Raw genomic sequence first — 50,505 nt, forward strand, 5'->3', positions numbered from 1 at the left:
GATAAGGCGGGATACAGCACGTCGACCGGCAGCCGGTGCGCAGAAAAGGCGACCAAATCCGCCGCGAAGTCACCATATCTGCGCACCCAGCGGGTAGGAACAGCGGCCGACGGCAGCATCCCTACCCGGGCGGCCGCGGGGACGAGTTTCAGCGCGAGCGGCCGCGTGGGTGTGCAGATAAGGCGGGATACAGCACGTCGACCGGCAGCCGGTGCGCAGAAAAGGCGACCAAATCCGCCGCGAAGTCACCATAGCTGCGCACCCAGCGGGCAGGAGCGGCGGCCAGACTCAGCCCGGGCAGCTGTGCTCAGCGCGCCTTGACCGGATGCCCGCTGATGATGGAGACCCGGTTGAAGGCGTTCATCGTCACCACCGCCCAGCTCAGGACGGAGAACTGCTCCACGCTGAGCAGCGCCTGGTATTTGGCGAAGATCTCCTCGCGGTGCTCCCCGTCAGGCAGCAGCGTCAGCGCCTCCGCCAGACCCAGCGCCGCCCGCTCGGTGTCCGTGAACAGCGCGGTATCCCGCCACGCCGGCAGCACGGACAGCCGCTGCGGTGTCTCCCCTTCGTCCAGTGCCTGCCGGGTGTGCAGGTCCAGGCAGTAGGCGCAGCCGTTGAGCTGTGAAACGCGCAGATTAACCAGCTCCATCACGATCCGGTCCAGCCCCGCTTCCTGCGCCGCCGCCCGGACCGCTGACGCGGTGGCAGCCAGCGCCTGGTAAACCGGCCGGTTCTGTTTGTCGATAAAGACCCTGTTGCCGCTCATGCCTGGCCCACCGGATCTGTCACCGAAGGTTCGGCTGCCGGCCAGTCAACAATGCCGCCGTACTCCGGGTGCCGCTTCAGCCAGCCGGCGATGTAGGGGCAGTACGGCACCAGCCGCAGGCCCGCATCACGGACGTCCTCGACGGCGTAGCGGGCCAGCCTGGCCGCCACCCCCTGGCCGGCGTAGGCGTCGTCCACCTCGGTGTGCACAAAAATGCGGCTGCCGGCACGGTTGCGGTAGGCCGCGAATCCGGCGACCGACCCGCCGTCGTCAAGCACTTCATAGCGCAGCTGCGCCGGGTTGTTCTGAATCTGCATTCGTTCTGGGCCTTTCGGATCAGCGGCGCGGCCGGAGCCGGGCATTGGGCAGGGCCGGAGCGGGCAGCGGAGGCAGCGGATCCTGCGGAACGGCGGCGAACCGGCTTGGACCGGCAGCTGCGGCGCCGGCATGGTTCTCGGCGCCGATGTGCTGCTGCCAGTCGCGGCGGTACTGGACGATCTCCTCATGGCTGCGGCCGATGAAGTTCCACCACATAACAATCGTCTCACCCAGCGGCTCGCCGCCGATGAGCACGGCCCGGGCCGGCGCATCCGCGGGTGCGTTGATCCGCAGCGTCCCGCTCCCCGGAGCCAGGTAGGCCAGCTCGGACTGGGCGACGGCGGCACCCTGGAATTGAAGCGCCCCCGTGTCCGCGAGCAGGCCGTATTCAAACCGCGGGTCGGCGTCGAGCTCCACCACGGCTCCGGGCTCCAGGAGCAGCTCGGCACCCAGAATCGGTGAGTGGGTCCGCACCGGCGATTCGGAGCCGGCGAGCGCACCCAGGAAAACCCGCAGCTCCCAGCCGGGTCCGCGGACGGCATCCGGGACATAGTGTTCGAACCGCGGTTCCGTGCTGCGCGCTGCCTCCGGCAGCGCAAGCCAGAGCTGGACCCCGTGCAGGATGCTGACCTCCGCGGTCGAGACTTCGGAATGCGCAATGCCGCTGCCGGCGGTCATCAGGTTCAGCTCCCCCGGACGCACCATGGCGTGGGCGCCGGTGCTGTCGCGGTGCTCGATCTCGCCGGTGAAAAGCCAGCTCACGGTCTGCAGCCCGGTGTGCGGGTGGGGCGGAACCACCATGCCGCCGGTCAGGGCGACGTCGTCGGGCCCGTAGTGGTCCACAAAGCACCAGGCGCCAATCAGGCTGCGGCTGCGCTGCGGCAGGGTGCGGCGGACCGGCATGGCCCGCGGGCCACCCAGCGGAACGTTGCGCGGCGGATGGATTTCAATGGCAGAAACGGCGGGCGCGGCAGCGCATTCAACCTCCACCGGAGCCATTTCGGTATTGCTCATACCCCTGCCATCCTTCCCCTGCTCCTGCTGTTCCTCCCATAATACATGCAGATGCATATAAATGGCAGGGCTTCCCGCACTGAATTGGGGCATCCCTGCCCTCCGGAGGCCACCCGCCTGATGCCTGGACATCCCTGCCCCTTATCCTCAACGTATGGCTAAAGTCATCTACTACGTCGCTTCGTCGCTGGATGGCTTTATTGCCACCGAGGACAACAACCTGGACTGGCTCCTGTCCTTTGGCTTTGAGCCGTTCCAGGAGCACTATGACCGGTTTATGTCCGGTATTGGAGGCATCATCATGGGTGCGGAAACCTATGCGTGGGTCCGGGCTGAACAGCCGGACACCTGGGATTACGGCACCCTCCCCTGCCTGGTGCTGACCCACCGGAACCTCCAGCCGCCGCCCGGCAGCGGCGTCCGTTTTGTCCGCGGGGATGTGCAGGCCGCCCTGGACCAGGCTGCGGCACTGGCGGAGGACAGGAACATCTGGATCGTTGGCGGAGGCAATGTTGCCGCCCAGTTCCTGGAGGCCGGGCTGCTGGATGAACTGTGGATCACGTACATGCCGGTGGCACTGGGCTCCGGACGCCGGCTGCTGCCAGTCACTGCGCCGACCGGCCGCATGCACCTGACCGGCACCACACAGTTCAACGGCGGCGCAGCCGAACTGCGCTTCACCACCCGCTAGCCCAAACGGTTTTCCGGCCGGGCCACAATCAGCGGATGGCGCGCGGACCCGGGGTTCAGGAACGGTACGCAGGTGGCGGTAAAGTTCACACCAGCACCACCCACCCCGTAACCGAGCAAAAAGGCCGCCGTCCCATGACGACTGACGTTCTCACCCGCAACAATGTCCGAATCCTAGGCAACGAGACGGGTCCGGCAGTGATCTTCGGCCACGGTTTCGGCTGTGACCAGGCCATGTGGCGCCGGATCGTTCCGCATTTCACGGACAAGTACCGGGTCATCGTCTTCGACCACGTCGGTTCCGGGGATTCCGACAAGGCAGCGTACGACCCGACCAAGTACTCGTCCCTGGACGGTTATGTCAGCGACCTGCTGGAAATCTGTGCCGAGCTGGAGCTGCGGGACGCAACCTTCGTGGGCCACAGCGTCAGTGCGATGATGGCGGTGGTCGCCGGTGCCACCGCTCCGCACCACTTCGCGAACCTTGTGCTCCTGGCGTCATCCCCCAGCTACATGGACCGTCCCGAAGACGGTTACCAGGGCGGCTTTTCCGCAGCCGACATTGACGATCTGCTGGTCTCCCTTGAGGCAAACTACATCGTCTGGGCTGCCGCCATGGCCCCAGTCATCATGGGCAACCCGGAGAAGCCTGAGCTGCACGATGAGCTCGAAGGCAGCTTCTGCAGGTTGGATCCGACCATCGCCCCCGGCTTCGCCCGGGTCTCCTTCTGCTCCGACGTCCGCGCCCTGCTGACGGAGGTGAAGGTGCCCACGCTTGTCCTGCAGTGCTCGGAGGATCTGCTCGCTCCGCCGCACATCGGGTCCTACACCCAGGAACGCATCGCCTCCAGCACCCTGGTGCAGCTGAAGGCCACCGGACATCTTCCGCATGTCAGCGCGCCGGAGGAAACCGCGGAGGCCATCCTGTCCTATCTCGCCCGGGTTCCGGCGGCGTGACGGAAGCTTTCCCGGACACGGGATTCGCCACCCCCGCCGTCGAACTGGATTACCGGGAGCTGTTCCACCGGTCGCCGGCGGGATATATCGTCACGCTTGAAGACGGAACTATCACCGAAGCCAACCTGACTTTTGCCAACTGGATCAGCCGCAGCCGCGAAGAACTCATCGGCGTCAGCATCCTGTCCCTGCTCCCGATGGGTGACCGGATTGTCTACTCCACCCATGCTCTGCCGCAGCTCGGCGTCGGCCGTTCCTTCGCCGAACTGGCGGTGGACTTCGTCAGCGCCGACGGCACCCGACTCCCGGCCCTCCTCTCCGCGACGCGGCAGCCGGCGGAGGGAACCCGGCCGGCACTGGACCGGGTGGTGGTGTTCAACGCTCAGGAACGCCGCCTCTACGAGCGGGAGCTGGTTGCTGCCCTCCGGGCTGCCGAGAAAGCCGAAGCCGCACGCGCCAGCGCGGAAGCCGACGTGCTGGAGAAGCAGGCCGCCCTGCAGGAGAAGGACCGGATCCTGCAGGAAAGCCTCGCGGAGAGCCGGCGCAAGGAGTCCCTGCTCCAAACCGTGCTGGACACCGTGGAGGTTGGCGTCTCGGTGGTGGATGAGGACGGCAATGTCATCCTCACCAACTCACGGCAGCGGTTTATCCAGCGGCGTGCGCAGCCGCCGGGAACCACGCAGGCCAACGAGTGTGAACTTTTGATCTTCGGTCCGGACCGCGTGACGCCGCTGCCGCCGGAGCTGCGTCCGGTGCGCCGCACGGTGCAGGGACAGTCTTTTTCCGACCAGCTGGTCTGGTTTGGAACCGGCGATCAGCAGCGGGCCTTCAGCGTCACCGCCAGGTCCGTGCAGCGGCACGGCGGCTTTCAGGGGTCGGTGATCGCCTTTTCCGACGTCACCGGGCTGGTGAACGCCGTCGCCGCCAAGGAAGACTTCGTGGCCAACGTCTCCCATGAGCTCCGCACTCCGCTGACCTCGATCATGGGCTACCTGGACCTTGCGCTGGAGGACGAGACAGAGATCCCGGCGCATGTGGCCACCTCACTGAAGATCGCCTTGCGGAACTCTGAGAAGCTGCTCGAACTGGTCTCCGACCTGCTCTCTGCCGCCGCCGGCCCCAGCAGCATTAAGCAGAAGAGCGCCGATCTTGCCGAGCTGCTCCGAAGCTCCATCACCTCGGCGGCTCCCCGGGCGGAAATCAGCAAGGTCAAGCTCGTTTCCGATTTCCCCGCGCAGCTGCCGGCATTCGTGGATCCCCAGCGGATTGGGCAGGTGATCGATAACTTGCTGTCCAACGCGGTGAAATACTCGCCCGACGGCGGCCGGGTCACCGTGAGCGCGTGGTCAACCAGCGACAGCGTGCACTTCCAGGTGGCCGATACCGGGATCGGCATGACGGCGGCCGAGCAGAGTGAGGTTTTCACGAAGTTCTTCCGGTCCGGAACCAGCCGTAAGGCGGCGATTCCAGGCGTCGGTCTAGGGCTGGTCATCAGCAAGAACATCGTCGAGGCCCATCAGGGAGTGATCACGCTCACCAGCGAGGCGGGCCGGGGCACGGTGTTTACAGTCCGCCTGCCGGCGGCGGGCTGACCGCAGTGGACCGGGCAGGGGACAACCGATTTTGTCCACCTTGTCTGGATGTGGAAACATCCACTATGAACCCCGGTGTGTGGTTCCGTGGCGTGCAGTGAGGACTGTGGCCCGTCATGGCGCAGCCCTTTGCGGCTTGTCCTGGGAAAAGAACTGGTAGCAGAATGAACGGCATTTCGACTTCCCGGAAAATCCTCCGGAGACTGGGGTCGTTTTCCCTGGTTGGCACCGTCGCCTTCCTGGTAGACATCGGGCTGTTTAATCTGCTCTCAGCCACTGTCCTGCAGGACAATCCCATCACCTCGAAGGTTGTCTCCGTGGCGGTGGCGACAACCATCTCCTGGCTGGGCAGCCGCTACCTCACCTTCCGGCGCACCCGGGGCCGCAGCGTCACGGCCGAGACAGTGCTTTTCGGCCTGACCAACCTGGTGGGCCTGGCCATCGCGGCCGGCTGCCTGTACGTCTCCCACTACCTCCTCGGCTTCGACAGCCAGTTCGCGGACAACGTCTCCGGGAACGTCATCGGTGTCCTGCTGGGCAACGTCTTCCGGTACTTCGCCTACAGGTACGTCGTGTTCACCGAACCGAAGGACACCCGTTCCGGCGAGCTCGAGCGGCAGGACGCGTAGGGCACAAGCCCCTTGCACCGGCCACGCGCCGGAGCTCTCACATTGTCGGCAGGTCCGGGTCAGCGGGCGGCGGCGGAGCTGCCGGCGCGGTGGGAGCGGAGGGCGCGCGGTCCGGCTCCGAGCCCAGCTCTGCCACTTCGTAGTGGGCCAGACCGGCCGTTTCCCCGCCGTCAGCCACAAATTCGGCGCCGGTGGAAAAGCTGGATTCATCGCTGGCCAGAAACAGGACCAGGTCCGCTATCTCCTCCGGCTCCCCCATCCGGTGCAGCGCCACGTGCTCCTGCCCTATTTCCAGTCCCCCGGTCATGGGGGTCCGCACGGCACCGGGGTGCACCGAGTTAACCCGGATGTTGTACGGACCCAGGTCAATCGCAACAGACTTCGTGAGCCCGCGCACGCCGTACTTCGCGGCGGTGTAGCCGGGGAGATTCTGGTAGCCCTGCAGCCCCGCTGTGGAGGAAATGTTAATAATGGAGGCCCCACGGGAGCGTTTCATCGGTTCGACGGCAGCCTTGATGCCCAGAAAAACCCCGGTGAGGTTCACCGCGATGATGGTGTTCCACTGCTCCAGCGTGTAATCCTCAATGCTGCCAAAGTCCGCGATCCCGGCATTGTTTACCAGCACATCCACGCCGCCAAACCGTTCCTCGGCTTCCCGGATGGCAGCGGCCCAGTCCTCGGGGCGGGTGACGTCCAGAGGAACATAGGCCGCGGCCGCCCCAATGCTCTCCGCCAGGGCCCGGCCGCCGTCGTCGAGCAGGTCTCCAATGACCACCTGCGCGCCCTCCTCCGTGAGACGGCGCACCACCGCCGCCCCGATTCCCCGGGCTCCCCCGCTGACCACTGCTGTTTTGCCGCTGACCCGTCCCATGGACCCTCCTCATCACCGGCCGCAGGGTGCGGTGCACCCCTGTACAACAGCCGTTCCTGCACATCCAACTACCCTGCGGCAGGGAAGTCACGGTTTGCGGCATTAGAGGTGCCGCAGATACCGCTGCGGGGAGCCGAGGAAAGAGCGCCAGTTGCTCACGAGGTCAAGGTCCTCCCAGTCCCGGTGCCGCAGTCCCCAGGATCCCAGCTCCAGGATCTCCGCACCGGGCAGCGCAGCGAGCAGCGGCGAGTGGGTGGACATGATGACCTGTGATCTACCGTCCGCCAGCAGTCCTTTAAGCACTGAGAGCAGGCTGAGGCACCCCGAGAAGGACAGCGCCGATTCCGGTTCATCCAGCACCCACAGCCCGCGGCCCCGGAACCGGTCTGCGGTGAGCGCCAAAAACGACTCTCCGTGGGACATGTCATGGAACCCGAGATCGGGCGGTCCGACGGTCCTCGGGTTCTCCTCCAGATAGGTAAAGAAGCCGTGCATCGTCTCGGCCCGCAGAAAGTATCCGCGGCGGGTGGCCCCCGCGTTCCTGACCAGTTTCAGATGATCGGCCAGGATGGATTCCGTGGACCGGGTGGTGTGCCGCGCGCCGGTCGATCCGCCCTCGGCGGACAATCCGTAGGCGAGCGCGGCCGCCTCCACGAGGGTTGATTTCCCCGATCCGTTCTCGCCCACAAGGATGGTCGCCGGGCCCAGGTCCAGCCCCCGGTCCAGGACCTGTGCGACGGCCGGCAGCGCCGCCGGCCAGAGACTGCGGTCCAGCGGGTGCGCGGGGTCCTCCTCCAAACGGCGGACCGGATATCGGTGCAGGGTCATGCGCCCCATTGTTGCAGCCGTCCTGCAGCGGCAGCCCACGCGGAAAGGCCCCCGGCATCCGGTCCGGGTCTGCACCCGGACCGGGCCGGAGGCCTTCACCGTTCTGATGTGTTTTGCGGAGCGCTGAGCCTCCGGGACACCTGAGCCTAGACTGCGTCCTGCTTGATCACCTCGGGAGCCCGCCCGTAACGTTCGGTTTCGATGTCCTCCAGGCTCTTGCCCCGGGTATTCGGGGCCCAGAGGACACCGATGAGCATGGCGGCCACGAGGGCTCCGATCATGATCATGCCGACGAACGGCACGCCGCGTTCGGCCAGCAGCGTCGGGAACCAGTAGCTGAGCAGGCCGACGACGATGCGCGCCACGAAGAACAGCACGCCCTGGGCACTGGCCCGGAGGCGGGTCGGGAACATCTCCGCGGCCCACAGGGCATAGAAGGCCTGGGCACCGATGCCGGCCGAGATACCCCAGAGGGCAGCGAACACGATCAGCACCGGCATGGTGACGTGGGCGAAGACCAGCAGCAGCCAGGCAATGATGCCGAGCACGGCGCCGATGCCGTAAAGCACCCGGCGGTCCACCCGGTCGCCGTACTTCATAAAGCCGAAGTAGGTGGCTGCCACGGTCAGGGTCCACAGCAGCACCTGCAGCAGGTTCTGCTGCGTTGCGGATTCGACGCCGGCGGTCTCGTAGACGCGCGGCATGAAGATGCCCATCTGCCCGGCCACCAGGTTCCAGAGCGCGTAGACGCCGGTCAGGAACAGCAGTGCTTTGAGGTTGGTGGCGCTGGTGAGCAGTTCACGGTAGTTGCGGCGCTTCACTCCGCCGGCCTCGGCGGTTCGGCGCTCTTCGTCGGACTTCTTCCAGGTAGCCGACTCGGACAGGCCGCGGCGGATCCACCAGGTAACCAGGGCGACGACGAACAGGTGCGCGAAGATGATCCGGCTGCCGGTCAGGCCCAGCGGAACCACGAGCGTGGCGAACAGGAACACCAGGGCCGGGCCGAGCGACCAGGCGAGCTGGGCGGTGCCCACATGCTTGGCGCGGTGTTCCGCGGGGGCTTCCTCCGCAATGTAGGTCCAGGCGACCGGTACGCCGGCGCCGACGGCGATGCCGGTCAGGATGACGCCGGCGATCAGCATCCACGGTGCCACGGCGAAGATGACCAGCAGGGTTCCGAACATGTACAGGATCAGGTCATAGGTGTAGATGAACTTGCGCCCGTACCGGTCCCCCAGGGGGCCGCCGATGAGGGCGCCGACAGCGGCGCCGAATGCGTTGGCACTCAGCGCCGCGACCAGTCCGACGACGAGGTTGGTGAACCCGAAGTATTCCTGCCAGAGGGTGAGGCTGGTGGCCAGGGCGATGATGGAGCCGGCCTCGATGTAGTTGGACATGGACACGGCGATGGTGGCTTTCCATCCGCCGAGCTTGAGCTTGGGGGTGCTCATGGCGAGCCTTTCTGCAACGGTGAAGAAGGTGCTGAGAAGCGGGCACGGCTGTGCCCGGGATAAAACGGGTTCAGGAGAGGTGGAAGTACTGCGTCAGCGTCTGCGGGGAGGTGCCCTCGACGAAGTACTGGGCCATCTCGGACTGCCACCGGGTGTTGACCGGGTGGGCGTCCATCAGCTGCTGGGTTGCAGCGGCGTCTTCCGCCTCGAAATAGCCCACAACCAGGCCGTCCTCCGGGCGGAGGAACAGCGAGTAGTTCCGCCAGCCGGTTTCCCGCAGCGCATCCAGCATTTCCGGCCAGACCCGCTGGTGGACCTCGACGTACTCGGCCAGCCGCTCCGGACGGATGTGCAGCAGGAAGCACCGGCGGGTGCGGGTGGTCTCCGCGGGAAGCCGGACCAGCTCCTGCAGCTCACCCGTGGGTGGGGAAGAGCCCATTCATCACTCCTTCGTAATGTGGCGGGTCCGGGCGGACCTTCGCACCTGTGGCGGCAGCGGGGACGGCCGCTCGCGGAGTAGCCGTGAGGGCCGGTCTGTGAGGGGGATCTCATCCAGTGCCGGACTTATCGTACCCAAAATTTGAGACGTTTCAAGTCGACTGGGAGCGGATATTCCATGCAGCCGCGGAAGGCAGGTTTGACCGCATACGACTTTGCGGCTTAGTTTAGTGAAACGATTCAAAAGCGGTGTCCAGGTTTAACCGGCGCCGCCCGCCGGCTACCCACAGAGAAGTGACGCACATGCCTGTATTCGACGACATCGCCCCCCAGCTGGCCGCCCAGGCCATTGAGCTTCCGTCCTGGGCCTTCGGGAACTCCGGAACCCGGTTCAAGGTCTTCTCCACGCCGGGAACGCCGCGCACGGTGGAGGAAAAGATTGCCGACGCCGCCCAGGTCCACCGCTTCACCGGACTGGCTCCCGCCGTCGCGCTCCACATCCCCTGGGACAAGGTGGACGACTACACCGCCCTCGCCCGCTACGCCGCAGACCAGGGCGTGTCACTGGGCACCATCAACTCCAACACCTTCCAGGACGAGGAGTACAAGTTCGGCTCCCTGACCCACACCGATCCGGGGGTGCGCCGCAAGGCGATCGACCACCACCTGGAGTGCCTGGAGATCATGAATGCCACCGGGTCCCGGGACCTGAAGATCTGGCTCGCCGACGGCACCAACTACGCCGGCCAGCAGGACATGCGCGGACGCCAGGACCGGCTCGCCGAGTCGCTGGCCGAGATCTACGCCCAGCTGGGCGCCGAGCAGCGGCTGGTGCTCGAGTACAAGTTCTTCGAGCCGGCGTTTTATCACACCGACGTGCCGGACTGGGGCACGGCCTACACCCAGGTTGCCGCCCTCGGCGAGAAGGCCATGGTCTGCCTCGACACCGGGCACCACGCGCCGGGGACCAACATCGAGTTCATCGTGATGCAGCTGCTGCGCCTGGGCAAGCTCGGTTCCTTCGATTTCAACTCCCGCAACTACGCCGACGACGACCTGATCGTCGGTGCCGCGGATCCCTTCCAGCTCTTCCGGATCATGGTCGAGGTGGTGCGCGGCGGCGGACTGGACCCCGAAACCGGTGTGGCCTTCATGCTCGACCAGTGCCACAACATCGAAGAGAAGATCCCCGGCCAGATCCGCTCGGTGCTCAACGTTCAGGAAATGACGGCCCGCGCCCTGCTGATCGACGGCGAAGCCTTGGCCGCAGCCCAGACCGCCGGTGACGTGCTCGGTGCCCACCAGGTCCTGATGGACGCCTTCTACACCGATGTCCGCCCGCAGCTGGCGGCCTGGCGTGAATCCCGCGGACTGCCGGGCGACCCGATGGCCGCCTACGCCGCCTCCGGATACCAGCAGCGCATCAATGAAGAGCGCGTCGGCGGCACCCAGGCTTCCTGGGGTTCCTGAGCCCGCCCGCCCTGCGCCTGCCCCCTGACCCACAGATTCCGTCCACTCCCCGAGGAGACCTCCGCATGAACGCCCCCGCCAGCACCCCGACGACCGGCCAGCAGACCGTCGTAGCCGACCTCATCGCCCGTTCCAACCGGCTTGGCTCGGACCCGAAGAACACCAACTACGCCGGCGGCAACACCTCCGCCAAGGGCACCGCGGCGGATCCGGTGACCGGTGAAGACGTCGAGCTGCTGTGGGTCAAGGGCTCCGGCGGGGACCTCGGCACCCTCACCGAGCAGGGCCTGGCCGTACTGCGGATGGACCGGGTGCGGGCGCTGAAGGGCGTCTACCGCGGCGTGGAGCACGAGGACGAGATGGTCGCGGCCTTCGACTACTGCCTGCACGGCAAGGGCGGTGCGGCGCCGTCAATCGATACCGCCATGCACGGGCTGGTCGACGCCGCGCACGTGGATCACCTGCACCCGGATTCCGGCATCGCCGTCGCCACGGCGGCCGACGGCGAGGAACTCACCGCGAAGATCTTCGGCGACAAGGTGGTGTGGGTGCCCTGGCGCCGCCCCGGCTTCCAGCTGGGTCTGGACATCGCCGCCATCAAGGAAGCCAACCCCGCCGCGGTCGGCACCATCCTGGGCGGGCACGGCATCACCGCCTGGGGCGCGAGCAGCGGCGAAGCCGAGGCGAACTCCCGGTGGATCATCGACACGGCCGAGGCCTACATCGCCGAACACTCCAAGGCCGAGCCCTTCGGCCCGGCTCTCGCCGGATATGCGGCGCTGCCCGAGGCCGAGCGGCACGCCAAGGCAGCCGCCCTGGCCCCGGTGATCCGCGGCCTGGCCTCGCACGACCGCCCGCAGGTTGGCCACTACATGGACGATCCGCGGGTCCTGGAGTTCCTCGCCTCCACTGAGCACCCCCGGCTGGCTGCCCTGGGCACCTCCTGCCCGGACCACTTCCTGCGCACCAAGGTCAAGCCGCTGGTCCTGGACCTGCCGGCCGACGCACCCGTCGAAGACTGCACCGCCCGCCTGAAGGAGCTGCACGAGGCCTACCGCGCCGACTACCAGGCCTACTACGAACGGCATGCCGACGCCGGCTCCCCGGCCATGCGCGGCGCTGACCCGGCAATCGTGCTGGTACCCGGCGTCGGTATGTTCTCCTGGGGCAAGGACAAGCAGACCGCACGCGTGGCCGGCGAGTTCTACCTCAACGCCATCAACGTGATGCGCGGGGCCGAAGGCATCTCCAGCTACGCCCCGATCGACGAATCGGAGAAATTCCGGATCGAATACTGGGCGTTGGAGGAAGCCAAGCTGGCCCGCATGCCCAAGCCGCGCAGCCACGCCACCCGCATCGCACTGGTAACCGGCGCGGCGTCGGGCATCGGCAAGGCCATCGCCACCCGCCTGGCAGCAGAAGGCGCCTGCGTGGTGATCGCCGACCTCAACCTGGAAGCCGCCGAACAGGTGGCCGCCGAGCTGGGCGGCTCCGACGTGGCCATCGGCGTCCGCGCCGACGTGACCGACGCCGGGCAGGTCGCCGCTGCCATCGACGCCACCGTGCTGGCCTTCGGCGGCATTGACCTGGTGGTGAACAACGCCGGCCTGTCCATCTCCAAGCCGCTGCTGGAAACCACGGAAAAGGACTGGGACCTGCAGCACGACGTGATGGCCAAGGGCTCCTTCCTGGTCGCCAAGGCCGCTGCCAAGGCCATGATCGCCCAGGAAATGGGCGGGGACATCCTGTACATCTCCTCGAAGAACTCCGTCTTCGCCGGACCCAACAACATTGCCTACTCCGCCGTCAAGGCCGACCAGGCCCACCAGGTGCGCCTGCTGGCCGCGGAACTGGGTGAGCACGGCATCAAGGTCAACGGCATCAACCCCGACGGCGTGGTCCGCGGCTCCGGTATTTTTGCCGGCGGCTGGGGTGCCAAGCGCGCCGCGGTTTACGGCGTGCCCGAGGATGAGCTGGGCAAGTTCTACGCCCAGCGCACCCTGCTCAAGCGCGAGGTGCTGCCGGAGAACGTGGCCAACGCCGCCGCGGTCCTGACCAGCTCCGATCTTTCCCACACCACCGGCCTGCACATCCCGGTTGACGCCGGCGTCGCCGCAGCGTTCCTGCGCTAAGCGGCGCGGCGGGCAGCGAAAGGACAAACACGTGGCGACAGCGACAGCGGCAGCGGTGGCAGCCGTCGATCTTGGGGCGACCAGCGGCCGCGTCATCCTCGGCGGGGTGTCCGGCGGCCGGATCCGGATGCGGCATGTGGCCCGCTTCCCCAACCAGCCGGTCCGGCTGCATGAGGGGGACGGGCCCGGGCTGCACTGGAACATCACCGAGCTCTACCGGTCCCTGTCCGCCGGGCTCGCCCAGGCGTTCCGGGAGGAACCCGGTGTCCGTTCCATCGGCGTCGACTCCTGGGCCGTGGACTACGGGCTGCTGCGCGGCGGGAAGCTGCTGGGCCTGCCCTACCACTACCGGGACGAACGCACCGCTGCCGGGGTGCATGCCGTCCACGCGGCCCTGTCCCCGGAAGAGCTCTACTCCCGCAGCGGGCTGCAGCACCTCCCCTTCAACACGGTGTTCCAGCTGGCCGTGGACCGGCAGCGCGGTGACCTGGACATGGCGGACCGGGCACTGCTGGTCCCGGACCTCATCGCCTACTGGCTCACCGGCCGGCAGGTGACCGAGGAGACCAACGCTGCGACCACCGGGCTGCTGGATGCCCGCACCCGGCAGTGGGATACGGAGCTGATGGCCCGGCTCGGGCTGGCGGGCGATCTGTTCGCCCCGCTGATCGCCCCGGGTGAGCGGATCGGCGGCCTGCTGCCCGCAGTGGCGGCGGAGCTGGGTGTCCCGGCAGGTCTGCCGGTCACGGCCGTAGGCTCGCACGACACCGCCTCCGCCGTCGTCGCCGTGCCCTTCGCGGATGAGGACGCAGCGTTCATTTCCTCCGGCACCTGGTCCCTGGTTGGCGTCGAGCTGCCCAGCCCGGTGCTCACTGCCGAAAGCCAGGCCGCCAACTTCACCAATGAAGGCGGCGTGGACGGACGGATCCGGTACCTGAAGAACGTGTCCGGGCTGTGGCTGCTCTCCGAGTCCATCCGCACGTGGGACGGCCCCGGGGCCACCGACGCCCAGCACACCAGCAACCTCGCCGGGCTGATCAGCCAGGCGGCGGCCGTCACCGCCCCCGTACCGGTGTTTGATGTGCAGGACGAGCGCTTCACGGCGCCCGGCGACATGCCGGCGCGGATCGCCGCCTGGTGCCAGGAGCGGGGGCTGCAGCCGCCGCGCGGGCGGGCTGAGACGGTCCGGTCCATCCTGGAGTCCCTGGCGGCCGCGTACGCGGATGTCATCGAGCAGATTGAGCGGCTCACCGGGCGCAGTATCCGCACCGTGCACGTGGTGGGCGGCGGATCGCAGAACACCCTGCTCTGCCAGCTCACCGCCGACCGGACCGGCCGCACGGTGTTCGCCGGGCCGGTGGAGGCCACCGCCATTGGCAACGTGCTGGTCCAGGCCCGGGCCGCCGGCCTGGTCTCGGGAGGACTGGAGGAGCTGCGCCGCCTGGTGGCCCAAACGTTCGAACCGGTCCGCTACGAGCCGCGGGTCGCCGCCGGGCTTCCGTAGCCGCCGGGGTTCCGTAGCCACCGGGCTTCCGTAGCCGCCGGGGTTCCGTAGCCACCGGGCTTCCGTAGCCGCCGGCGCTGGCCGGGTCAGCCAAAAGGACATTCTGCTTACAATAAGACCCTGCCCGCGGGCCCGGCGCTCCGGTGGCTGCGCCCCCAGAGCAGTGGACCCGTCCGGACGGAAGTGAAGAGAGCATGGCCAGATTCCCGGTGAGCATCAAGGACGTCGCCCGGGAAGCCCAGGTATCAATCGGCACCGTCTCCAACGTGATCAACCGCCCCGAGGTGGTCTCCGAGGACCGCCGCCGCCGGGTCCTGAAGGCCATCGACCAGCTGGGATACGTCCGCAACGACGTCGCCCGGCAGCTCAAGGCCGGCCGCTCCCGGACCATCGGGCTGGTGGTGCAGGACACCGGCAACCCGTTCTACAACGAAATCGCCCGCGGAGCCGAAGCCGCCGCGGACGATCACGGCCAGGCCGTAATCGTCGGCAACTCCGGGCTCTCCCGCAGCCGGGAACAGGTCTACCTGGATCTGTTCGAGGAACAACGGGTGCGCGGGGTGCTCATCACCCCGCAGTCTGACGACCTCCGGCGGGTGGAGCGGCTGCGCTCCCGCGGCACCCCGGTGGTGCTGGTGGACGAGCGGGCTCCCGCTTCCCAGTACTGCTCCCTGGCCGTCGACGACGTCGAAGGCGGCCGGATGGCAGTGGCACACCTGCTGGCCGGCGGTGCCCGGAACATCACCTTCGTAGGCGGCCCGGCGGGCCTGCACCAGGTGACGGACCGGCAGGCCGGCGCCCGGGCCGCCGTCGACACCGTACCCGGTGCCACGCTGGACGTCGTTGGCACCGCGGCCTTGACCGTGCTGGAGGGCCGGCGCGTGGGCGAGGAACTGCTGCACAGGCCTGCCGCCGAACGCCCAACGGGTGTGTTCGCGGCCAATGACCTGCTCGCAATCGGACTGCTGCAGGCATTCGTCTTCGACCACCGGCTCCGGGTGCCGGAAGACATCGCCCTGATCGGCTATGACGACATCGATTTTGCGCCCTCCGCCGTCGTTCCGCTGTCCTCCATCCGGCAGCCGGCGCGGCTGATCGGGCGGACCGCGGTGGAACTGCTGGAAGATGAGCTGTCCGAGGACCACCACCACCGCCACGTCACCTTCCAGCCGGAGCTGGTCGTGCGGGACTCGACGGACGCCATTTAGGGCCTGCATGCAGATTCTCGAACGCACCCTCGCCGACCTCACCGCGGAAGCCCGCGCCCTCGCCGCTGGCCCCCGGCGCATCCTCGGGATCACCGGCCCGCCCGGCGCGGGGAAATCCACCCTGGCCGCTGCGCTGGCCTCCGCGCTGGGACCGGAACTCGCCGTCGTCGTGTCCATGGATGGTTTCCACCTGGCGAACCGAATTCTGGGCCAGCTTGGCCGGCAAACGCGCAAAGGCGCCATCGACACGTTCGACGACGGCGGCTACGCGGCTCTGCTGTGCCGCCTGAAGCGGCAGGAACCCGGAGATCCCGTGATCTACGCGCCGGAATTCGACCGCACCCTGGAGGAGCCGATCGGCTCGGCGGTGCCTGTGCGGCCCGACGTACCGCTGGTGATTACGGAGGGGAACTACCTGCTCCAGGACAGCGGTTCCTGGCCGGAAGCGCGAAAACAGCTCGACGCCGTCTGGTACCTCTCGCTGGCGGAACCTGTCCGGATGCAACGGCTTGCTGCGCGGCACGCGGCTTTCGGGAAATCCCCGGAGGAGGCCCGGCGCTGGGCGCAGGGAAGCGACCAGATGAACGCGGACCTGGTAGCGGCCCGCGCCCACACGGCTGACGCCGTGCTGAAGCTGACCCCGTAGCTTACGGATACCGGACACCCGGCGGGCGGTCACACCACGGCAGGCTGGTACGACGGCGGTGCCGGGCTTTTACCCAGCCCCGCCCAGGCATCCGCCAGCACTTCCACGGCCCGGGTGGTTTCCGGCGCTCCGTAGCTGATCGGCAGGCGGAGGAAACGTTCAAACACGCCGTCGCTCCCGAAGACCGGACCAGCGGCCAGCAGCAGGCCGCGGGAGCGCGCCGCGAGGGTGAGCTGGGAACTGACCGGACGGCCAATATTCACCCAGGTGCTCAGTCCCCCGGCCACCCGCGGCACGTCCCACTCCGGCAGCGCGGCCGCCAGCAGAGACTCGAGCCGATCCCGGCCGGACCGCAGCAGCTCCCGCCGCCCGGCCAGGATTTCCTCATACTTGGCCAGTGCCTGCACGGCCACCAGCTGCTCCAGGACCGGGGTGCCCAGGTCATTGGCAAACCGGGCCTGCACCAGCCGGGTAATGAGGTCCGGTTCAGCCCGGATCCAGCCGATCCGCAGCCCGCCCCACACCGTTTTGCCGAGCGAACCCACCAGCACGGCGGGCCCGTGGACGGCCAGGGGGGAGACCGGCCCGGCGGAATCGATGGACAGCTCGGCCATGGTCTCATCTGCAACCACTACCGTTCCCGTGCGGGCTGCGAGTTCCAGCAGTGCCGTGCGTTCCGGCGGTGCCATCACCGCCCCGGTGGGGTTGTGGAAATCCGGCATCAGGTAAGCCATGGCCGGCCGGGACCGGCGGAAGGCCTGGGCCAGACCCTCGGTGTCCCATCCATCGCGGGGTGTGACGGCAACCGGAACGATCCGTCCGCCGGCGGCCCGGATGGCTTCCGCTCCGTGGGGGTAAGTCGGGGATTCCAGCAGGGCCGTATCCCCGCGTTCGAGCAATACCCGCGACAGCAGCGCCACCGCGTGCTGGGCACCGATGGTCACCATGATCTGCCCGGGGTCAGTGGGCAGGCCGCGGAAGGCATAGCGTTCCGCGATGGCTTCCCGCAGCGCGGGCAGCCCCACGGGATCGTAGCCGGGTTCGGTGAGCCTTCCCGGGAGCTGCCCGAGTGCCGCCGCTGCGGCGTCGGCCAGCTGGGGTGCGGCCGGCAGAGCCGCCTTGCTGAGGTCCAGGCTGTCCGGTCCGGCTGCCTGCGCCCGTTCCGGCTGCTGCCCGGGGATTTTTACGACGCTGCCGGACCCGCGCAGGCTCTCCAGATACCCGGCATCCCGCAGTCTGGCATACGCGGCGCTGACCGTCGTGCGGGACAGCTGCAGGCTTTCGGAGAGCTCGCGTTCTGCCGGCAGCCGGGCGCCCACGGGGAGCCGCCCGTCCAGGACCAGCAACCGAATCCGTTCGGACAGATCCGCGTAGGCGGGCCCGTTTGCCCGCCAGGTACCAAGCATGCCCGCCAACCGGTTCGCACCCAGGATCAACATCAGGCCAGCTTATTCGAATTGGCATCTTGATATAAGACCAATTCGACGATTGGCTTGGACGTATGTCATGGAATTTTGTCCGCCGGGTGGCGCAGCTCTTGATTGGCCTCTTTCTGTATGGATTCGCCATCGGGATGATGCTCCAGGCGGGGGTCGGTTTGTCACCGTGGGATGTCCTGGGACAGGGCACCAGCCTGCAGACCGGCATCGCGTTTGGCTGGGTCACCAACCTGATTGGCCTGGCCGTGCTGCTGCTGTGGATCCCGATCCGGCAAAAACCCGGAGTCGGCACCGTGCTGAACGTCCTGCTCATCGGCCCCAGCGCAGAGGTGGGGCTGGCCGTAGTCCCGGCCCCGGCGGAGCTCTGGGCGCAGATACTCCTGTTTGCCGGCGGGCTCGTTCTGCTGGCCGCGGCGACGGGACTCTACATCGGCGCCCGCATGGGCCCCGGGCCGCGGGACGGGCTGATGACCGGCATACACGCCCGGTTCGGCTGGCGGCTGTGGGCGGTCCGCAGCGGAATCGAAGTCGCCGTCCTGGCCACCGGCTGGGCACTTGGCGGTTCGGTGGGCCTGGGTACGGTGGCGTTCGCGCTGCTGATCGGTCCGCTCGTCAGCCGGACGCTGCCTTTCTTCCACATCCCGGAGATTCCGTCGGCCATGCCTGCCGGTGCCGCCCCCGCAACTGACGCAGAGCCGGATCCCCGCCCGGTCACCGGCGGGTAGTGCCGGGGCTGGCGTTAGCCGGCGTCAGCGGGCGTCGACGCACTCCGGCAGGAGCTCGGCCATGCGGTCGTCGCTGAGCCGGGACAGTGCGGTGAGCAGGCTGGTGATGCGGTCCCGCTCGGCAGGGGTGAAACGGCTGGAATCGAGGATGTCGCTGACCCACAGCCCATCCATGGCCAGCCGGATCACAACGCCAATGATGCCCGCCGGGTCCCGCGGCCCCAGGTTCGACTCATCCAGTCGGCGGTTGAGGTAAAGCAGGGATTCCGCCAGGTTGGGACGCCCGACGGCGGTGGCCAGCAGCGCGGCCTGATCCATCGAACTGTTGGCCCGGACATCGGAGAAGGCCTTGATGTAGGCCCGCTCCTGGGCACCGACCGGATCCGGGTCCGCATCGGCCAGATCGCCAAGCCTGTGGACCAGCCCAACGATCATTTCCTCGACATCCTGCTCAATCTCGGTAATGGACGCTCCAGCGGCAAACATGGGTTTCTCTTTTCTTCGGTTGCTGCATCGACACCGGGCGGCCCGTCCGCCACGGTGAACCGGCTAGTCTAGCCCGTTCCGCGGGGTTTCTCAGCTTCGCCTCCGCTACGGGAGTAGGGTGTGCGCATGGCTATCGAGGTCCGCCCGGCAAACGTCTTCGAGGATGCCGCCGCCGTCCTGGGACCCAGGTCTCCGGATGCCAACGTCTGCTGGTGCCTGAGCTACCGGCTGATGTCCTCGAAGGAGAACCAGTCGCTGCAGCGGACGGCACGCGGCAGCCGGGTCCGGGAACTGGTCCGGGAAGACCCGCCGCCGGGTGTCCTGGCGTACGACGGCGGCGAGCCGGTGGGGTGGGCGGCCATTCACCCGCGGGCGGATACGTCCTTTGCGAAAAGCCGGAAAATCCCGCAGGTGGATGACGCTACGGTGTGGTCCCTGTGGTGTCTCCGGGTCCGTCCCGGACACCGCGGGCAGGGCATTTCCCACGCGCTCGTGGCCGGTGCCGTGGACTTCGCCCGCACCTTTGGAGCTCCTGCCGTGGAGGCTTATCCGGTGGACAACCGCGGCGCGAAGGTCGACCTCACCATGGCCTATGTGGGTACCCGCAGCCTCTTCGAGGCGGCCGGATTCACCAAGGCTGCGGACACCGCGTCCGTCCTGAACGGTTTTCCCCGCATCCTGATGCGGCTGGACCTAAGTATCTAACCTGCGGCACCTGACCCGCGCAGCCGGCGCCGCTGCCCGACTGTGCTGCCAGCCGGCGTCGTTACCCGGACACTCCGGCGGCGGCGCTCTCCCGTGGCCAAACCAGCACTGCCAGGCAGGCCGCCGCAGCGACGGCCGCGGCGAACCAGTACCCCGCCGCGAAGACCGCAAACTGCGGGAGCAGCAATCCTGCCGAGATACTTGAAACTGCGGAAACGCCGGCGGCCGCGCCGAACTCGTGGAAGGTGCTCAGCGCCCCCGAAGCAACCCCGGCTTCCTGCGGCTGCACCACCGAGAACAGGCTGCCGGCGGCGGCGACGAACACAGCGCCAATACCGAACCCGGCCACGCTGGTTGCCACGATGAGCACCGTCATGGAGAAGATCCCTGCGGCCGCCGCCAGCCCGGCACCCGCGGTCAGCAGTCCTGCCACCGAGACGGCACGGATCCCCCAGCGGGGAAGCAGCCGGCCGGCGAGGTTGGAACCAAGAATCGTCCCGAGTGCCACGGGCAGGAAGGCTAGCCCCGTCTCCAGCGCGGTGAATCCGTGCAGGTTCTGCAGGACAAAGGATCCCAGGAAGAACACGGAGATCATCAGCGCGGTGGCCACGAAGATCAGGCCCAGGCCGCGGAGCACCGGCCGGCGGCGCAGCATCGCGGGATCAACCAAGGGAGCGGCGGCCTTCCGGATCCGCTGCCAGAACAGCGCATATCCGATCAGGCCGGCAGCCACCGGAATGAGGGTCTGCGCGCTGACCCAGCCGAAGTCACCGGCGGAGACCAGCCCGTACACCACCGCGGCAGTGGCTGCGGTGACCAGCGCCGCCCCGGCGACGTCCACGCGTCCGCCGGAAGCGGGCAGCGGGCGGATCCACCGGGCCAGGCACACCAGCAGGATGAGTCCCACGGGTACATTGACGTAAAACACCCACGGCCAACCCGGTCCCGCCGTCAGCACACCGCCCATGAGCACGCCGAGGGCCGCCCCCGCACCGCCAAGGGCGGACCAGACACCCAGGGCACGGGAGAGTTCATCGCCGGTGAAAGTCCGGGCAATCACGGACAGGGCCGCCGGGGACATCGCAGCGGCTCCCACGCCCTGCAGTGTCCGTGCGATCAGCAGCATTTCCGGTCCCGCCGCCAGCCCGGCGAGCAGCGACGCCGCGGTAAACAGGCCAAGACCGGCCAGTACCACCCGGCGGGGGCCCAGGATGTCCGCTGCCTTACCTCCCAGGAGCATCAGCCCGCCGAACACCAGGGCATAGATGCTCGCCACCCACGCCAGGCCGGCCCGGTCCAGTCCCAGATCGGCCTGCATCGCCGGCAGCGCGACCGCCACGACAGTGACATCCACAATCAGCATCAGCTGGGCCACACCGAGCAGCCACAAAGTCCGCCAGCGGCGGGGAACACCGGCTCCCGCCGGTTCTGCCGCGGCCGCCGGGCCCGGCCCCGCTCCCGGCCCCGCTCCCGTCCCCGGATTTTGCTCTGAGTTCTCGAAGGCCTGCATCTCAAACACCTCTTCGCATGTTGGATTGTGATGCACGGCCCAACGTAACTCGAACATGGGTGTTCGACAAGAGGTTCCGGAAAGACAGCCGTCGGCGGGCTGATCCGGGGCGTCCCGCTAGCCGGTGAGGGCGGCCAGGACCGTGCTGCGCACCAGCGACGGCGCCTCTTCGGCGGTGATTTCAGCGCGGTGCACGGCGGCAGAAGCCCCGTGCAGGACGGCCTGAATGACGCTGACCTGCCATTCGAGCGGCATGTCGGCTCTGAAGCTCCGGTCGCGCCGTCCCCGTTCGAGCAGCACCCGGACCCGCTCGGCCGGCTGCTCATGGGCCCGCCGGATCTCATCCGGCGGAAGCGTTCCGGACGCCGCGACCACCAGGGCCCCAAACCGATGCGTCAGCTGCCAGCTCATTTCCAGCAGCCGCCCCAGCGCCTCCCGGGGATCGCCGTCGAACTCCACGCCGGCCAGCGTTTTATGCGTCTGGTCGATGGCACGGTCCACCACCGCACTGACCAGCGTTGTCCGGGTGGCGAAGTGGCCGTACAGCGTCACCCGTCCCACTCCGGCAGCCTTCGCGATCTCGCTCACGCTGGCGTTTGGATCAACGGCCAGCAGACGCGTTGCTGCCTCAAGGATGGCCTCGATGTTCCGGCGGGCGTCGGCCCGCATGCGGTCATCCGCAGGCGCACCCGGGGCGTTCCCAGCTCCAGACATCCGGCTACCTCCAACCGTGGACGTTCAGGAACATGCTAGCCGGGCTTCCCCGGCCACCGGCACGGCCGGCGAAGACGGTGGTGAGCGGCGGCATCCCCGCTTCCCTTCCTGCCGCCGTCCGGGGTCCCGGCGTAGACTCCCACGCACTGCCTGTGAGAGGAGCCAGCCATGAGTGATCCGCACGAGCCCGCGTGGTGGACCAGCGCCGTCGTCTATCAGATCTATCCGCGCAGTTTCGCGGACGGTTCCGGGAACGGCATCGGCGACCTCAGGGGTATCCTGGCCCATCTGGATTATCTGCAGGACCTGGGTGTGGACGTCATCTGGCTCTCCCCTGTCCACGAGTCTCCGCAGCGGGACAACGGATACGACATCTCCAACTACCGCCGGATCGACCGGCTCTTCGGCACCGAAGCGGACTTCGACGAGCTGCTCGGTGCAATGCACGTCCGGGGAATGAAGCTGGTGATGGACCTGGTGGTGAACCACACCTCCAGCGAGCACCCCGCGTTCATCCAGGCCCGCCAGTCCCGCGACAACCCGTACCGCGACTACTTTTGGTGGCGGGACGCGCGCCCCGGCTTCGAACCGGGTGAGCCCGGCGCCGAACCGAACAACTGGGGATCGCATTTCGGCGGCCCGGCCTGGACCTTCGAACCGGAAACCGGACAGTACTACCTGCACCTGTTCACCCCGCACCAGCCGGACCTGAACTGGGAAAACCCGGCCGTCCGGCACGAGGTCTACGAGACCATGCGCTGGTGGCTGGACCGCGGCGTGGACGGCTTCCGGATGGACGTTATCAACTTTATTTCCAAGGACCTTGCCCTGCCGGACGGACTGGTGGAACCGGGCAGCATCTGGGGCGACGGCGCTCCGTATTTCACCAACGGTCCGCGGATCCACGAATTCCTGCAGGAAATGCGGCGGGAGGTTTTCGGCGGGCGCGGCGGCGATTTCCTCACCGTCGGGGAAACGCCCGGAGCCACCGTGGAGCAGGCGCTGCTGTATACCGACCCCTACCGGGGCGAGCTGGACATGGTCTTCCAGTTTGAGCACGTGAACGTGGACCAGATTGGCGGCCGGAAATGGAACTACCGCCCGCTCAGCCTCCCGGACCTGAAAACCTCCTGGAACCGTTGGCAGCGCGGCCTGGCGGACCGCGGCTGGAACAGCCTGTACCTCAGCAACCACGACCAGCCCCGGCATGTGTCGCGCTTTGGGAACGACGGCGACTTCCGCTATGAATCGGCCACCCTGTGGGCCACGCTGCTGCACCTTCAGCGGGGCACACCGTACGTGTACCAAGGCGAGGAAATCGGCATGACCAACGCCGGTTTCACCTCCATCGACCAATACCAGGATGTGGAATCGCTGAACTTCTACGCCGAGGCCACCGCCCAGGGCATGCAGCCTGAGGAGGCGCTGGAGGCCCTGCGGGCAATGAGCCGCGACAACGCCCGCACACCCATGCAGTGGACCGCCGGCGCGAATGCCGGTTTCAGTGCCGGGGAACCGTGGCTGCAGGTCAACCCGAACTATCCGCAGATCAACACGGAGGCAGACCGGGCCGCCGAGAAATCGGTCTTCCGCTACTACCAGGACCTGATCCGGCTGCGGCATACCCAGGACGTTGTGGTCCTGGGCGATTTCCATCTGGAGGACGCCAATCATCCGCACCTGTTTGCGTTCCGGCGCACACTGGATGCCGTCGAATGGCTGGTGCTGGCCAACGTGTCCAGCGGCGGTTTGGAGCTGCCGGCCGATCTGTCGATTCCCGGGGAACTGATTCTGGGCAACTACGCAGAGCCCGGGGAAGCGGACCTGCTGCGCCCCTGGGAAGCCCGGGTCCTGAACATTTCCGCTGCTGGGCGCGGGGTTGGCTAGGGTGGCAGTAGCGCCCGGAATCCTGCAGTGAAAGGACACACCATGCCCAACGCGACCGCCCCCACGATCCAGCTCCGCAACGGCTTGGAGCTGCCGGCCCTCGGGATGGGCACCTGGCCCATGGACAATGCCCAGACGGCCGACGCCGTTGCTGCCGCCGTCGACGTCGGCTACCGCCTCTTTGATACCGCCGAGAACTACGAAAATGAGACCGGCGTGGGCGAAGGCCTGCGGCGCAGCGGCATTGCCCGCTCCGACGTTGTCATCACCACCAAGTTCAACAAGCGCTGGCACAGCCGCGACGGGGTCCGGACAGCGTTCGCCGCCTCGGCAGAGAGGCTAGGCACCAAGTACATCGACCTGCTCCTGGTGCACTGGCCCAATCCGGACCAGGACCGGTTCGTCGAGGCGGTGCAGGGAATCGCCGACCTGCTCGCGGAAGGGCTGGTCCGCGGGGTCGGCGTCTCCAACTTCAAGCCGGCCCACCTTGAGCGCCTGGTGGAGGCCGGGCTCATCCCGGATATCAACCAGATCCAGGTGGACCCGCGGCACATCCGCGAAGCCTCCCGGCAGGCCAACACCCGGTTGGGCATCGTCACCGAGTCCTGGAGCCCGCTCGGCCGGGACGGCGGCCTGCTCCAGGATCCGGCGGTGACGGCCCTGGCTGCGAAGTACGGGCGGACACCGGGTCAGATCGTGCTGCGCTGGCACGTGCAGCAGGGTCTGGTGCCAATCCCCAAGGCCTCCTCGCGGGCACATCTGGAAGAGAACCTTGCGGTCTTCGACTTCGCCCTGGAAGACACCGAGATCGCAGATCTTTCGGCCCTGGACACCGGGGAAGCCGGAATCCTGGACTCGGATTCCTTCGGGCACTGACACCGGCTGCGGGGCTGACGCCGGCCAGGGAAAAGCGCTTTGCAGGCGCAGCACCCCCTGTTAGCGTCGGGGCATGTCACGCAATCTTCTGCGCCGAAACCTCACCGAGCGCGCTCCGCAGACCACCCGTCCGCGCCGGGCAGCCGCCGTCGCCCTTGGTTTGTTCCTGGTTTTTGCCGGAACCAGCCACCTTAGCTTTGCCCGCGAGGAGTTCCAGGCGCAGGTCCCGGACTGGGTTCCGCTGAATGAGGACACCGTGGTGCTGCTTTCCGGCATCGCCGAGATCGGCCTCGGCGCTGCCCTGACCGTGCTGCCCAGCCGGCGGGTTCCGGTGGGCCTGGCAGCAGCAGCGTTTTTCATCGCCATTTTCCCGGGCAACATCTCGCAGTACGTCACCGGCACGGATGCCTTTGGACTGGACTCGGACCAGGCACGGCTGATCCGGCTGTTCTTCCAGCCCCTGCTGGTGCTTTGGGCGCTCTGGTCCACCGGCTCGTGGCAGGCGCTGCGGGCTGCGTTCCGGACGCGGAGCACCACCCGGTAAGTGCACCGGCAACACACGTTCCCACTCTTCGTAACCTCCTGGTGCTGGTGGGATCACACCAGCACCAGGAGTAGTCACAGAGTGGGAACGCGTGTCGTCAGCCGGCGCTCCCGCTGCCGGCTGATCCCCGGAGTTAGACCCGGGAGAACAGCCGCTCGGACGCCAGGCGCGCCCCGGCACCCAGGGACTGGAGCTTGGCGGCGGCAATCTGCGGATGCAGGCGCCCGCCCAGGCCACAGTCCGTTCCGGCGATCACGTTCTCCGGACCCACCAGCGAGGCGAACCGCTCAATGCGCTGCGCCACCAGTTCCGGATGCTCCACCACGTTGGTGGCATGGGATACGACGCCGGGAATCAGGAGCTTGCCGTCCGGAAGTGTGGTGTCCTGCCAGAGGGTCCACTCGTGCTCATGCCGGACGTTGCCTGCTTCGAAGGAATACGCGCCGGCATTGATGGAAAGCACCAGGTCCACGATGTGGCGGAACTCGATGTCCGTGGTGTGCGGACCATGCCAGGAACCCCAGCAGACGTGGAAGCGCACCTGGTCCTCCGGCAGCCCGCGCAGGGCGTAGTTCAGCGCCTCGACGCGGATCTGCGTGAACTTCCGGTAGTCCTCCACACTGGGTTCCGGGTTGATCTGGTCCCAGTTTTCGGCGATCGACGGGTCATCAATCTGCACCACCAACCCGGCGTCGACAATCGCCTGGTATTCCTCACGCAGGACATCCGCCCACGCGTAAATGAATTCTTCCTCCGTGGCGTAGTACTCGTTGCCGATCCGGCTGGCCGATCCCGGTGAGAGCGCGGTCAGGAACCCGGTGGAAGCTCCGGCAGCGTTCAGCCCGGCCTTGAGGTTCGCGATGTCCGAGGCAATCGCTGCCTGCCCCGTGTAGCGCAGCGGTCCGGTGGCGGAGGGGAACGCAGTGGCATTCTTGCCGATCTGGATGCCGCTGGACGGATCCTGGTACGCGTCGGCGAAGATCGTCCAGTCCCGCCGGTCCGCGAAAGAGGTCAGCCGGACGTTCCCCGGTTCGCTGCGGACCGGGGAAGCCAGGATGGGGTTGAACTCGGTCAGTTCCAGCCCCGCTGTGCGCTGGAAACTGTAGGTCCACCAGGCGCCGTAGTCGACGTCATAGGACATGGCCTTCCCGTATTCACCGTCGCCGGGAATCGTGATTCCGGCGTCCGTCTGGCGCTGGACCAGATCGACGACGGCGTCCGTAAGCAGCCCCTCGAATTCCGGTGTGCGTTCCAGGGTGAAACCGTCCCCGTCAAACCGGCGTGCGGCGTTGGCCGCGATGAGCTCCGGAGTGCGCGGCAGGGATCCTGCCTGGGTGGCCTGAATCTGGTCATGGTTGTGCGTGAGCGTCATTAGCTCTTTTCCTTTCCATCGTTCCTGCCATTAGCACCTTTCCGGACAGGAATTGTCCGGGGGAAGCTGCAGCGTCACGGAGGCAGGTCTCTCAGCTGCTCTTGATGGTGTGGTTTAGGGCTCTAATCCACCGGCAGCGCGGGTGCGCCCCTTCCACGGCCGCAATTGGCCGAGCACCAAGCGGAAGGGCTGGTAACAGCATGCACGCTGAAACCGGATTTGGCGAACGCCACACACGTGGGTGGGAAACACCACAGGACCCAATCCCGTGTTTGTGAGGCACGTTATGCAAGCCAGCTTCCAAGTTCTCTAGCCTTTTTAAGTGGGGAACGCGGCCGGCATCCGGCTGCCACTCCATCCCGGGAACCCAAACCATAGAAAGGAGGACCATGTTCCAGTCACGGTCCACTCACGGAACCACCAACCGGACGACAGCCCTCCTCACGGGCATTGCCATCGCCTCGGCCCTTGTTGCCGGCGGTGTCAGCGCCGTTGAGATGAACTTCGAGTCCGCGCCGGCCATCGCCGAATCGACCGCCACAGCCTAAGACCCGGGCTCCTGCCGCCCGCCGCTGGCTCAGCGGGGTTTCGGGAGAACCTTGCGGGCTGCGGGCTGGCAGGCGGACGATCGGTTTATGGCACTGCAGTTAAGCCCAGCCTGGTGGCAGCTGATGCCACAGATGAGATTTGAACCAACTCCCCGGCGCGTCCGGGCACAGTTGGGTACCGATACGGTGCTTGATACAACGGGCGCCATACTGGTCTACGAACCGCGGCGGGTGACCCCCGTTTTTGCCGTACCGGCAGAAGACCTGGCTGCGGACCTTGTCCCGGCTGCTCCGCCTGGAAATAATCCGGAGCCGGCACCGGTCATGGACCCCCGTTTTCCGTTCTCCGTGCACACCACCGACGGCACCGCCTTCGACGTCGTGACGTCCTCGCAGTCCCTTCCCGGGGCCGCTTTCCGCCCGGACGATCCGGACCTCGGCGGGCACATCCTGCTCGATTTCTCGGCGTTCGACCGCTGGCTGGAGGAGGACCAGGAAATCAAGGGGCATCCGCGGGACCCATTCCACCGGGTCGATGCCCGTGAATCCTCCCGGACCTCCCGGGTGCAGCTGGACGGAATGCTGCTGGCCGAAACCGCCCACCCGCTGTTCGTCTACGAAACGATGGTCCCGGTCCGCACCTACTATCCACGCGAAGACGTGGACTGGAGCCTCCTGGAACCCTCAGCCCATCACAGCGTCTGCCCGTACAAGGGATCCGCAACCTACTGGTCGGTGGCCGGGCAGCCGAACGGCCGGGACCTCGCCTGGTCCTACGAAACCGTGCTGCCCGATTCGGCGCAGCTGAAGGACCGGGTGTCGTTTTACGACGAGCGCACGGTGGTCTACGTGGACGGCGAGAAACGGGACGTCGCGTCGCTTTTCCGCTTCTGATTCAGGGTCCGCCACCACCGAGCCAAAGGGCTGCAGGCAATTTTGCCTGCAGCCCTTTTTGCTGTCCGGCGGCGGTGGAAGAATCAGGGCAAGACGGCGGAATCGGCACAACGTGCAGGAGCTGATCACACATGGCCACACCCCAGCGGACCCCCAATGCCGGCCCGAACTACGGCAACGTTCCCGTCATCGTCTCAGCCGTCATCGCCGGCTTTGTGGCGGTAACGACGGCGGTGGTCTCCACGGGCGGCGCCACGAACACGTTCCGCTGGGAACTGGGACTGGCGGCCGGCTGCATCGCCTTCATCGTCTGCCTGCTGACCTTCCTGCTGATGATCATTGCCGCGAAACCGAACCCGGAGTCCCTGGGCCGGGGCTCCGGCGTAAACCGCAGGTTCGGCGCGGTTCCCGGGGCAGAGGACAAAGACCCGGAGGAACCGCGCGGCAACGCGCCGCACTAGCTCCGGCGGCCCCTTCGCCGGGTTCCTGCCAGGCTGATCCCGCCTGCGGCGATCAACACCGCTCCGAGGGAGAGCAGTCCACCGGCGTTGCAGCACCGGTGCTGGGCAGCTCACGCTTCCCGTAGTCGAAGCGCTCCCGCGTGATCGTGCTGTACTCGTAGGCGTTGTTCAAGGGCGACTCCACAGCACCGCCCGCGGGGATGATCACGCGTCCGCCTCCGGCGGCAGTGGCGCTGATGCTGGCGGTTGAACCGTTCGCTGTTTCGGTGACACTGCAGTCCGATCCGGCCGGCAGCTCCGGAAACTCAGTGGTCACAGAACCCGTCGCACCGGCAGGAATCAGCACCGTGTCCTCGAGGACAGTGGCACCGCCAGCCGTGCAGACGACGGAGATCCGCACCTCGGTCTGCGCGCCGGCCGCTGCTCCGGTGATGGTCTTGCTCACCCGCAGGGTTCCGGGCGCGAAGCTGTAGTTGTCCGTGACCGCCGCTGCCGCCGTGGTATCCGCGGCGATAACAACCGGGTCCGGCAGCGCCGTCGTCACCAGAACACTCTGCGTGGCTCCGTTGGCTGGTTCCGTGATGGTGCAGGTGGAGCCGGCGGGGATATTCGTGAACGTCTCCGACACGCTGCCTGTAGTCCCGGCCGGCACGGTGACGGTGAACTCGAACCCGGGACCGCAGTCGATGCTGAGCAAAACGTCTCCCTGGCTGCCGGCGGCCGGTCCCGCGATGGCCTTGGTCACGTTCAGGGCACCCACCGCGTAAAAGGACACCGCGGCGTCCGCACTGGCGGTCAGGTCCCGGGTGGCCGCCAGGATGAGTTTCTGGGCGGCAGCCGTGCCGGGGGTGGCGCCGTCGTACAGATAGACGTTGCCGGTCTGTACGGTGACCACCGCGCGTGCGGAAACCCCTCCCGGACCGGTTCCGCCGGAATCGCTGCGGACCCAGAACTGGCTGCCGCTGGCTACGGGATTGACCACCGGGACCGTCCCGGCCGCATCCGAGTACACCGTGAAGCCGGGCTCAGCGGTCAGGGTGATCTCCGCGGCGTCCTCGGCGGCCGCGGTAAAAGGACCGGCCGCCCCGCCCGCCGGGGCTTCGGCGAGCGCCGGAGTGATGGAGATGTCCGGCGCCTCGGGTTCGGTCAGCGGTCCTGCGGTAATGGTGGCGTTGACGATCGCCGTCACCGCCGGCGCCAGCGAATCCGCCGGATTGATGACGTAGCCATCCGTGAAGAACCAGATAGCTGTCTGGACTGCTGCTGCCTTCTGGTCATTCGTCAGCCCGGCGGGCAGTTCGGTCTCCGGGTAGTAGGTGTTCAGGATGCGGTTCACATGGCCGATGTTGGGCACGTTGCCCTCATCCCAGGTTCCGTTCACGTACCCGAGGCCCACCCGGGTCTCCGTCCGCAGGTCAATGCAGTACATCTGCGCAGTGTTGGCACCGAGGATATCCGTGGTGTTGATAATCCCGGCAAAGCTGGCGTTGTCAGTTACATACCCCGGCGGAATGCTGGCGGGATAGCTGTCGATCAACCAGGTTTGCCCTGCAGGCGGCAGGGCGTCCTGCACCGCCTGACTTTCACCGGTGGACGTGATCACAATGTCCGTGTCCGCGGTGTACTGCGGGTCATCAACCGGAGCTTCGCTCCCGAGCTCGGCATGAGCAGTCCCGGCCAGCGGCAGGCCCAGCACCAAAAGCGAGAAGAGCACCGCCAGCAGGGTTGCTGCCCGCGCCTCGCTGCGGTGCGGACGCTGACGCTGGCGGGCAGCAGAATCAGAAGACTGGTCGGCACTCATAAGAGACCCTCACTACGCTAGGCACGGTGAAATGACGCCGATGGTGAGCATCGGCGAGCACCGACACTATGGATCCCGGTGGCTGTCGACTAGGGGTAATCCCGTTTTTAGTGCCCTGGATCAGAACTCCGTGCCCGTTCCGGGGGTCTCCGCCCTAAGCGCGGATAATCCGCCGTTCCCGCGCGACCGATATGGCCGCCGTGCGGTTATCCACCCCAAGCTTTTCGTAGATATGCACCAGGTGGGTCTTGACGGTTGCCTCACTGATGAACATGGTCCGGGCAATGGCACGGTTGGACATCCCCGTGGCCAGCAGCTCCATCAGTTCGATTTCCCGGCTGCTGAGCGACGGCTCGGGATTGCGCAGCCTGCCCATCAACCGGGCAGCGACCTCCGGCGCCAGCGCTGTCTGCCCGGCGGCGGCGGACCGGACTGCGTTCCGGATCTGCTCCGGCGGCGCGTCCTTGAGCATGTACCCGCTGGCACCTGCTTCCACGGCCGCCAGAATGTCAGCGTCGGTGTCATACGTTGTCAGCACCAGCACCGGAAGCCCGGGGTCCGTTTCCTTAATCCGCCGGGTCGCTGTGACCCCATCCATCCCCGGTCCCATCTGCAGGTCCATCAGCACCAGGTCCACCGGCTGGCCCAGAGCTTTCTCCTTCGCCAGCATCTTCAGGGCTTCATCGCCGTCGCCGGCTTCGGCTGCGACGGAGACACCGTCAAAACCTGAGAGCATCGCGCGGAGTCCGGATCGCACCACCGGGTGATCGTCCACCAGCAGCACCCGCAGTTCACTCATGATTCCGCCGTCCCGCCGTCGATCCTGTGTCCGGTAAAGCCTCGGCCGGCGTATCCGCTGCCGGCCGCCGGTTTGGCTCCGGTGACAGTGCGCCGGCCGGTTCCGTGCGCAGCGGGAGCCGGATGCCCAGCACCGTTCCCTCGCCGGGAGCCGACTCCAGGTCCATGCTCCCCCCGAGGGCGGTGACCCGGTCCCGGAGGGAAATCAGCCCGTACCCGGATCCATCCGCCCGCGGCTGTTGCCGTGCCGGAACGCCGGACGGATCGAAGCCGCGTCCGTCGTCGAAAATGTCGAGGGTCACGTCCTGTCCCACAAAGCCCAGGGTAACGACGGCGGTGGAGGCCCCTGCGTGTTGGAGCACATTGGCCAGCGCGGACTGCACCGCCCGGAGGATCGCCACCTCATACGGGGCCGGCAGCTGAACCGGATCTCCCTCCAGCCTAAACCGGCATTCCAGCGCCTGCCCCTGGGCCGCGGCCTGGTCCTGCACCGCTGCGCAGACCCGCAGCAGGCGGTCCGGCAGGGACCCGGCCTCATCCTGGGGGGCCTGCAGGTCCCGGACAAAGCGCCGGGCTTCGGTGAGGTTCTCCGCAGCTGTGGCCTCGACTGTCCGCAGCCGCTCACGCACGGCTGCCAGGTCACCGGCAGCGAGGGAATTACCGGCTGAGCGGCTGACCAGCACAATGCTCGCCAGCCCCTGGGCCAGGGTGTCGTGGATTTCCCGGGCCAGCCGCTCCCGTTCTGCCAGGACACCCTGCTCCCGCTGGCTGCGGGCCAGTTCCGCGCGGGTGCGGTGCAGTTCATCCAGCGCCCGGCGCTGGTTGGTGACTTCGGCGTAGAGGGCCTGGTAGGCCATGCCCATGATGACCGCGAATCCGGCGCCGATCGCCGGGCCCAGCAGCATCGCCGCGTGGAAGGTGCCGGCGTGCGCCCATTGCGCGGCGACCACTGCCGCCGTCGTCACGCAGACGGCGAGGACCGCGGACCGGACGGACAGCAGCCGCAGCTCCAGGAAAAACAGTGGAAAGGCCAGCCAGGAGAAGTCCGGGCTGAGCACCATCAGCACTCCCCACAGCCCGGCGACTACAGCCAGCCAGGCCAGGCCGTGCCGCTCGGGGTCGAATCTGCCGGTCCGCCGGCTGCCCTCCGAAGTCCGCTTTTCCGCCACGGTGCCGGTCACATACACCGCGGCAAGGACCGCTGAAAGGAAGAGTGCGGCGTAGGTGGTCCAGGACACGGGTGCCATCAGCAGCAGCCGTGCCACGGCAACACCGAGCAGCAGCGCGAATCCCACGTGGAGGGCCAGACGCAGGATTTGCAGGATGCGCTCGCCGGCCTGCGACCGGCCGAACTCGGCGGACATATCCGCCAGCCTAGCCACCCCTGACGGGCGCCGCATCAACCGTTTGATTGACCGGCCCATCAACCGGACGGTTCCGCCGGACCGCCCGCCCAGCCGATGCCGCAGGGGCCGCCTGACAGGAGAGTGGAGAGGGAGGGAACAGCCCAGTCTGCATCTGACGAAGAAACAACAGCACAACGAAGGAAACAGCCCATGTATCTGGCCCTGCGGGAGATCCGCTTTGCGAAAGGCCGCTTCGCCCTGATGGGAACGGTCGTCGCGCTCATCAGCTTCCTGCTGGTTATGCTCTCCGGCCTCACCGCCGGACTGGCCGATCAGTCCACGTCCAGCATCAAGGACCTGCACGCCGACGAGGTGGTGTTCGGCGCCCCGGCGGGAACGGAGCCCAAGGCGTCCTTCACCGAATCCCAGGTCAGTCCTGAACAGCTGGAGATTTGGCAGCAGGCTTCCGGTGTCAGCGGTGCCGAGCCGCTGGGCATCGCCCAGGGCCGGATTCAGGCCGGTGGAACAGCTTCCGCGGCACTGTTCGGTGCGGACCCGGACGGCGGCCTGGCCCCGGACGGCGTGGCCACCGGAAAGATTGTGGTGAGCCAGCAGCTCGCCGATGACCTCAGCCTGGAGCCCGGAACCACTGCCACCGTCAACGGTGAGTCCCTGACCGTCGCCGGAGTCATCGAAGACCAGTGGTACAGCCACACCCCGGTCCTTTGGGCCGCGACCCAGGACTGGAAGCAGTTCGCGCACGTCGAGCCCGGTGTGGCCGGGACGGTCGTGGCGGTGAACTACGACGGCGGGAGCCGGGACGATGCCGGGCTCGACGCCGCCAACGCCGCTGCCGGGACCACCAGCCTGACCCGCTCCGCCAGCCTGTCCGCCCTGCCGGCTTACTCCTCCGAGAACGGTTCCCTGCTGATGATGCAGGCGTTCCTCTACGGTATTTCCGCCCTGGTGATCGTGGCGTTCCTGACTGTCTGGACGTTGCAGCGCACCCGGGACATTGCCGTATTGCGGGCCCTGGGCGGGACCAAGTCCTACGTCCTGCGCGATGCCCTGGTGCAGGCCGCCGTCATTCTGGCCGGCGGAACCATTGCCGGCGGACTGCTCGGTGCCGGTGCCGGCGCCCTGGCCGCCCAGGTTGCTCCCTTCGCCGCGACGGCCGCCACAACGGTGCTGCCGGTGGCCGGTGTCTTCCTCCTCGGCCTGGCCGGTGCCGCCATTGCCGTGCGCCGCGTGACCCGGGTGGACCCGCTGCTGGCGCTTGGCGGAAATTAGACCGCCTGCCAATCCCACCCACACGATTCAAGCGACTGACAGGATCACCATGACCAACTCAACCACTCCCCTGCTCCTCGATAACGTCACCCTGGAATACCCCGATGGCCAGGACAACACCATCAAGGCCCTGGACCACGTCAGCCTGGCGGTGGAACGCGGCACGGTCACCGGCCTGGCCGGCCCCTCAGGGTCGGGCAAATCCAGCCTGCTGGCCGTGGCAGCCACCCTTATTCCGGCCACCTCCGGGACGGTGCTGGTGAACGGGTCCGACGTCGCCGGCATGGCGGACGCTGAACGGTCCCGGCTGAGGCGGGAAGAGATCGGCATCGTCTTCCAGCAGCCGAACCTCCTTCCCGCGCTGACCGCGCAGGAACAGCTGGTGGTTGTGGCGCATCTGCGCGGGGAAAGCACCCGGCCGCCGGAAGCGCGGGCCGCGGAGCTGCTCGACGTCGTCGGGCTGTCCGGCCAGCTGGCGAAGCGCCCGCACCAGCTCTCCGGCGGCCAGCGTCAGCGCGTGAACATTGCCCGGGCCCTGATGGGGCACCCGTCCCTGCTGCTGGTGGATGAGCCGACGGCGGCCCTGGACCATGAACGGTCGGCCTCCATCATGAAGCTGCTGCGGCAGGTCACCCAGGAGTTTGATCTGGCCACGGTGCTGGTGACCCACGACGTCGAGTTCCTCCCGCTGATGGATTCAGTGGCCCGGATGCGCGACGGCAAGCTGACCCTGCCGGCGTCCGTGGCCTAAGCGGACGCGCCGGCTCGGGCGGTGCTGCCTCGGGCGGTGCTGACGAACAGTTCGCAGGTGGTGTTGTAGTACTTCGCGGTCTGTCCGGCGTGTTCCAGGCCGATCCGCCGGCAGACAGATTGGGAGGCAGTGTTGGCCGGGTTGGTGACGGCCACAACTTTCTCCAGTCCGGAGGCAAGCGCCATCTCCAGGACGGCGGACGCAGCCTCAGCTGCGTAGCCGTGCCCCCAGAAATCCGGGTGGAGATGCCAGCCGATCTCGGTGTCGCCGGAGGGCTGCAGCGGCACCTCGCCGGAGGCCGGGATGGACTTGAGCAGGAGCGTTCCGACCAGCTGGCCGTCCCCGGCGCCGTCCGTACCCCTGCGTTCAATGGCCCAGATGCCGTGCCCGGGATCATCCAGGTTTCTCCACCGTTCGATCATGGCCAGGGCCTCGGCCAGGTCCGGCATAACCCGCGGCACCCGGCCCAGGTAGCGCTGCACCTCCCAGCGGGAGTACATGTCGTACACGAAGTCTGCGTCCCCGGTTTTCCAGGGGCGGAGAAGGAGGCGTTCCGTGGCCAGGATCTGCATCCGGTCAGTCTAAACTCGCTCCTGCTGTGCGGGCGCCCTTCGCCCGCTTGTCCGGCTTGTCAGGCTTGTCCGGCTTGTCCGGCTTGTCCGGTGGGCCGGGCTTGTCCGGCGGGAATGTGAACGGGCCGGGTTCCGTTTACACAGGTGAAAGGCCGCGGCCGGTGATCCTGGCCGCAGGCAAACAGGACTAACAGGACAGGGGTGCCATGCTGACGCTCAACCAGAACGTCATTGACTTCGTCCGGCGCTACGGACGTGTCCAGCCGCAGGACGTGGCGGAGGAATTCGACCTGGGCGGTGTGCAGACCCTCAGGGTGCTCACCGACCTTGAGGAGATGGGTGCGCTCCGGCTGATCGAAGGCGGCGACGGCGTCTACGCGGTTCCGAACGGCGGCCAGTCGCTGTGTGATCCGTTCACCGGCACCTGCACCATTTAGCCCCTGCGGCTTATCCCCGCGGCCCATCCCGCTGCACCAGTCCTCCTGCACCAGTCCCGGTGGACCGGCGTTCTGTCCCGGGAAGGCCGGATCTTTAATCGATGGTCAGCGCACCGCCTGGGAAACGTGCGCCAGCCAGCGGGCGACCGTATCCAGTTCCTGCACGCTGAACCCGTCAGTCACCAGGCCGTTGAGGTCAATGACGGCTTGTTGGACATCATTCATTGTGTCCTTCCCTGCCGGTGCCAGTGAAATCCGGATGCTGCGCCGGTCATCTGGATCCAAAGTGCGATGAATCAGCCCGGCGGACTCCATCCGGGCCAGCAGCCCGCTGGTTCCGGCCGCTGAGCCGTGGAGAGCGTCAGCCACCTGCCCGGTGGTTGCCGCCGGATGGGCCGCCACATGAAACAGGACCCCGGCAGCGGCGGCGCTGATTCCCCGGTTACTCCCCCGCCGGCTGATCCAGCGGCCCACGCGGCGTTCGGCTTCCATCAAAAGGAACACCAGGCGGGGAGGTGCCTGCTGATCCGCAGTCATGCGGCCACCCCGGCCGTTGCGGCGAGCCAGGCTGCGGCCTCCGGCCAGAGCACCGCGCCCGGGCCCCGCCGGAAATATCCCATGTGCCCGATCGCCGTCACGCCGGCGTCCGCCGGGGCGTAGGTCCGGGTCTGCACCTTGGCGTTCACCAGTTGGCGTGAAATCACGCCGATTTGTTCCGGGGTGGCCCACGGATCGTCGTCCAGGCCGACGCACAGCACCTTCGTCCGGACTTGCGCGGTCCGCTCCCGTGCGTGCATGGTCGGGTCATCAAAGAAGTAGCCCGGAGTCCGGGACCATTTGCTCCATTCCAGCATGGCGGCTGCCGGCATGTCCTCGCCGAGTCCGAGTTTTCGCCCCGGCACGTATCCCAGCAGGCGCGCCGCCCCGGGGCCCAGGACCCGCAGGATAAGTTCCACCCGGGCCCGTTCTGTCCGGTTCGGGATGGCCGCGCTGACTCCGGCGTGGGAGGCGACGGTCATAAAGCCTTGGAGTCCCTCGGTCCCGTTGTTCAGCGCCAGGGCATGTCCGCCCAGACTGTGTCCGACGGCGACCTGCGGCAGGTGGGCGAACCGTTCCCGCATCCATTCCGCGGTGGCCGGGACGTCGTCGTCCATCCAGTCCCGCATGCGGAGCCTGCGGTTCTCCTTCGCTGCACCGGAGGCGCCGGTTCCCCGGTAATCGTAGGTCAGGACGGCGAACCCTTCGCCCGCCAGGTATTCCGCGAAACCGTTGTAGAGCCGCTCCGGAACGGCCGTGGCCGGGTGGATGACGACTGCCGCTTTGGGGTGGTTGGGGGCGTGTTCGGCTGAGGTGGGTGGGGCTGGTTCGGGGCGGGCCGCGGCGGGCGTGGGGCGGCCGGGTGCGGGCTGATTTGGGCCCGGCACATTGCCGCCGGACTGGTTTTCGGCGGGCGTGGCCGCGGGAACATTGCTGCCGGACCGGTCCCGGACAGGCTCGGGCACATTGCCACCGGGCAGGCGGAGTGTCCCGCTGATGGCCCCCGTTCCCACACTAATCTGCACTCGTTCCGACTGAACCGCGGGGGCCCATTGGACCGCTGGGCCCGCTGGCACCTCATCAATATTTCGCATGCGAACTACCGTAGGCCGGGGAGGGCGCCGGCGCTAGGGTTTGTTGGCCAGAGGGGCTCGGAACGGAGGGGGCTCGTTGAGGACCACTCGCTCGCTGGATGGGGCTGGGTCGTTGTTCCGGTGCGGCGGAACTCCGCCCTGAACGCAGAAGATCCACCCGCGGCGTCCATATCGGCTGGGGCAAATCCGTTGAGCAACCACCCGCGGCTCTCCTCGGGCCACAACCTTCCTCAAGCAACAACGCCTGCCGATCTCCTAGGTTGTGGACCTTTCCCGCCGCAGTGGGACACCTGCCTGGGGGCTTTCCCCGTCTTGGAAGAAGAGACCGGTGGTGGGATCTTTGGCAGGGCACCTCCTCCCCCTTGGGACTTTCCAGCCAAGTTGGGACACCCAGGGCCCCAACCCCCTCCGCTTTGGGACTTTCCATCCAAGTTGGGACACCCAGGGGCCCCAACCCCCTCCCCTTTGGGACTTTCCCTCCGCGTTGGGACACCTATCCCAGGAGTTTTCCTCCGGTTTGGGACTTTCCCTCCGCGTTGGGACACCTATCCCAGGAGTTTTCCTCCGGTTTGGGACTTTCCCTCCGCGCTGGGACACCTATCCCAGGAGTTTTCCTCCGGTCTGGGACTTCCCAGCCGTCATGGGACACCCAGGGGGCACCAATTCCCTCCGTTGTGGGACTTTCCCGCCACTTTGGGATTTCCCTCCGGCGCGCCGCGGCAGGGAAGTCCCAAAACGGCCGATTTGTCCCAAACCGGAGCCTTTCCGCGACCCCTCAGGCCGACACCGCACAGCTCCGGCGAATCGCATGCCCGAGGACCCCACACTCCCCGGGGCCGGCCGCCCAAGACCCTGTTCTCCCAGGGCCCTGCCGCCCCGGGATAAGCAGGCAAGCCAGCCAGGCCAACCAGGCCGGGCAGCCCCTGACCAACCATGTCCAAACCCGGACACCGCCCCCAGCAAAGCCGGCAGGCAAGCCAGCCAGGCCGGTCAAGCCCCGAACCAGCTATTCCCAAGAACCCACCGCACCCAGCCGGACACCGATCCCAGCAAGCCGGCAGGCAGCAGGGCTGGCAGGTTGGGCCAGGCCGGGCAAGCCCCGGACACCCCACCCAAGAACCCACCGCACCCAGCCGGACACCCCACCAAGAACCCGCCCCCAACCAATTCCCCCCAACAAGAACGATTAGCCCACAGTAATGTTGCGTAATTCCGAGGAACTTAGGTTAGGCTAACCAGTGCTGCGGCGCCGATGCCGCCAGCGTTCAACTCACCGCCGTCCGCGTCCGTGGCGGCGTGCATTCCCTAGGAGCACGTCTTGCGTCTTCCCCTGCCCAAAAAGACCCTGGCGCTCACCGCCACCGCGATTATGGCCCTCACGCTCGGAGCCTGCAGCAGCGGCGCTGCCGACGCCGAGCCCACCGCAAGCGCGGCAGCCAGCACCGAATGGCCCCGCACCATCGTGCACGAGGCAGGCGAGACCGTCCTCGACGCCAAACCGGAGAACATCGTCTCCACCTCGCTGTCAGTCACCGGCACGCTGCTGGCCATCGACGCCCCGGTCACGTCCACCTCTGTCAGCACCGCCCGCAGCGGCACCGCGGATGAGAACGGCTTCTTCAGTCAGTGGGCCGACGTAGCGGTGGAACGCGGCGTCGAGCCCCTCTACACGATTGGGGAGCTGGACCTCGAAGCCGTCATCGCCGAAGACCCGGACCTGATTGTCGTCTCCACCTCCGGCGCCGACTCCGTGCTGGACCAGTACGACGCCCTCAGCGAGATCGCCCCGACCATCGTGGTCAACTACGGCGACCAGACCTGGCAGGACCTGGCCGTGGAACTCGGCGAAGCCACCGGCCTTGAGGAGAAGGCCGCCTCCGTCGTAGAGGAGTTCGACGCCTCCGTCGCGGAAACCGCCGAAGCCTTGGCCATCGAGGAAGGCACCACCGCCTCGATCGTCAGCTTCAACGCCGGCGACGTTTCCCCGGTCGGCAAGAGCACCGGCCCGCACTCGCAGCTGCTCACCGCACTGGGCTTCACCGTCGTCGACCCGGACGAGCAGTACGACACCTCAACCCAGAAGCGTGAAGACTTCGCCTTCACCTCCTACGAGGGGCTGTCCGCCTCAGTGAGCGGCGATTACACCTTCCTGATCAGCTCCACCGAAGCCACAGTGGAAGCATTCACAGCCGATCCGACCCTGGCCAACCTGCCGTCCGTGCAGGCCGGACAGGTCTACTCGATGGGCCCCGAGTCCTTCCGCCTGGACTACTTCAGCGCCAGTGACATCATCGACTGGTTCAACACGTCCTTCGCCGCGAAATAGCTCCAGCTACGCAGTAGAACACCGTGTTCCAAACACCGCGCACGCAGCACCGGCAGGCAAGCGCCTGGGCCCTCGGCCTGGCCCTGCTGGTGCTGCTGGCGTTCGCCAGCTTCGCCTCCGGCTCCCGCACCATCCCCCTGGCCGACACCTGGGCCGCCCTGACCGCCTTCGACCCGTCCCAGGACACCCACCTGCTGGTCCGGGAGCTGCGCCTGCCGCGCACCTTCCTGGCCATCACGGTCGGCGCCGCCCTGGGTCTGGCCGGCGCTTTGATGCAGGCACTGACCCGGAATCCGCTGGCTGAGCCCGGCCTGCTGGGCGTTAACGCCGGAGCAGCCTTCGCCGTCGCCATCGGCCTGGGCTTCTTCAATATGAGGTCCCCGTACCAATACATGTGGCTCGGCTTCGCGGGCGCTGCCGCCACCTCAATACTCGTCTACCTGCTGGGACGGGCGCACGACGCCGGCACGAATCCGGTGCGCCTGGTCCTGGCCGGTGCCGGGCTGTCCGTGATGCTGGGCGCAGGCACCAAGATCATTTTGATCGGAGGTCCGGACGAAACCATCACCGCCTATGCTGCCTGGGCCTCCGGGTCCCTGCAGGGCCGCGGCTACGATGTGCTTCCCTGGGTCCTCGGCGCCTGCCTGCTCGCCGCCCTAACAGCCCTGCCGCTCTCCCGGAGCCTGGACTCCATGTCACTCGGCGCTGATCTGGGCCGGACCCTGGGCGTGCGCATCCGCACCACCTGGATCCTCGGTGCCCTCGCCATCCTCGTGCTGGCCGGTGCAGCCACCGCCGCCGCCGGCCCCATCGCCTTCCTCGGCCTGGCCGCTCCGCACATCGCGCGGATGATTACCGGCCCGACCCACCGCCGGCTGCTGCCGCTGTCCATGCTCCTCGGGGCGCTGCTGCTCCTCTTCGCCGACGTGGTTGGCCGGGTCGTTGCCGCACCCGCCGAGATCGGCGCCGGCGTGATGAGCGCCCTGGTTGGCGCTCCCTTCTTCATTGCCCTGGCCCGACGGCGGAAGCTGGCAAAGCTGTGAGCACACCTAAGATTCGGCAGGCCGCGACCCGCAGCGGCGCCGGGACCGGCACCCGCACCTTCAGTCTGGGCCCGGTGCGGCTGCGCTACCGCCGCCGGACCCTGGTGACCGGCGCCATCCTGGCCGCCGCCGCCGTCGTGCTGGGCATTGCCGGGATGCAGACCGGCACCATCGCCCTGGCGTTCGGCGACGTGCTGGGTGCGGTCTTCGGCCAGGGGGAGAACAAAACCCTGAAGGTCGTGCAGAAGATCCGGCTGCCACGCACCGTCACTGCCCTGGGTGTTGGCGCCTGCCTCGGCGCGGCCGGAGCCACCTTCCAGTCGATTTCCCGCAACGCACTGGGGTCGCCGGACATCATCGGCTTCACCACCGGTGCCGCCACCGGAGCCGTGGCGCAGATCGTGCTGTTCGACGCCGGGCCAGGAGCCACCGCCCTCGCCGCGGTAGCGGGCGGACTGCTGGCTGCCGGCGTCGTCTACCTGCTTTCGCTCAGCGGCGGAGTGACCGGCGGCTACCGGCTGGTGCTGATCGGCATCGGGGTTGGTGCCATGCTCGCCGCCGTGAACACCATTCTGCTGGCCAAGGGGGATTCCGATCTGGCCGCGGAGGCGCACCTCTGGCTCTCCGGTTCCCTGGCCGCGCGGAACTGGGGTCACGCCGTACCGGTGCTGATCGCCGTCGCGCTCCTGCTGCCGGTGCTGCTGGGACTGTCCCGGAGCCTGAACCAGATGGAAATGGGCGACGACGCGGCCCGGGCCCTGGGCATCCGGACCGAACGCACCCGGATCATCGCCATGGCCGCGGCAGTTGGCCTCACAGCCGTGGCGACGGCGGCTGCCGGACCGATTGTTTTCGTTGCCCTCGCCGCACCCCAGCTCGCCTGCCGGCTCACCCGCTCCCCCGGCGTCCACATCGGCACCGGAGCTCTGATGGGCGCTGTGCTGGTGGCCGGTTCAGACCTGCTCTCGCAGCGGCTGCCCATCCAGGCGGCCATTCCGATCGGCCTGATGACGGGGCTGGTCGGCGGCGTGTACCTGCTCTGGCTCCTGACCCGCAGCAAGCAGGTCTGACCCATGCCGCATAAACCCATGCCCAGCAAGGAGAACCCCATGGAAGATGTCCTCTCCGGCCGCGGCCTGAGAATCGGATACGAGGGCCGTACGGTCTCCGAGCACCTGGACGTGCGGATCCCGCCCGGCTCCTTCACGGCCATCATCGGCCCGAATGCCTGCGGCAAGTCCACCCTGCTGCGTGCCCTCTCGCGGCTGCTGAAGCCGGCGTCCGGGCAGGTTTTCCTGCAGGGCAGGGACATCGATTCCTACCCCACCCGCGAGGTGGCGCGGCAGCTGGCGCTGCTGCCGCAGACGTCGACGGCGCCGGACGGTATCACCGTGGCGGACCTGGTGGCCCGGGGCCGGTTCCCGCACCAGTCGCTGCTGCGCCAGTGGTCCGAGGCGGACCAACAGGCCGTGGACGCGGCCCTGGCCGCCACCGGAGTGCAGGACCTCGCCGACCGCACCGTCGGGGAACTCTCCGGCGGGCAGCGCCAGCGGGTCTGGCTGGCCCTGGTCCTGGCCCAGGACACCCCGGTGCTGCTGCTGGATGAGCCCACCACGTTCCTGGACATCGCGCACCAGCTGGAGGTGCTGCGGCTGTGCCGGGGCCTGCACCGCACCGGCAACTACACACTGGTGACCGTGCTGCACGAACTGGGAATGGCCTTCCGCTTCGCTGACCATGTGATCGCCATGAAGGACGGCCGGATCGTGGCGCAGGGGACGCCGGCAGAGATCGCCACCCCGGAACTGATGAAGGAAATCTATGGGATCGAGGCACTCGTCATCCCCGATCCGGCCACCGGCGGGCCGTTGGTAGTCCCCCTGGAACCGGAGGACCCTTCCTCAGGTTTGCCTGGAACCGGCAGGGCCGGTCGAACCGAAGTTCATCCGCACGGCCTTCCCGGCACCGCCACTGATCCCACCGGCATTTCCCTGCAGCCCGGCACTCCGGCGCCGCTTACCGAAGGAGCACGCGCATGAGCGGCCACATCCTCACCGTCGAACGGGTCGAAGACGTAACCCCGCTGATGCGGCGGGTCCACTTCGGCGGCCCCGGGGTTGCCGGCTACGTAAACGCTGGCGCCCACATCCCCAACGTCAAGCTCTATTTCCCGGTCCCGGGCGAGCCCCTGGACCTGCCCGGACGCGGTGAGCGCGGCTGGGAATGGAAGCCGGGTCAGCGCGAACGCGTGCGCACCTACACCGTCCGCTCCCTGGCGGCGGATGCTTCCTCGCTGAGTGTGGACTTCGTCCGGCATGCCGGGACATCCGTGGCCGCGTCCTGGGCCGAGAACGCGGTCCGCGGCGACGAGATCGCTGCCCTGGCCGGCGGCGGTGTGGTGGTGGGCGAGGCCGCCTGGGTACTGCTGGCTGGTGATGAGACGGCCCTGCCTGCCATTGGCGGCACGATTGAACGCTTTGGCCCGCAGCAGCGCGGACTGGCCCTGATCGAGGTCGCCGGCCCGGCGGAAGAGCAGGAACTCCATGCTCCCGCCGGCGTGGAAGTCCGCTGGCTGCACCGCAACGGTGCACAACCCGGCTCCACCATGCTCCTGCAGGAAGCGCTGGCCGCAGCCAGGTTCCCCGCCGCCGAGCTGGCCGCCGGTGAAGTCCAGGTCTGGGTGTCAGCGGAGTCCGCCGTCGTCCGCTTTGCGCGGAGCTGGCTCAAGTCGCTGGGCTTCCCGCGGAAACAGCAGCTGATCATCGGCTACTGGAACCGCGGCGTCAACGAAGTCAGTTATGGCCGGGCCACGGACCACGACCGGGTGGAGGGTGAACTGGAGACCATCCTGCCCGGCCAGGAAGAAGACCACCACCACGGATCGCCCCGGTACGCCCATGACCACTAGGATCCCGGCCGCCGCGGAAGGTAGCTTTCCCCTGCCGCGGGATCCCGTACCGCAGCCCGCCCCCGCGCTCTCCACGCTTCCGGGACACTTCCGCGCGCACTGGCAAACGCTCTCCGTACCCGAACGGGCGCAGCTGCTTGCCGGCTGGGACACCCGCGAACTGCCGCTCATTGAAGAGGACCCGCAGGGCGATCCGGCGGTCCGGGCCGTCACCTTCCTGTACCGGAATCCGCTGGCCACGGCAGTCATCCTCTCCGCGAACGCCATGGTGCATCCGGACACGGTCAGCGCCTGTGAATTCGAAGCGCTGCCGGACGGGGTGTGGGCCCTGACCTGGCGGATGCCGGCGGATTGGGAAAGCAGCTACCGGATTACCGTACATACTGGTGCGCTGCCCGCGCCCTGGCAGTCCGCGGACGACCGGCGGGCTGTGCGCTTGGCGGCCGACGCCGGCGGTCCGGACCCGCGGAACCCTGCCTTGGGCACAGGCATGGCGGGGGCGCCGACGTCGGTGCTTCGGCTGCCCGACGCGCCCTCCGCCGGGTGGCTCGCCACCCCCACGCCGGCCGCAGAATCCGGAGCCAGCATCATGGGTGAACCGGCCCGGCCCCGGTTGTCCGGCCGCAGGAACGCGGGGGTTCCCGGGGTTCCCACTGCGCCGCGGCAGGTGCTTGGCAACTTTGTGCGGGGGCTGGAACTGCGGCAGGTCCGGGACCGGCAGTCGGGCCAGCTGCGCACGCTCTGGCTGTACCGGCCCCGCGTGTCCGGCGGCCGCCGGACACCACTGGTCCTGCTGCACGACGGCCAGGTCTGGGCGAAGTACCAGAACCTCCCGGCCACCCTGGACCGGGCTGTTGCCGACGGCGTGCTCCCGCCGATTCACGTGGCCATGATCGATTCAGTGGATGTTCCCACCCGTTCGCGGGAGTTGTCCGGCCCGAAAGGGGGTGTGGACTTCGTGGCACGGGACCTGCTGCCGGAACTGCGTCAGGCGCTTCCGGTCACGCAGGATCCGCTGCAGACGGTGGTCTCCGGCGCCAGCTATGGCGGACTGGCTGCGCTGTGGCAGCTGGCCAGATACCCGCAGGCGGCCGGTACAGCCCTGGCACAGTCGCCGTCCCTGTGGCGCTATGACCTGGCGGAACCTCTCCTGGCGGTTCAGGAACCACTCCGCGTCCGGATCCAGGCAGGCCGCTATGAGCCCAGCATCCACGAGCCCGCCGGGCGGCTCAACACCGTGCTGGCCGGCAGCGGAGTCGATACCGCTTTCCGTTCCATCACCGGGGGCCATGACTGGGCCTGGTGGCATCCCTGGCTGATCCGCGGACTCTCAGACCTGTTCAGCGGGCAGTGACCGTTCCGGGAGTCAAACCTGCCTAGCCGGCACTGTCTTCCGGATACTCAGCTCCCACGTCGCGGGGATAGTCTTCCTCGCCGTCTGGGCCGCCGCTGTCCCTGGCCTGCTCCAGCCGGTCTGCCTCTGACCCACCCGGCAGCAGCGGATCTCCGTGCGGCCGGACGGGCTCCTCGGCGCCGTCGTCCTCCACGGGGTCCGGATCAACCGGGACCTGCTGCTCCAGCGTGTCCTCCTCATTGCTTCCGGGAATTGCCGGACCTTCATGTGGTGTGGGCATGTGGGTCTCCTTTGCTGCTTCTGCACTCGAGCCAGGCGGGCCGATTCAGCCAGCGGTGCCGGCTGGGAGCGGTCCCCGGCCGCTGGACTACCCACCCTAGATCATAAGTTTGCTGAGCAACCCCGTCTTAAGAATCCGATTTAGTAGGCGGCCTACTAATCCGCTGGGCTAAACTTGTCCGCATGCCTGAAACCGTCAACCCCACAGGCGCCGGATACTGGTACCGGCAATCGCTTGAGACCGTCGGCGGCGTCGACGTCCTCAACTCTCTGCGCGCGTACCGGGCTGCCGAGGCAGCCATGCGGCGGCGCACCCGTGACTCTATGGGAATGAATGAAACCGATTTACTGGCGATTCGCTATGTGATGCGGGCACGGCAGGCCGGGCAGTCCATCGGACCCAAGGACCTTTCCCGCTTCCTGAAAATCTCCACGGCTTCCACCACTGCCCTGATCGACCGGCTGCAGAAGGGCGGTTACCTCCTCCGCCGCCCGCACCCAACAGACCGGCGTGCACTGGAGATCATCCCCACAGACAACGCGGACCGGGAGGTCCGGGAAACGCTGGGAACCATGCACCAGAAAATGCTGGATGCCGCAGAAGCACTGACATCGGAGGAGGCGGCAACCATTACCCGCTTCCTGCAGCAGATGACCCGGGCCCTTGAAGCCGACCGGTAAGATTGGCATTAGCTGAACACTCCAGACCTTGTCTGGTTAACAACTAGCTTGCCTGGCTAGCATCCAGGGGCGTACCGAAGGATAAAGACTATGACAGCAACAGGTTCCACGCAGGATCCCGCTCTTCCCACTCCCACCGAAGATTCGCTGTCCACTCTGGCTCTGGCCGCATCCCAGCTGGAAGCGCAGCAGTGGGCCGTTGACCGCGCCGAGCAGGTCCTGACCGACCTGGTGCAGACGGCTGTCAACGACGGCCTGGAGACCGGAAGCATCGCAGCAGTTGTCGGCCTGACCCCCGAGGAGATCGAGCAGATCTCCACCGAAGGCACGGCCAGCTAACCGCCGCTGGCCACCGCCACGCTTCCCGCAACTACTTGCTGCGTCACATAAGGCGTCCTTGCTGTTTCGGCTGAGTCCCGCGCTAACGTGATGCAGAGCATATTCGTGGCTGCAAGGGAGAAGCGTGGCGGTATCGGGCCGGACCAGAACCAATCAGCCGGTTCGTGCAGGCCTCGCCCTCACCGGCGTCCTGCTGATCGGGACAAACCTCCGCGTCGCGTTCGTATCCGTAGGGCCGCTTCTGGCGGACATCGGGCGGGAACTCGATTTCACCAGCGCCCAGGCGGGCTTCCTGACCGGCCTGCCGCTGATTGCTTTTGCACTGTTTTCGCCAGTGGCTCCGGCGTTCGCCGCCCGTGTCGGGTTGGACCGGGCCCTGTGGCTCTCCCTGGCACTGCTGGCCACGGGAACCGTTTTCCGCTCCATGCCCCTGCCGGCGGCGCTCTGGATCGGGACCATTCTCATCGGCGTCGCCATCGCCTTCCTGAACGTCCTCCTGCCGTCACTGATCAAGCGGGATTTTCCGGACCGGGTCAGCCAGCTGACCGGCATCTATATCGCGGCGCACAGCGCAGTCGCGGCGCTTGGTGCCGCCGTCGTTGTTCCGATTTCCCTCGCCCAGGGCACCGGATGGCGGCTTGCCCTCGGCATCTGGGCAGGTTTGGCGCTGATCGCCATGGCCGCGCTGCTCCCGACCCTCAAGGGCGATCCGGCACCCGCCTCCGGCCCCGGACGTACCCCGAAGGTCCGCTACCGTTCCCCCTGGACCACCTTGCTGGGCTGGCAGGTCACACTCTTTATGGGACTGCAGTCCCTGGCGTTCTACATCCTGATGACCTGGCTGCCGAGCATCGAACACGATCAGGGCATCTCTGAAACCACTGCGGGGCTTCATGTTTCCGTTTTCCTGCTGGTCGGCATGGTTTCCAGCCTGCTCACCGGCGGATTACTGCACCGCTTCCGCGACCAGCGCCCGGTCGCCGTCTTCGGCAGCCTCCTGGCAACGGCTGGATTCCTCGGGCTGCTGCTGGCGCCCGCAGTGCCCTTGCTCTGGGTGGTAATCAGCGCAGCGGGAGCGGGCAGCCTGATTGTCACGGCCCTGTCCCTGTTCAGCTTGCGCACCACCAACCATGTCCAGGCGGCCTCGCTCTCTGGCATGGCACAGTCGGTGGGCTACGGCATCGGCGCCGCGGGCCCGGTGGTGTTCGGCTTCCTGTACGACCTCAGCGGGGACTGGACCCTGCCGCTGGCCGCCAGTGCCGGGGCCATGGCTGTGTGCTGCGGCATGGCCCTGCTGGCGGGCCGCAACCGGGTCCTTCCCGAGGGCCCCCGCACGGGAACGACGCGCAGCGCCTAGCTTCGCTCGTACCGCCAGTCGCTTCCACGCATGGTCAGCCGGTGCCGTGCCCCTTCGCCGGGACGCCCCGCCAGGGCGGCGTCCGGATACTCCGGGTCGCCGTGCCAGGCGATCACGGCATCCGGCTCATAACCCTCCAGGAGGCGGCTGCTGAACGTCTCCACCGGACCTGTTGCTGCGTGTGCCAAAGCGGACGCGACGTCGGCGTCCTGCTGCAGCAGCGTCAGCGTGACGAAGGTCGGGGCCACCAGAAGCATTTTGCCTTCCCGGTGCCGGGCCAGGGCCGCAGCGGGAGTGAGCCAGGCGAAATCGATGAGTTCACCCGGGTTGAGCCGGACCTCACCGCCGGGATGCGCCGCCAGGAAAAACCAGGTCTTAAGCCGCTTGGGTGCCTGCAGGGGCGGGATCCAGCAGGACAGATCGGTGAGGGAATCCGGGGGAAGGAGCAGCCCGGTCTCCTCAGCCGTCTCACGCGCCCCGGCAACCCGGGCAGCAGCGAGGTCCCGGCTGGGGTCCGGGGGTCCGGCGGCACCGGCCGGTGGGGCGTACCCCGCCGCTTCATAATCCTGGGGGTCCACCCGGCCGCCCGGGAAGACCCAGGCACCCGCGAATGTACCCGTGTGACGCGGCCGTTCCAGCAGCAGAACTTCCAATCCCGCCGTGCCGTCGCGCAGCAGCACCACCGTGGCCGCAGTACCTACCAGTGTCATCGTGCCCCTGTCGTGAACTCTTCATTCGGTTTCCAGCTTGGATCGTATCGAACCCATGCCCCGGCATGAGGGGGCGGGCCCAGCGGGGTTGCCTGAGCCCGCAGCGTGGACTTGGATTGGGGTCCTGACCGAACACATGTGGAAGAGGCCCGCCATGGACAAGTTCGACATCAAGAAGGAGCGCCCGGAGCTCTATGCCCCGGGCACGGACTTCACCCTGGTGGAGGTTCCCGAGCAGAATTTCATCGCCATGGACGGGCAGGGCAACCCCAACACCTCCCCGGGTTACGCCGCAGCGGTGGAAGCCCTGTATTCAGTGGCGTACACGCTGAAGTTCGCAGCCAAGCGAGCGCTGGGACACGACTCCGTCGTCGGGCCGCTGGAAGGGCTGTGGCGGGCGGAGAATCCGGCCGATTTTGTGCGCGGAAATAAGGATTCCTGGGAATGGACCATGCTGATCAGCCAGCCGGAGTGGATCACCCCCGCCCTGCTCGACGACGCCGTGGCGCAGGTGCTGACGAAAAAGGGCCTGGAATCCGTGGAGAAGATCGACTGGCTTCCTCTGGCGGAGGGGCTCTCGGTGCAGATCCTGCACAAGGGATCCTACGACGACGAGGCCCCGGTGCTCGCCCGGCTGCACAATGAATTCATGCCTGAAAACAGACTCGGGTTCAACGGCGATCACCACGAAATCTATCTCAGCGACCCACGCCGCACCGCTCCGGAGAAGCTGAAGACGATCCTGCGCCAGCCCGTCCGCAGGCTCTGACCTGAATCCTGTCAAAAAGTTCCACACGACTGTTGCATTATTGTGTCTGACACACCATAGTGTGAGTCATGGACGATGAACTGCTCGGCGGACACCTGCAGGAACTGCGCCGCGGAACCGTGGTGCTGGCTTGCCTCTCCATCCTCAAGCGGCCCGGCTACGGCTACGGCCTGCTGGAGGCACTGGATAAGGCGGGTTTCGCCGTCGAGGCCAACACGCTTTACCCACTGCTGCGCCGCCTGGAAAAACAGGGCCTGCTGACCAGCTCCTGGGACACCGGGGAAGCACGGCCGCGGAAGTTCTACACCACCTCTGAACAAGGCAGGGAACTGCTCGAAGCGCTGCTGCGCGACTGGGACAGCCTGCACGGCTCCATTCGCCAGCTCAACGAAGGAAGACAATCATGAGTACTCTTACCGACCGCTATGTCTTCGCAGCCCTGAGGTCGATCCCCGAAGCACAGCGTGGCGATATCGAACGCGAACTGCGCGGCTCCATTACCGACGACGTCGAGGCCCGGGTGGAGGGCGGACAGCCTCCGGCCGAGGCTGAGGCCGAGGTGCTCACCGAGCTCGGTGATCCGGCCCGGCTCGCCGCGCGCTACACCGGCAGGCCCCTTTACCTCATTGGCCCGGACCTGTTCCTGGACTGGTGGCGGCTGCTGAAAACGCTGCTGCTGATCGTGGTCCCGCTCGCTTTTGTGGGCAGCATCTTGGTCCGGATGGCGATAGACCCCGGGGAACCGGCCGGTGCCTTCGGTGCCGCGATCGGCACCGCCGTCAGCGCCCTGGTGCACCTGGGCTTCTGGGTGACCCTGACGTTCGGGATCATCCAGTACAACGGAACCCGGCGGAAGGACCTCGGGCTGGGAGCCTGGACCCCCGCCATGCTTCCTGCCCTGCCGCGGAAGGCGCAGGTCTCCCTGGGCGACACCATCGCCACGGTGGTCCTCATAGCCTTCTTCATCGGACTGCTGCTCTGGCAGCGGATCGGATCGCTGATGTACCTGGACGGCGATCCGGTGCTGGTGCTGCAGGAGGCTCTCTGGAGTTTCTGGCTCCCCTACGTCATTGCACTGCTGGTCATCGAAGCCGGGTTCGCCGTCGTGCTGTACCTGGCCGGCCGCTGGACCTACCTGTTCGCGGCAGTGAACACGGTGCTGGCGCTGCTGTTTATGGTCCCGGTGCTCTGGCTGCTGGCCACGGACCAGGTGTTTGACTGGGCATTCCTGGCCAATGTGGACTGGGGTGCCGATGCCTCCGGCTGGATCGCGGGAATCACGGCCGCCGCGGTTCTGGTTATCGGGCTCTGGGATATCGGTGACGGATTCCTGAAGGCCTGGAAGGCCAGCCGGCCGGTTCCGGCGCAGCAGGCGCTGAGGTAGGCACAGTTCTGAACCAGGCAAGGCAGACGACGGCGGGGGGGGGGGGGGGGGGGG

52 protein-coding genes and 1 riboswitch are annotated in these 50,505 nt (G+C 67.4%); of the genes, 32 read left to right on the top strand and 20 right to left on the bottom strand.

The features are described 5' to 3' along the window. Positions 1-307 precede the first annotated feature (307 nt). From H9639_RS04290 to H9639_RS04300, 3 genes are read right to left on the bottom strand one after another with little or no spacing between them, the layout of a single operon-like run. Positions 308-766 (bottom strand): carboxymuconolactone decarboxylase family protein, encoded by a 459-nt coding sequence (locus tag H9639_RS04290; protein WP_191806914.1) that lies wholly within the window; start codon positions 764-766, stop codon positions 308-310. Next, on the bottom strand, positions 763-1,083 hold the full coding sequence (locus tag H9639_RS04295; RefSeq protein ID WP_191806915.1) for a GNAT family N-acetyltransferase: 321 nt from the start codon (positions 1,081-1,083) through the stop codon (positions 763-765). Before H9639_RS04295 ends, H9639_RS04290 begins: the two co-directional genes overlap by 4 nt. Before the next feature lie 19 nt (positions 1,084-1,102). After that, the gene (locus H9639_RS04300) at positions 1,103-2,098 is read right to left on the bottom strand and encodes a pirin family protein (RefSeq protein ID WP_191806916.1); all 996 of its coding nucleotides are present in this window, start codon (positions 2,096-2,098) and stop codon (positions 1,103-1,105) included. A 154-nt stretch (positions 2,099-2,252) separates the two neighbouring features. Here H9639_RS04300 and H9639_RS04305 point away from each other — a divergent pair, with 154 nt between their 5' ends. The 4 genes from H9639_RS04305 (at position 2,253) to H9639_RS04320 (ending at position 5,966) form a co-directional block, all read left to right on the top strand. Beyond that, the gene (locus H9639_RS04305; protein ID WP_191806917.1) at positions 2,253-2,789 is read left to right on the top strand and encodes a dihydrofolate reductase family protein; all 537 of its coding nucleotides are present in this window, start codon (positions 2,253-2,255) and stop codon (positions 2,787-2,789) included. Between the two features lie 134 nt (positions 2,790-2,923). Continuing rightward, positions 2,924-3,745, top strand: a complete 822-nt coding sequence (locus H9639_RS04310; protein WP_191806918.1) for an alpha/beta fold hydrolase — start codon at positions 2,924-2,926, stop codon at positions 3,743-3,745. Continuing rightward, entirely contained in the window at positions 3,742-5,337 is a 1,596-nt protein-coding gene (locus tag H9639_RS04315) for an ATP-binding protein (protein ID WP_191806919.1), read from the top strand. The genes H9639_RS04310 and H9639_RS04315 overlap by 4 nt, the downstream gene beginning before the upstream one ends. Positions 5,338-5,501: 164 nt before the next feature. Further along, positions 5,502-5,966: a GtrA family protein gene (locus H9639_RS04320; RefSeq protein ID WP_191806920.1), complete on the top strand. Its 465-nt coding sequence runs from the start codon at positions 5,502-5,504 to the stop codon at positions 5,964-5,966. Between the two features lie 37 nt (positions 5,967-6,003). On the opposite strand, the gene H9639_RS04325 is transcribed toward H9639_RS04320, so the two are convergent. From H9639_RS04325 to H9639_RS04340, 4 genes are all read right to left on the bottom strand, one after another. Continuing rightward, positions 6,004-6,837, bottom strand: coding sequence for a glucose 1-dehydrogenase (locus H9639_RS04325; protein ID WP_191806921.1), 834 nt, complete (start codon positions 6,835-6,837; stop codon positions 6,004-6,006). Positions 6,838-6,939: 102 nt separating this feature from the next. Beyond that, positions 6,940-7,665, bottom strand: coding sequence for an AAA family ATPase (locus tag H9639_RS04330; protein ID WP_191806922.1), 726 nt, complete (start codon positions 7,663-7,665; stop codon positions 6,940-6,942). A gap of 146 nt (positions 7,666-7,811) precedes the next feature. Further along, positions 7,812-9,116: an MFS transporter gene (locus H9639_RS04335; RefSeq protein ID WP_191806923.1), complete on the bottom strand. Its 1,305-nt coding sequence runs from the start codon at positions 9,114-9,116 to the stop codon at positions 7,812-7,814. A gap of 70 nt (positions 9,117-9,186) precedes the next feature. Next, on the bottom strand, positions 9,187-9,555 hold the full coding sequence (locus H9639_RS04340) for an L-rhamnose mutarotase (protein ID WP_191806924.1): 369 nt from the start codon (positions 9,553-9,555) through the stop codon (positions 9,187-9,189). 302 nt (positions 9,556-9,857) lie between these two features. Here H9639_RS04340 and rhaI point away from each other — a divergent pair, with 302 nt between their 5' ends. From rhaI to H9639_RS04365, 5 genes are all read left to right on the top strand, one after another. Further along, positions 9,858-11,024: an L-rhamnose isomerase gene (gene rhaI, locus H9639_RS04345; RefSeq protein ID WP_191806925.1), complete on the top strand. Its 1,167-nt coding sequence runs from the start codon at positions 9,858-9,860 to the stop codon at positions 11,022-11,024. 65 nt (positions 11,025-11,089) lie between these two features. Next, positions 11,090-13,156, top strand: coding sequence for a bifunctional aldolase/short-chain dehydrogenase (locus H9639_RS04350; protein WP_191806926.1), 2,067 nt, complete (start codon positions 11,090-11,092; stop codon positions 13,154-13,156). Between the two features lie 31 nt (positions 13,157-13,187). Continuing rightward, positions 13,188-14,660, top strand: coding sequence for a rhamnulokinase (locus H9639_RS04355; RefSeq protein ID WP_191806927.1), 1,473 nt, complete (start codon positions 13,188-13,190; stop codon positions 14,658-14,660). A gap of 194 nt (positions 14,661-14,854) precedes the next feature. After that, entirely contained in the window at positions 14,855-15,868 is a 1,014-nt protein-coding gene (locus tag H9639_RS04360) for a LacI family DNA-binding transcriptional regulator (protein WP_191806928.1), read from the top strand. A 7-nt stretch (positions 15,869-15,875) separates the two neighbouring features. Next, positions 15,876-16,514 (top strand): nucleoside/nucleotide kinase family protein, encoded by a 639-nt coding sequence (locus H9639_RS04365; RefSeq protein WP_191806929.1) that lies wholly within the window; start codon positions 15,876-15,878, stop codon positions 16,512-16,514. Positions 16,515-16,543: 29 nt separating this feature from the next. Here the strand turns inward: H9639_RS04365 and yczR are convergent, their stop codons facing one another. Beyond that, the gene (yczR, locus tag H9639_RS04370; protein WP_191806930.1) at positions 16,544-17,953 is read right to left on the bottom strand and encodes a MocR-like transcription factor YczR; all 1,410 of its coding nucleotides are present in this window, start codon (positions 17,951-17,953) and stop codon (positions 16,544-16,546) included. Positions 17,954-18,015: 62 nt separating this feature from the next. Here yczR and yczE point away from each other — a divergent pair, with 62 nt between their 5' ends. After that, positions 18,016-18,678 carry a membrane protein YczE gene (yczE, locus tag H9639_RS04375; protein ID WP_191806931.1) on the top strand — a complete coding sequence of 221 codons (663 nt, stop codon included), beginning with the start codon at positions 18,016-18,018 and terminating at the stop codon, positions 18,676-18,678. A gap of 24 nt (positions 18,679-18,702) precedes the next feature. Here yczE and H9639_RS04380 read toward each other — a convergent pair whose 3' ends face one another. Next, a complete protein-coding gene (locus H9639_RS04380) occupies positions 18,703-19,164 on the bottom strand; it encodes a TetR family transcriptional regulator (protein ID WP_191806932.1) in 462 nt (153 codons plus the stop codon). 126 nt (positions 19,165-19,290) lie between these two features. Here H9639_RS04380 and H9639_RS04385 point away from each other — a divergent pair, with 126 nt between their 5' ends. Further along, positions 19,291-19,869 (top strand): GNAT family N-acetyltransferase, encoded by a 579-nt coding sequence (locus tag H9639_RS04385; RefSeq protein WP_191806933.1) that lies wholly within the window; start codon positions 19,291-19,293, stop codon positions 19,867-19,869. Between the two features lie 61 nt (positions 19,870-19,930). Here H9639_RS04385 and H9639_RS04390 read toward each other — a convergent pair whose 3' ends face one another. Then, entirely contained in the window at positions 19,931-21,379 is a 1,449-nt protein-coding gene (locus tag H9639_RS04390) for an MFS transporter (protein WP_191807397.1), read from the bottom strand. Between the two features lie 117 nt (positions 21,380-21,496). Beyond that, the gene (locus tag H9639_RS04395) at positions 21,497-22,093 is read right to left on the bottom strand and encodes a TetR/AcrR family transcriptional regulator (protein WP_225219233.1); all 597 of its coding nucleotides are present in this window, start codon (positions 22,091-22,093) and stop codon (positions 21,497-21,499) included. A gap of 168 nt (positions 22,094-22,261) precedes the next feature. Here H9639_RS04395 and H9639_RS04400 point away from each other — a divergent pair, with 168 nt between their 5' ends. The 3 genes from H9639_RS04400 (at position 22,262) to H9639_RS04410 (ending at position 25,400) form a co-directional block, all read left to right on the top strand. Then, positions 22,262-23,980, top strand: coding sequence for an alpha-glucosidase (locus H9639_RS04400; RefSeq protein WP_191806934.1), 1,719 nt, complete (start codon positions 22,262-22,264; stop codon positions 23,978-23,980). A gap of 42 nt (positions 23,981-24,022) precedes the next feature. Continuing rightward, positions 24,023-24,856 (top strand): aldo/keto reductase, encoded by an 834-nt coding sequence (locus H9639_RS04405; RefSeq protein WP_191806935.1) that lies wholly within the window; start codon positions 24,023-24,025, stop codon positions 24,854-24,856. A gap of 73 nt (positions 24,857-24,929) precedes the next feature. Beyond that, on the top strand, positions 24,930-25,400 hold the full coding sequence (locus tag H9639_RS04410) for a DoxX family protein (protein ID WP_191806936.1): 471 nt from the start codon (positions 24,930-24,932) through the stop codon (positions 25,398-25,400). A 133-nt stretch (positions 25,401-25,533) separates the two neighbouring features. On the opposite strand, the gene H9639_RS04415 is transcribed toward H9639_RS04410, so the two are convergent. After that, positions 25,534-26,772 (bottom strand): cobalamin-independent methionine synthase II family protein, encoded by a 1,239-nt coding sequence (locus H9639_RS04415; protein WP_191806937.1) that lies wholly within the window; start codon positions 26,770-26,772, stop codon positions 25,534-25,536. A gap of 12 nt (positions 26,773-26,784) precedes the next feature. Further along, positions 26,785-26,883, bottom strand: a riboswitch (SAM riboswitch). Positions 26,884-27,161: 278 nt separating this feature from the next. Between H9639_RS04415 and H9639_RS04420 the strand changes: the two genes are divergently transcribed. From H9639_RS04420 to H9639_RS04430, 3 genes are all read left to right on the top strand, one after another. Next, complete coding sequence (locus H9639_RS04420) at positions 27,162-27,320, top strand: hypothetical protein (RefSeq protein ID WP_191806938.1); 159 nt, start codon at positions 27,162-27,164, stop codon at positions 27,318-27,320. Positions 27,321-27,506: 186 nt separating this feature from the next. Next, positions 27,507-28,214, top strand: a complete 708-nt coding sequence (locus H9639_RS04425) for a DUF427 domain-containing protein (protein ID WP_318241977.1) — start codon at positions 27,507-27,509, stop codon at positions 28,212-28,214. A 131-nt stretch (positions 28,215-28,345) separates the two neighbouring features. Next, positions 28,346-28,675 (top strand): hypothetical protein, encoded by a 330-nt coding sequence (locus H9639_RS04430; protein ID WP_191806940.1) that lies wholly within the window; start codon positions 28,346-28,348, stop codon positions 28,673-28,675. Positions 28,676-28,727: 52 nt separating this feature from the next. Here H9639_RS04430 and H9639_RS04435 read toward each other — a convergent pair whose 3' ends face one another. From H9639_RS04435 to H9639_RS04445, 3 genes are all read right to left on the bottom strand, one after another. Continuing rightward, positions 28,728-30,476 (bottom strand): thioester domain-containing protein, encoded by a 1,749-nt coding sequence (locus H9639_RS04435; protein WP_191806941.1) that lies wholly within the window; start codon positions 30,474-30,476, stop codon positions 28,728-28,730. A 154-nt stretch (positions 30,477-30,630) separates the two neighbouring features. Continuing rightward, a complete protein-coding gene (locus H9639_RS04440; RefSeq protein WP_191806942.1) occupies positions 30,631-31,275 on the bottom strand; it encodes a response regulator in 645 nt (214 codons plus the stop codon). Further along, positions 31,268-32,638: a sensor histidine kinase gene (locus H9639_RS04445; RefSeq protein WP_191806943.1), complete on the bottom strand. Its 1,371-nt coding sequence runs from the start codon at positions 32,636-32,638 to the stop codon at positions 31,268-31,270. The genes H9639_RS04440 and H9639_RS04445 overlap by 8 nt, the downstream gene beginning before the upstream one ends. Positions 32,639-32,830: 192 nt before the next feature. On the opposite strand from H9639_RS04445, the gene H9639_RS04450 reads away from it, so the two are divergent. Together H9639_RS04450 and H9639_RS04455 are read left to right on the top strand one after the other, a co-directional pair. Then, entirely contained in the window at positions 32,831-33,910 is a 1,080-nt protein-coding gene (locus H9639_RS04450; protein WP_191806944.1) for an ABC transporter permease, read from the top strand. A gap of 49 nt (positions 33,911-33,959) precedes the next feature. After that, a complete protein-coding gene (locus tag H9639_RS04455) occupies positions 33,960-34,661 on the top strand; it encodes an ABC transporter ATP-binding protein (protein ID WP_191806945.1) in 702 nt (233 codons plus the stop codon). Here H9639_RS04455 and H9639_RS04460 read toward each other — a convergent pair. Then, positions 34,658-35,233 carry a GNAT family N-acetyltransferase gene (locus H9639_RS04460; protein ID WP_191806946.1) on the bottom strand — a complete coding sequence of 192 codons (576 nt, stop codon included), beginning with the start codon at positions 35,231-35,233 and terminating at the stop codon, positions 34,658-34,660. The two genes, H9639_RS04455 and H9639_RS04460, sit on opposite strands and share 4 nt — an antisense overlap. Positions 35,234-35,439: 206 nt before the next feature. Between H9639_RS04460 and H9639_RS04465 the strand changes: the two genes are divergently transcribed. Further along, positions 35,440-35,670, top strand: coding sequence for a hypothetical protein (locus H9639_RS04465; RefSeq protein ID WP_191806947.1), 231 nt, complete (start codon positions 35,440-35,442; stop codon positions 35,668-35,670). Positions 35,671-35,775: 105 nt separating this feature from the next. Here H9639_RS04465 and H9639_RS04470 read toward each other — a convergent pair whose 3' ends face one another. Both H9639_RS04470 and H9639_RS04475 read right to left on the bottom strand, forming a co-directional pair. Beyond that, a complete protein-coding gene (locus H9639_RS04470) occupies positions 35,776-36,207 on the bottom strand; it encodes a MarR family winged helix-turn-helix transcriptional regulator (RefSeq protein ID WP_191806948.1) in 432 nt (143 codons plus the stop codon). Then, on the bottom strand, positions 36,204-37,232 hold the full coding sequence (locus tag H9639_RS04475) for an alpha/beta hydrolase family protein (RefSeq protein ID WP_191806949.1): 1,029 nt from the start codon (positions 37,230-37,232) through the stop codon (positions 36,204-36,206). Before H9639_RS04475 ends, H9639_RS04470 begins: the two co-directional genes overlap by 4 nt. 1,387 nt (positions 37,233-38,619) lie before the next feature. Between H9639_RS04475 and fepB the strand changes: the two genes are divergently transcribed. From fepB to H9639_RS04505, 6 genes are read left to right on the top strand one after another with little or no spacing between them, the layout of a single operon-like run. Further along, positions 38,620-39,627 (top strand): Fe2+-enterobactin ABC transporter substrate-binding protein, encoded by a 1,008-nt coding sequence (gene fepB / locus H9639_RS04480; RefSeq protein ID WP_225219236.1) that lies wholly within the window; start codon positions 38,620-38,622, stop codon positions 39,625-39,627. A 23-nt stretch (positions 39,628-39,650) separates the two neighbouring features. Continuing rightward, complete coding sequence (locus H9639_RS04485) at positions 39,651-40,670, top strand: FecCD family ABC transporter permease (protein WP_191806950.1); 1,020 nt, start codon at positions 39,651-39,653, stop codon at positions 40,668-40,670. Then, positions 40,667-41,740, top strand: a complete 1,074-nt coding sequence (locus H9639_RS04490) for a FecCD family ABC transporter permease (protein WP_318241978.1) — start codon at positions 40,667-40,669, stop codon at positions 41,738-41,740. Before H9639_RS04485 ends, H9639_RS04490 begins: the two co-directional genes overlap by 4 nt. An 18-nt stretch (positions 41,741-41,758) precedes the next feature. Then, positions 41,759-42,709: an ABC transporter ATP-binding protein gene (locus H9639_RS04495; RefSeq protein ID WP_449657888.1), complete on the top strand. Its 951-nt coding sequence runs from the start codon at positions 41,759-41,761 to the stop codon at positions 42,707-42,709. Then, on the top strand, positions 42,706-43,578 hold the full coding sequence (locus tag H9639_RS04500; RefSeq protein WP_191806951.1) for a siderophore-interacting protein: 873 nt from the start codon (positions 42,706-42,708) through the stop codon (positions 43,576-43,578). Before H9639_RS04495 ends, H9639_RS04500 begins: the two co-directional genes overlap by 4 nt. After that, on the top strand, positions 43,568-44,932 hold the full coding sequence (locus H9639_RS04505) for an enterochelin esterase domain-containing protein (RefSeq protein WP_191806952.1): 1,365 nt from the start codon (positions 43,568-43,570) through the stop codon (positions 44,930-44,932). The genes H9639_RS04500 and H9639_RS04505 overlap by 11 nt, the downstream gene beginning before the upstream one ends. A 22-nt stretch (positions 44,933-44,954) precedes the next feature. Here the strand turns inward: H9639_RS04505 and H9639_RS04510 are convergent, their stop codons facing one another. Further along, on the bottom strand, positions 44,955-45,212 hold the full coding sequence (locus H9639_RS04510) for a hypothetical protein (RefSeq protein ID WP_191806953.1): 258 nt from the start codon (positions 45,210-45,212) through the stop codon (positions 44,955-44,957). A gap of 182 nt (positions 45,213-45,394) precedes the next feature. On the opposite strand from H9639_RS04510, the gene H9639_RS04515 reads away from it, so the two are divergent. The 3 genes from H9639_RS04515 to H9639_RS04525 all read left to right on the top strand — a co-directional run bounded on the left by H9639_RS04515 (position 45,395) and on the right by H9639_RS04525 (position 47,588). Next, on the top strand, positions 45,395-45,892 hold the full coding sequence (locus H9639_RS04515) for a MarR family winged helix-turn-helix transcriptional regulator (RefSeq protein WP_191806954.1): 498 nt from the start codon (positions 45,395-45,397) through the stop codon (positions 45,890-45,892). A 90-nt stretch (positions 45,893-45,982) separates the two neighbouring features. Then, complete coding sequence (locus H9639_RS04520; protein WP_191806955.1) at positions 45,983-46,231, top strand: hypothetical protein; 249 nt, start codon at positions 45,983-45,985, stop codon at positions 46,229-46,231. Positions 46,232-46,355: 124 nt separating this feature from the next. Further along, positions 46,356-47,588, top strand: a complete 1,233-nt coding sequence (locus H9639_RS04525) for a CynX/NimT family MFS transporter (RefSeq protein WP_191806956.1) — start codon at positions 46,356-46,358, stop codon at positions 47,586-47,588. Here the strand turns inward: H9639_RS04525 and H9639_RS04530 are convergent. Beyond that, entirely contained in the window at positions 47,585-48,298 is a 714-nt protein-coding gene (locus H9639_RS04530; RefSeq protein ID WP_191806957.1) for an NUDIX hydrolase, read from the bottom strand. The two genes, H9639_RS04525 and H9639_RS04530, sit on opposite strands and share 4 nt — an antisense overlap. 154 nt (positions 48,299-48,452) lie before the next feature. On the opposite strand from H9639_RS04530, the gene H9639_RS04535 reads away from it, so the two are divergent. From H9639_RS04535 to H9639_RS04545, 3 genes are all read left to right on the top strand, one after another. Then, a complete protein-coding gene (locus H9639_RS04535; RefSeq protein WP_191806958.1) occupies positions 48,453-49,067 on the top strand; it encodes a GyrI-like domain-containing protein in 615 nt (204 codons plus the stop codon). Between the two features lie 68 nt (positions 49,068-49,135). After that, entirely contained in the window at positions 49,136-49,474 is a 339-nt protein-coding gene (locus tag H9639_RS04540) for a PadR family transcriptional regulator (RefSeq protein WP_191745647.1), read from the top strand. Next, a complete protein-coding gene (locus tag H9639_RS04545; RefSeq protein ID WP_191806959.1) occupies positions 49,471-50,451 on the top strand; it encodes a permease prefix domain 1-containing protein in 981 nt (326 codons plus the stop codon). Before H9639_RS04540 ends, H9639_RS04545 begins: the two co-directional genes overlap by 4 nt. The last annotated feature ends 54 nt before the right edge of the window (positions 50,452-50,505 follow it).

Origin of the sequence: Arthrobacter gallicola (assembly GCF_014836775.1) — a bacterium.
In the GTDB taxonomy this organism is placed as follows: Bacteria; Actinomycetota; Actinomycetes; order Actinomycetales; family Micrococcaceae; genus Arthrobacter_B; species Arthrobacter_B gallicola.

What these genes read in the sequence shown, in the direction of transcription:
- H9639_RS04290 (WP_191806914.1), bottom strand. Translation starts at nt 766, where the DNA reads ATGAGCGGCAACAGGGTCTTTATCGACAAACAGAACCGGCCGGTTTAC.
- H9639_RS04295 (WP_191806915.1), bottom strand. Translation starts at nt 1,083, where the DNA reads ATGCAGATTCAGAACAACCCGGCGCAGCTGCGCTATGAAGTGCTTGAC.
- H9639_RS04300 (WP_191806916.1), bottom strand. Translation starts at nt 2,098, where the DNA reads ATGAGCAATACCGAAATGGCTCCGGTGGAGGTTGAATGCGCTGCCGCG.
- H9639_RS04305 (WP_191806917.1), top strand. Translation starts at nt 2,253, where the DNA reads ATGGCTAAAGTCATCTACTACGTCGCTTCGTCGCTGGATGGCTTTATT.
- H9639_RS04310 (WP_191806918.1), top strand. Translation starts at nt 2,924, where the DNA reads ATGACGACTGACGTTCTCACCCGCAACAATGTCCGAATCCTAGGCAAC.
- H9639_RS04320 (WP_191806920.1), top strand. Translation starts at nt 5,502, where the DNA reads ATGAACGGCATTTCGACTTCCCGGAAAATCCTCCGGAGACTGGGGTCG.
- H9639_RS04325 (WP_191806921.1), bottom strand. Translation starts at nt 6,837, where the DNA reads ATGGGACGGGTCAGCGGCAAAACAGCAGTGGTCAGCGGGGGAGCCCGG.
- H9639_RS04330 (WP_191806922.1), bottom strand. Translation starts at nt 7,665, where the DNA reads ATGACCCTGCACCGATATCCGGTCCGCCGTTTGGAGGAGGACCCCGCG.
- H9639_RS04335 (WP_191806923.1), bottom strand. Translation starts at nt 9,116, where the DNA reads ATGAGCACCCCCAAGCTCAAGCTCGGCGGATGGAAAGCCACCATCGCC.
- H9639_RS04340 (WP_191806924.1), bottom strand. Translation starts at nt 9,555, where the DNA reads ATGGGCTCTTCCCCACCCACGGGTGAGCTGCAGGAGCTGGTCCGGCTT.
- rhaI (WP_191806925.1), top strand. Translation starts at nt 9,858, where the DNA reads ATGCCTGTATTCGACGACATCGCCCCCCAGCTGGCCGCCCAGGCCATT.
- H9639_RS04350 (WP_191806926.1), top strand. Translation starts at nt 11,090, where the DNA reads ATGAACGCCCCCGCCAGCACCCCGACGACCGGCCAGCAGACCGTCGTA.
- H9639_RS04360 (WP_191806928.1), top strand. Translation starts at nt 14,855, where the DNA reads ATGGCCAGATTCCCGGTGAGCATCAAGGACGTCGCCCGGGAAGCCCAG.
- H9639_RS04365 (WP_191806929.1), top strand. Translation starts at nt 15,876, where the DNA reads ATGCAGATTCTCGAACGCACCCTCGCCGACCTCACCGCGGAAGCCCGC.
- yczR (WP_191806930.1), bottom strand. Translation starts at nt 17,953, where the DNA reads ATGTTGATCCTGGGTGCGAACCGGTTGGCGGGCATGCTTGGTACCTGG.
- yczE (WP_191806931.1), top strand. Translation starts at nt 18,016, where the DNA reads ATGTCATGGAATTTTGTCCGCCGGGTGGCGCAGCTCTTGATTGGCCTC.
- H9639_RS04380 (WP_191806932.1), bottom strand. Translation starts at nt 19,164, where the DNA reads ATGTTTGCCGCTGGAGCGTCCATTACCGAGATTGAGCAGGATGTCGAG.
- H9639_RS04385 (WP_191806933.1), top strand. Translation starts at nt 19,291, where the DNA reads ATGGCTATCGAGGTCCGCCCGGCAAACGTCTTCGAGGATGCCGCCGCC.
- H9639_RS04390 (WP_191807397.1), bottom strand. Translation starts at nt 21,379, where the DNA reads ATGCAGGCCTTCGAGAACTCAGAGCAAAATCCGGGGACGGGAGCGGGG.
- H9639_RS04395 (WP_225219233.1), bottom strand. Translation starts at nt 22,093, where the DNA reads ATGTCTGGAGCTGGGAACGCCCCGGGTGCGCCTGCGGATGACCGCATG.
- H9639_RS04400 (WP_191806934.1), top strand. Translation starts at nt 22,262, where the DNA reads ATGAGTGATCCGCACGAGCCCGCGTGGTGGACCAGCGCCGTCGTCTAT.
- H9639_RS04405 (WP_191806935.1), top strand. Translation starts at nt 24,023, where the DNA reads ATGCCCAACGCGACCGCCCCCACGATCCAGCTCCGCAACGGCTTGGAG.
- H9639_RS04410 (WP_191806936.1), top strand. Translation starts at nt 24,930, where the DNA reads ATGTCACGCAATCTTCTGCGCCGAAACCTCACCGAGCGCGCTCCGCAG.
- H9639_RS04415 (WP_191806937.1), bottom strand. Translation starts at nt 26,772, where the DNA reads ATGACGCTCACGCACAACCATGACCAGATTCAGGCCACCCAGGCAGGA.
- H9639_RS04420 (WP_191806938.1), top strand. Translation starts at nt 27,162, where the DNA reads ATGTTCCAGTCACGGTCCACTCACGGAACCACCAACCGGACGACAGCC.
- H9639_RS04430 (WP_191806940.1), top strand. Translation starts at nt 28,346, where the DNA reads ATGGCCACACCCCAGCGGACCCCCAATGCCGGCCCGAACTACGGCAAC.
- H9639_RS04435 (WP_191806941.1), bottom strand. Translation starts at nt 30,476, where the DNA reads ATGAGTGCCGACCAGTCTTCTGATTCTGCTGCCCGCCAGCGTCAGCGT.
- H9639_RS04440 (WP_191806942.1), bottom strand. Translation starts at nt 31,275, where the DNA reads ATGAGTGAACTGCGGGTGCTGCTGGTGGACGATCACCCGGTGGTGCGA.
- H9639_RS04445 (WP_191806943.1), bottom strand. Translation starts at nt 32,638, where the DNA reads ATGTCCGCCGAGTTCGGCCGGTCGCAGGCCGGCGAGCGCATCCTGCAA.
- H9639_RS04450 (WP_191806944.1), top strand. Translation starts at nt 32,831, where the DNA reads ATGTATCTGGCCCTGCGGGAGATCCGCTTTGCGAAAGGCCGCTTCGCC.
- H9639_RS04455 (WP_191806945.1), top strand. Translation starts at nt 33,960, where the DNA reads ATGACCAACTCAACCACTCCCCTGCTCCTCGATAACGTCACCCTGGAA.
- H9639_RS04460 (WP_191806946.1), bottom strand. Translation starts at nt 35,233, where the DNA reads ATGCAGATCCTGGCCACGGAACGCCTCCTTCTCCGCCCCTGGAAAACC.
- H9639_RS04465 (WP_191806947.1), top strand. Translation starts at nt 35,440, where the DNA reads ATGCTGACGCTCAACCAGAACGTCATTGACTTCGTCCGGCGCTACGGA.
- H9639_RS04470 (WP_191806948.1), bottom strand. Translation starts at nt 36,207, where the DNA reads ATGACTGCGGATCAGCAGGCACCTCCCCGCCTGGTGTTCCTTTTGATG.
- H9639_RS04495 (WP_449657888.1), top strand. Translation starts at nt 41,759, where the DNA reads ATGCCCAGCAAGGAGAACCCCATGGAAGATGTCCTCTCCGGCCGCGGC.
- H9639_RS04500 (WP_191806951.1), top strand. Translation starts at nt 42,706, where the DNA reads ATGAGCGGCCACATCCTCACCGTCGAACGGGTCGAAGACGTAACCCCG.
- H9639_RS04505 (WP_191806952.1), top strand. Translation starts at nt 43,568, where the DNA reads ATGACCACTAGGATCCCGGCCGCCGCGGAAGGTAGCTTTCCCCTGCCG.
- H9639_RS04510 (WP_191806953.1), bottom strand. Translation starts at nt 45,212, where the DNA reads ATGCCCACACCACATGAAGGTCCGGCAATTCCCGGAAGCAATGAGGAG.
- H9639_RS04515 (WP_191806954.1), top strand. Translation starts at nt 45,395, where the DNA reads ATGCCTGAAACCGTCAACCCCACAGGCGCCGGATACTGGTACCGGCAA.
- H9639_RS04520 (WP_191806955.1), top strand. Translation starts at nt 45,983, where the DNA reads ATGACAGCAACAGGTTCCACGCAGGATCCCGCTCTTCCCACTCCCACC.
- H9639_RS04530 (WP_191806957.1), bottom strand. Translation starts at nt 48,298, where the DNA reads ATGACACTGGTAGGTACTGCGGCCACGGTGGTGCTGCTGCGCGACGGC.
- H9639_RS04535 (WP_191806958.1), top strand. Translation starts at nt 48,453, where the DNA reads ATGGACAAGTTCGACATCAAGAAGGAGCGCCCGGAGCTCTATGCCCCG.
- H9639_RS04540 (WP_191745647.1), top strand. Translation starts at nt 49,136, where the DNA reads ATGGACGATGAACTGCTCGGCGGACACCTGCAGGAACTGCGCCGCGGA.
- H9639_RS04545 (WP_191806959.1), top strand. Translation starts at nt 49,471, where the DNA reads ATGAGTACTCTTACCGACCGCTATGTCTTCGCAGCCCTGAGGTCGATC.